A 46,942-nucleotide genomic window follows, 5' to 3' on the forward strand; every position below is an offset into this window, starting at 1 on the left:
TTGCCGAACAAGGTCTGCGATAAAGCCGATAAACCCACGATTTCACCGCGAAACGGCACGAGATTGAGATACGCCTCGAGAATCTGGTCCTTGCGCCAGGCGTGATCGAGCCATAACGCGTCGACCGTCTGCGTCGCTTTCTGGCCTATGGAGCGGCGTCCCGGCCGGCGATCTTCATCGATCAAACCGGTCAGTTGCATGGTCACCGTCGACGCCCCGCGCGTACGCGTGTTCCAGAGGTTGGCCCAGGCCGCGGCCGCCGCGCCTCGCCAATCCACGCCGCTGTGCTCGTAGAACCGCTTGTCCTCCGACACGACAATCGCCTCGCGCAACGCCGGCGAAACATCCTGCAACGCGACCCAGTCGCCGCGCCGCTCGGTTGTATCGATACGCGTACGCTGCAGCGGTTCGCCATTGCGGGCGAGCAGCACCCAGTCGGAACTGCGCCAGCCCGAGCGCACTTCGTCGAAGCTTGGCAGCGCATGCGCCGAGTTCGCAAGGAGGCAACCGATAAGGGCGAGGGCGGCGCGTTTCATCGCGTTATTTGGCCGGGGCCAGTGGAGCGACGACCATCGTCGCGTTCGGAATCGCGCCGAACACGGAGGGCGCATAGAGCGCTTCCACGCGCGTGGGCGGCAGCCCGAACGTGCCCGCGTTGTTCAGCCGAACCGTGTATTCCACCTGCAATTTCCCCTTCGGCAGATAGTCGTAATACGCGCGATATCCATCGAAACCCCGTTCGACAAACGCCGGCCAAGCGCCTTGCGGGCTCTTTTCGCCTTCGGTCGCCGCTTCCGAGTCGCGGCCGAGGCCCGAGCCGAGGATCGTTGCGCCGGCCGGAATCGGATCGTTAACGACGACCCACGTCATGTCGCTTTGCGCATCGATGTCGAGATGCACACGCACAATGTCACCTCGTGAAAGCGTGCCTTTGACAGCCGGATCGATCGGCGTGATGGTCTTCGTGATCCGATACCCCGCCGCGAACGGCGCTTTCAACGCAACGGCCGCGAGGCTCTCGATGGTCGCCCATGGTTTGCCCGTGCCGTCTTGCGTCAGGTTCAACGTGCCGGATGTCCAAGGCAAGGTTACGTTGCGCGGATTGGCAGGCGAGGCGGGCGTATTCCACGCTACAGCCTTCTCCGTCGTGCCGAGCGCAATGTGCGTTTGACCGGTCACCGGCGTGTTTTCGAACACCTTGGAAAAGCGTTGCACGGCGAGTTTGCCCCACAGGTTCGACGTCGTGGTTTGCCACGCGCCGTTCGTCTGCAACGCGAGCAAGCCGCCGACCAGGCGCGGCATTTCATCCTTCCACGCGGGGTTATCGGCGAAGAGCAATGCCGTGCGTGCCGCGTTTGATTCGGGGCCGGTCATCAGCCAGTAGAGGTCGTCATCGGCGGCGGTCGAGAAGGTGAGGCGCGTGCCCGAATAGGTCAGGCGTGCCCGCAGGATCTGCTCGACCTGAGCGCGCTGATCGTCGCGTTGTGCGATGCCATCGACACGTGAAAGGATCGAGTAATAGTCGAGCAGCGCGGACGTCGGCCATTGATTCGGCGCGATCGTGATCGAACCGAGCATGCGCGGTGCGGCCAGTCCGTATCGCGACAATGCTTCAATTGCCGACAGTTTCACGAAGTCCAGGTCCTGACGCGGCGACCAGAATTTCCGCTCGATCTTGCCTTCCACGAAGTTGGTCAGCGCGACGGCCAGTTTGTCGCGAAGGTCATCGGGCAACGCGAAGCGGGGATCGGCTTTCGATGCTTCATCGCTGACCGCGAGCAGATAGGCCGACAACGCCGGACTGCCGTAAGGCCGCGAATCGTCCGAGGGCGGGAAGTAGTTAGCAAGCCCATCGCTATCCAGATAGGAAGGCATCCTTGCCATCACCGTCTGCCATTGCGTGAGGTCATCAAGACCCAACGCGCGCGACGTTTGCTGCTCGAGGCAGCTATACGGATAACGTTCGAACCAGCGCCGCACACCCGGCAGGCCATCGGCGAGTTTTGGCTGCAGCGTCACGGCAATGCCACCGCGAAGCTGTCCATCAGCCGATGCCACCGCGGGCTCCGGCGGCGCCACGGGCAATGCGAACGTGCCGTCGACCTGCGTGATCGTTGCTTGCTGCACGGTCACCGTAATCGCGGCCACAACACGTTGCGTGAGCTTGACGGCATCGGTGGCTTTTGGCCCGCCTTGTTCTGCCGCGTTCACTTCCCAACTCAACGCGCCTGTTGCAGCCATGCCGATAGCATCCGGCGTGTTCACGTCCCATGAGATCTCCTGCGATGAATCCGGCGCCAGCGTCACGTTCTGCGCGGGAAGATCGAGCGCGGGAACACGCGGCGTCACGACCACCTGCATCGTTCGTGCGGTCGTATTGCGCAGCGTGAACAACGCGCGGAACTGGTCGCCCACGCGCACGAGCGGCGGCAGGCCCGAGATCAACTGCAGATCCTGCGTGCTGCGTATCGATGCACTGCCGGTACCGAATTGACCCGCGCCTACCGCTCCGATAGCGACTATGCGAAAGCTCGTCAACGCGTCGTTGAGCGGCACATCCACCGTTGCTTCGCCGTTCGCATCGAGCGTCACGCGCGGGTTCCAGAGCAGGAGCGTATCGAACAGTTCGCGCGTCGCGCTGTGTCCGCCGCCACCGCCCGCGGGCACGGCTTTACGCCCGAAATGACGGCGTCCGATAATCTCCATTTGCGCCGTCGATGTCTCCACGCCATACGCGCGCCGCTGCAGCATGGCGTCAAGCACGTTCCAGCTTTGATTCGGCATCAGTTCGAGCAGGGCTTCGTCGACGGCGGCGAGCGCGATTTGCGTGCCGGCCGGCGCGGGCTTGCCGCCCGGCAGCGTCACGCGCACTTTCACATGCGCCTTTGTACGTACAGCGTACGATTTCGCATCCGGCGTGACGGTCACGCCGAGCTTGTGCGAGGCCGTCCCCACCTTGATCTCGCCGAGCCCGTAGCGGAACGCAGGCTTCGACAAATCGACAAGCGGGGTAGGCGCTTCATATTGCCGCCCTTCGTACCAGAACGCGTGGACCCAATCGAGCGGCGCTTTCCAGCCCCAGGTGAAGAACGAATACCACGGCACTTCGTGAATCCGCCCGCGGATCGCGAGCACGGAAACATACACATTCGGCCCCCACGACTCTTGTACCTTCAGCTCGACGGTCGGGTTCTTGCCATCGAGTTCCACGACCTTCGTTTCCACGATACCCTCGCGCTCCACCGCCACCAGCGCGGTCGCGAAGCGGAACGGCATGCGCACCTGGAAGCGGGCGGTTTCGCCGGGTTCGTAGCTGGTCTTTTCAGGCAGCACATCGATCCGGTCCGTGTTTTCGCCGCCGAACCAGAGTTGATCCTCGCGCGTGACCCAGACCGACGTGGTCGCGTTCGCCACGCGCCCATCGCCGTCCTTGGCAGTGACAATCAGGTCGACGTTGCCTGCTTCCTTCAGTTTTGCCTCGCAGGAAAGCAAGCCGTGGTCATCGCTCTTGCCGCTGCAGAGCGTGCCCAGGTCCTTGGTTTCCGTATGGTTGTCATACGCGTAGAAACCGCCGACCATGCGCTTGCGCGAGCTCGTCATGGTCCGCGCAACGCCGCGGATTTCGAGCGCAACACCCGCTCGCGGCTTGCCTTGCAAGTCGACGGCGAGCGCCTGCACCGGCACCGCGTTGCCGACGGACACCCAGTCGCCCGCCTTGATGCCGGCAGCAACAGCCGCAGGCCAGAGCGTGGCGCTGCCGCGCAGCGTCTGGATCTCGCCGTTAGGGTCCGCGAAAGTCGCTTCCAGCGCGAGCTGCTTCGGCGCTTCCACCACCGGCAGCGACTTGAGCGTGAGCGATCCCGTGCCGTTGCGGTCGAGCGTCAGCGCGGTTTTATCGGCGATGAGCTTGGCCGTGGATGTGTCTTCCTGCGCGTTGCTGTTGTCGTCGTCGCCCTCGGTTGCGGGCGCGCTGGCGCCGTCGTCGGTGGGCTTCTTGTACGGCGCGAAGCTGAACGATTCGAACTGCGAAGCGAATGACGGCGACGTATCTTTCATCAGCGCCGACACTTGCACCGGCAGGTTCGATGCCGGTCCGCCCGACACATATTCAATCTGTACCGCCAGCGGCGCCGTAGTCGCAGCCACCAGTGCACCGGTCTTTTGATCGCGAATGCCAATGGATCCCTTGAACACCGGCAGACGGAATTCCTCTACGCGGAAGTTGCCGGTTTCGATGCTCATGCGCCCCGATCCGGAATTGTCGCTGTCGTTGTCGTTGTTATCGTCCGAGTTTGTCGAACCGTCATCCAGCGTCACGCTGTATTCGCCGAGCTTCGCGGCGGCTGGAATCGGGAAGCTTGAGTCCGCGCTCCGGTCGACCGCCCATTTGAGCGGAAGATGATAGGTCTGGCCGCTGCCCTCATGACGAATCGTCACGCGCGTCGGCAAACGGGAGGGAAACGCAAAACCGCTCAGCGTTTCTTCGCGCATCAAATGTTTCATCGATACCGTTTCGCCCGCGCGCAGCAGCGTCCGGTCGAACACGGTCGTGGCGCGCGTGGTTTGATCGCGGCTCATATCGGTGGGCACGTTGAAGCGCCACGATTCGATCCCGCGATTCCAGTCCGATCGCACGAAAGCCATGTCCGGGCCGGTCTTCGGATCGTCGACGCGCGCCGAGACGAAAAAGCCCGAGTAGTCGATGCTGTTTTCATCGCAAGGGTGTACCGATGCCAGCGGCTTGCCGATCGTTGCAATGCCATGCAGGTCGGTCTTGGCGACGGCGAGTTGATCGCCATTGCAATCCGTGACGCGCACTTGTGCGTTCGGAACGGGTTTGCCGCTATCGAGCGCGGTCACCCAGACAATGCTGTTTTCGCGGCCTTGCTTGAAATGCACGCCAAGGTTGGTGACGAGCACGGAGGTGCGCACGTACATGTCTTGCGGTTTGCCGAGCAACGATGCACCCAGCGCCGGCGATGCGAGTTCAACCACATAGAAACCGGGTTTCGGGAGCGGAATGCCGACCACTTCAAAAGGCCGCAACGACTTGGGATCGGCTTGCGGCACGCTCAAGGTTTCAACGCCCGGTTGTTTTGCAAGCAAAGACAGCGAGCGGATATCGATTTGCGGATCTTTCGCTGTGCTGCCCTGCGCGTAGACCGGCTTGACGCCATTGCTCAGCGCCTGCGGCATATCCTCTTTGATCTGCGAGACGGACATTGAAAAGCCGTCGAAACGATCGACGGTTTTCATCCATCGACGGATCTCCGTGTCGGCATCCACACGCAGTTTCGTCACGCTGGATGACCCCGCGTTGAGCCCGTTCACTTTCAGGTCGGCTTCCACGTGGCGCAGTGTGACGGGCAACATGGCGGACATGTTGGGCTCGGCGAAACGCTCGATGATCCCGAATGTCGACGATGAAAACTTCGCGAGCGGCGGCATGGGCGCCGTCGACGTCTTCAGCGGGAAGAGGTCCGCATTCGAGAGCGAGCGGCCACTGGAATCCTTGAGTCCGGGCGGCAGTTCTATCGATAAATCTGCGTGTTCGGGCAACGGCGCCGCGAACCGGACGGTGGTGATGTCGCTGTCCTTTTCGTCGGGATCGAACTGGGGCGAGGTCTTGCCGCCCGGGCCGTGCAGGGTGATTTTCTCGGCGTCCGCGCGCGGCACCGGCGAGCTGAATCGAATGCTCAGCGGGCGTAACGGCGTGCAGGGCGCCTTGGCGTTTTCACGTTCGCAGGAAAAACTCGCGGTGAAGGGTTCGCGGACATCGAAGTCGAAGCGCTTCTCCACGTCATTCGCGAGGCCGCTCGGGCCGGCTACGCCCGCGCCGTACACGAGTTGCATCTTCGTGGCTGACGGCAGGGTTTGCTGGCAGGCGAGCGTGAGGACGCGTGCGCTGTCTTTTTCGAGGCGGAAATGTTTGAGGAGGGCGGCGCGTGTGTTGGTGTCGACGTTTTTGACGGGAATCCGGTTACCCAATCCACTCGATTCGCACCAGATGTTTTGCAACGCCGACGCTTCCGTCGCGGGGCCGTTCAGGTGCAACACGAAGATCTGGTCTTCTTCTATCTCGCCGCCGCCGGGCATGACTTGCGTGACGAACGGGCCACCGGTTTCGAAGCGGAACTGACGTGGACCGGTGAGCGCGTTGCCCGCGGCGGATTTGAGCCCGTCGTCCAGCGCGACTGAGCAGCGCATGCCGGGCGTGAGGTCTTGTGTAAAGTCGAAGGCCCAGGTTTTATCGTCGATCCAATGCGCGGAACCTGCCGATGGTCCCCCGCTGCAATGGATCTGAGCCGGGGCTTTGGCTGCGGGATCTCCGAACGCGATCATCGCTTCGTCGAACTTGACGACCACCTGGCGCACCTGCGTGACCTTGCCCTGTGGCGATACGCTCAGCGTGCGGGCGGCGTCGGCGCGATGCGTTGCGCCCAGCAAACCCACGGCGAGCATGGAAAGGGCGGCAAGGGCCACCAGTGGCCAGCGTTGTTTTTTTATGACGCGGATCATCGCACTCGTTCCGAGGTGGCCAAAACGCTGGCGATTTTACCGGAGTGTTACGTCATCCTTGCCAATTGTTTTCATTTTATGACAACGCGCGTGAGCTGATTGCATCGAGTGCGCGGTTGGTGCGGTTGAATCTAAACTGGTTTGGCCCCTGCGCGGACGCGATCGTCCGGAATGTGCCGCGTGCTGATCCGCCGCCAGTAGAGAAACAGCCCTACGCCCGCCACGCCCAGGCTCAACGAGTTCGCCACCCAGAACCCGCGCGCCCCTTGAAGCCAGGCGGGCGCAAAACCGCCCACGTCGAACCCGAGCAAGTACCCGCCGCCCAGCCCGATGCCCCACAACGCGACCGCGTAGATTACCGTGGGTACGACCGCCACCTTGTAGGCGCGCAGCACGAACGCAGTGGTGATCTGGAGGGCATCGAAGAAATGGTAGAACACGACAATCGCCAGCAACGGCATGGCCGCCGCGATCACCTGGCTGTCGGGCGTGTAGGCCGCGAGCAAGTGAGACCGCAGCGCAAACAGCGCGGCGCCGTACACGCACGCAATACCGCACGACAACGCAATGCCGTGACGGGCGAGCGAACGGGCGGCATCGAAACGTTCTGCGCCGAGCGCTTGCGAGACCAGCGTGGCGGACGCCACGCCAATGGACAGCGGCGTCATGTAGAGCACCGCGCCAATGTTGCCGGCGATCTGATGTCCAGCCAGCGTAGTCGTGCCGAAATGCGAGATGAACAGCGCCATGAACGTGTACGACGTCACTTCGATCAGGTAGGACAGCCCCATCGGAATGCCGAGTTTCAGCAGCGCCTTCTGACGCTGCCAGACGGGCCAGCAAAAGCGCGAAAACACACCGAACGGCCGGAAGAACTCGACACGCACAAGCACCGTTATTCCAACAATGGCTATCAGCCAGTTGATCATCGTGCTCGCGATGGCGCAGCCCGGACCACCCAGCGCGGGCACGCCGAAACCGCCGAAGATGAACCACAGGTTGAGCGGGACCTTCAGCATCAGCGCACCGACTTGCAGAAACATCACGAGGCGTGGTTTGCCCACCGCGTTCGCGAGCGAGCCATAGACGCGAAACGCGAGACTTGCGGGCAGTCCAAGCGACAGGATGCGCAAATAGGCGAGGGTGCGGTCGTGCAGGGCGGGTGGCGTATCGGCGATGCTCAGGAGCGGCTGCGGGAAATACAGGCAAACGAAGCCAATCACCGACAACACCGCCGCCAGCCAAAGCGCCTGCCGGACTTCCTCGCCAATCTCGGCTTCACGCCGCGCACCGAACAATTGACCGGCGATGGGTTGCAAAGCCGTCAGGATGCCCGTCAAACCAATATAGACAGAGATGTAGATCGACGAACCCAGACCGAGCGCTGCAAGATCTGTCGCGGAATATCGGCCGACCATGGCGGTGTCGATCACGCTGAACGCGATGATCGCCAGTTGGCCGATCAGCACCGGCCACGCCAGGGCCACGATCTTGCGGACATCAGGCCACATGGTCAGTCGGTTCCGCGATGCAGCGACTTTGGTCGCGGCCGCTTGACCGGAGGCACTGGCCGCTCGATGCGCACATAGAGCCGGAACCGCTCGTCCCGGTCGGCCACGCGCCGGCCTTCCCACACGAGCTTCCATTCGAACGACGAGATTGACGACGGTTCGCCGTAATCCTGCGTGTCCTGGCGCAGGATTACGTCGCAGTCTTCATCGAAGGCGAAATGCATGCCGCCGAAATACGCGAAGGTCGCAATCTGCGCATTGCCCAGACGCACCGGGGAAATGCAGGTGTAATCAGGCGGCAGATGATCGGCGATCTGCTCGGCCACGTCGCGATACGTCCGGCTGTAGTTCACCACCGGCAACCACAGCGTCATCAGCAGCACCCACATCAGCGTGGTGCCGGCACTCGACAGCACGACGCTGCGCCACAACACCTTCGGATGACGCGCGAGGCGCCAGCGCGCGAGCGAAAACCAGCAGACCGTCACGGCGACCGCGCACACGAACGACAAGATCTTGAATTCGGGCTGAAAACCAGGTGCAAGACGGGCGAGATTGCGGGCGAGCGGCGCGGGGAAGCCAAACAGGCCCGCGCTCCAGACAAGCCAGACAAACGTGGCGAGCAGCGTGAAACTCAACATCGCGAACCAGTCGATGGCGTTGATCGCCCCGCGCTTGAGCGTCGGCAGCGCGAACGTGGCCAGCACGGACAACGGCGGCAGCAACAGCATGAACAGGCGGTTCGACTGGTGACTTTGCAGGACCACCAAAACCAGCAGCGGCCCGATCACGGATAACGGCACGGCCACATGCGGCGAGCGCCGCAGTCCGCTCCAGCTAACAAAGGTCCATATGGCAAGCGGCCACGCCGGCCACGTGAAGAGCGGCAGGTTCTTGAGGGCGTAGGAGAGCGCCTGGATCGGCGAACCGGAAAACGAGTCGAAACTATTACGCCACCATTGGCGCAGCCACCATTCGCCGTCGTCCGGGTAGAAGTGCAGCACCGGCCACACCCACGCGCCGATCAGGATGACAGCAACGGGCACGCCAAGCACGAGCAGATAAAACGGCCGCACTTCGCGCACGATCACGGTCATCGCCAGCGTGCATATCAGCAGTGCCAGCACCAGCACCGGGCTACTCGACAAACCCACGAAACCGATGGCCGCGCCCCAGATCAGCGCGCCCTGGATCGGTTTGTCGCAGCTACGCACGAGGCCGTAGAGCAGCATGGCGGTGCCGGCAAACTGAGCAAGCTGAGGCGTGGTTTCGTGGCCGCGTTCGGCCAGGCCGAAGCAGGCGAGCAGGATCAGCAGCGCGCCATCGGCGAGTGTGCGGCCGTAGTCGCGCGGTTCTGGCTCGCCGCCGAATGCGTATTTGAACGGTTGTGCCTCGTCGCGCCGGCCAAGCAGATACGCCGTGTACCAGACAAACGCGCAGGCGATACAAAACAGCAAACCGGTCACCACGCGGGATGCATTGCTTGCATCGACCCACGGGCTCAGCAGGCGGATAAAACCCGCGCCGAACCAGTACATGAACGGGCCGTCGCCGGTAAGCGCCTTACCTACCAGATTCGGCAGCAGCCAGTCTTTCACGCTGCCGTTGGCCATGGTCCACATCACGCCGAAGCCCGCTGCATCCTCGTTTTTCCACGGATCGCGGCCGAACAATCCAAACGACGCGTAGATGATACAAATGGCGAGCAGCAGCCAGCGCGGCAGGGCGCTGGTGGCGGAGGCGGTCAGACGGACGACATTTCGCATGCGTTTGGGCGAGGGAACAAAACTGATGGAGCGCCGATGGAGCAAAGCGGCGGCGCTTGGGTCTTACATGACACGCGAATCTCGTGCCTCAGCGGGCCGTGCGTTTTTTACCGAATCCGGCATTGTAGACGGGCGGCGTCGCGCGCGTCATTGCGGTGCTTGTAAGCGACTGGGTTCTGTGGAATTTGGCGAGGCGGGTCCGCCGGATTGTCTCCAAATTGCACCAATGCGCGGGGCATGGACGAAAAAAAGGCAGCTTTCGCTGCCTTTCTTCGAATCCAGCCTTGGCTGTTTTCTCGACAAATTACTTCTTTGCCGAAAATGCTGCGAACTTCTTGTTGAATTTCTCGACGCGGCCAGCCGTGTCCATGATCTTTTGATTACCGGTGTAGAACGGATGCGATTCCGACGACACTTCGATCTTTGCCAGCGGGTACGTCTTGCCTTCGAACTCGCCGGTTTCGCGCGTGTTGATCGTCGAACGGGTGATGAACTTGAAGTCGTTCGAGATGTCGACAAACAGCACTTCGCGGTAATTCGGGTGAATGCCTTCTTTCATGGTCTTTCCTTGGTATCTGTTGGTAGCCAGCCCACCCGGGTTACGGGTTTTGCGCGGATTTTCGGGGTTTTTCTTAACCGATCCTGCGAGCGCGAGCCACTTGCCTGAGGTCGAAAAGCGGAGATTATGCCAGAAAATCAGCTGTTTGGCATGTTTTCAGGCGGTTCTGGACTGAGACACCGGCGTCATTCCTGCCCCGGCGCGGCCAGCGCGCCTACGCTTGCCGGATCTTGCCGGTAATACCGCGCGAGCAACCGGTACAACTCCGGATATTCCCGCTCAAACGCCACCGGCTGTACAAACAGCGCTTCACTGCAGACTGCAAAAAACTCCGACGGATGGTCGGCGGCGTAGGGATCAATCAGCGATTCGCGCTCAAACCGGCCCCAGCGGCGCGGTGGAACGGCATCGACCTGAGCGCAGAAATGGTCATAGGCGTGATCGAAGACGTCGTTCCAGGCGTTGGAATCGAGCGGCGCGTGCCAGCCTCGAAAGAGCGGTGGATGGCCGTCCGCCTCGCCATTGAGCATGTCGATCTTGTGCGCGAATTCGTGGATCACCACGTTGTAGGCGTCCTCGCCGTCGGTCATCTGCGCATCTTCCCACGACAGCACGACGGGCCCGCCTTCCCACGCCTCGCCGCTCGCATCATGTTCGATCTCGTGCACCACGCCGGCCTCGTCCTCGACCGTCTTACGGATCACGAACTCGCCCGGATAAACAATCACGCCGACCCAGCCACGATACAACTCCAGGCTCAGATTCAGCACGGGCAGGCAGGCCTGCGCTGCGATGGCGACGATCATTGCGTCGGTGAGCGGCAGATCGTGGGCGGTCGAAAACTCCTTTTCCGCGATAAAAAGCGTTGTGCATTCGCGCAACCGGGCGCGTTCGGCGTCGTCGAGATGGCCGAAAAATGGCAGGCGATCGAGCGTGTTTTGCCAGAGTGCGGCGTCGATAGCGTGTTTGCGCAGCGCTCTTTCACGACGATTTCCGCTAATCAGCCGGGTCAGGAAATTAGCCATGAGACGTATATTTGTCCTCGTTTTCTCAAGCTCAATCGATCTGTTTCTGCCAGAGCGCGAACACGCCGCCGCAAATCGCCACGCCCGTCAGGAAATAAAAGCCGTCGAGCGAAGCCAGGAAACTCGCTTGTTGCGCGACCGTGCGGGCGATGGTTGCAATCGCGAGCGCGTGGGCATCGACGGCTGAATGGCCAGCCGTTGCGAAGCCATTCGCGAGCGCATTCGCGGCGTTCTGAAACTCCGGATTGTACGGATTCACGGCTTCGGCGAGGCGCGACTGATGCAGCGCTTGCCGATGCTGCTCGACAATAATCACTGCCGCCGTGGCAAACGAGAGCGTCAACTGCCGCACAATATTCTTCAGCCGGTAGCCGTGCGTAAACTCCTCGATCTCAAAAATCCTGAACGTCAGGTTTGCCACTGGCAGCACGATGAACAGCAGCAGTAATCCACGCAGCAGCATGGGCAGGATCAGGTCGCTTTGGGCCACGCCCGGCGACATGCGCGTCATCAGCCATCCGACCAGCGCGGCAATCGCAAAACCCGGCACGATGATCCACTTCTTTCGCGGCACATACTTCGTGAATTTGAAATACAGGAACAGCGCGGAACCTGAGATCAGCGATGTGATCCCGACCAGTTGACCCGTATTTTCGACGGGATAACCGAGTCCCTGTTCGAGGAATCGCGAGATCAGGTAGCTGAACCCCGTGGACTCGAAGTAATAGAACATGTAAAGCAGGAGGCCGACCTGAAACGAGCGTTCGCGCAGCGCATGAAGGCGCACGAGCGGCGCAGGGTGATGCCATTGATGCCACGCGAACCAGGCGAGGGCGCTAATTCCCGCCACCGTCAGCAGCACGAGCGCGGGCGATGTGCTGAAGTGCACGAAGCGCACTTGTTGCATCACGATCTGCAGTGCGCCTTGTGCAAATGCAAACAAAAGATACGGCCAGAAACTGGTCGCGCCGCGTTCTTCCCGCACCACATTGCCGGTATCAGGCAATGCGAGCATGGCCAGGACGGCGAATGCGAGCCCTGCGGGCGCGGTGCAGGCGAACAACGCGCGCCAGTCGAAATGCGACACCAGCCAGCCGCCAAGCAAGGGCGCAACCGCGCTGCTGCCCACAATCAGGATCAGGAACGCCCGCGTCGCGCCGGCGCGTTTTTGCGGGGTGAAGCTCACCTGGATCAGGATGCGGCACGCGCCCATCATCGGACCGATGAAGTAACCTTGCAAACCGCGCGTGAACATCAGCTGCAGCGAGGTTTCAGTGAGCGCAGACATCATTGCGCCGCACGCGTACAGCAGCATGCAGCCGGCCACGTAACGCCGGTGCCCGAGACGGTCCACCCACCATTGCTGCTGCAGGATCCCGAGCACTGCGGCGACTGCGTAAGCACTCGACGACCACACGAGCTCATCCGGCGATGCATTGATGCCGCCCGCAATGTAGCTGGCGAAAAACGAGAAGATGGCGTTGTCGAAGTAATCCAGCCCGGTCACGAGTGCGAGCACCCACGGGAAAAAATCGCCGCGCAATCGCTCGACCGTGAACACGGGCGCCCGTGCGCTCATTACTTCTTGCCCCTGGCCTTCGCGCTCGCGTTCGATCTTTGTTCGAGCAGTGCGTCAGCAGGCTGGCCCGCAAGCCGTGCTTCCACGTAATCCAGGTCGAGACGCAGTTCTGCGCGCACCGCTTGCGCTTCTTTCAGCTCGCGGCGTACGGACTCGATGCGGGTATCGATAGCATCAAGTTGCTGCTGCAGACCCTGGCGGATGTCCGCCAGCGAATCTGGCGAATAGCGGTTCTGCCCAGCTTCCGTTTTTTCGAGCGGCCGCTTGAGCATTTCCACGATGCCGTGCAGCGAAAATCCCAGCGACCTCAGCCGCAAGATTCGCCCGAAGCGCTCCAGGTCATTTTCGTCGTATAGCCGATAACGCCCCTCGCTGCGGTTGGGCGTAACGAGACCACGTTCTTCGTAGTATTTCAGCGTGCGCGGAGTGACGCCGAGGCGTTCGGCGGCGTCGCGCACGGTAAGCAGTTCGCTGGACATGGCGCTGGCCGATGGTTCTATCGGCGGATGAGGATATCCCGAAATTATAGATCAACATGAACGTGAACGTACACGTTACCAATCGCGTCACTCGTTTCGGCAGACGAAAAAAAGCCGCCCGCGAACGCGGGCGGCTTTCATGTTTCGAACCAGGGCCTTGGATTAACTCGGTCTGACTCAATGAGTTGAATTAACTACCGCCGCGGCGCATCAGATCGAAGAATTCAGCGTTGTTCTTGGTCTGACGGATCTTGTCGAGCAGGAACTCCATGGATTCGACTTCGTCCATGTCGTGAATGAACTTGCGCAGCACCCAGACTTTTTGCAGCAGGTCCGGCTTGATCAGCAGTTCTTCGCGGCGTGTGCCCGACTTGTTCAGGTTGATCGACGGATAGACGCGCTTTTCTGCGAGACGGCGTTCCAGGTGCACTTCCATGTTGCCGGTGCCCTTGAACTCTTCGTAGATCACGTCGTCCATCCGGCTGCCGGTTTCAATCAGCGCCGTGCCGATGATGGTCAGCGATCCGCCTTCCTCAATATTGCGCGCCGCGCCGAAGAAGCGCTTCGGGCGTTGCAGTGCGTTGGCATCAACACCGCCGGTGAGCACCTTGCCCGACGCCGGCACAACCGTGTTGTAGGCACGTGCGAGACGGGTGATGGAGTCGAGAAGAATCACGACGTCGTGCTTCATTTCGACCAGGCGCTTGGCTTTTTCGATCACCATTTCCGCGACTTGCACGTGGCGCGCGGCGGGTTCGTCGAAGGTGGAGGCGATCACTTCGCCGACCACCGAGCGCTGCATTTCCGTCACTTCTTCCGGCCGGTCGTCGATCAGCAGCACGAACAGCACGATATCCGGGTGGTTCGATTTGATCGCATGCGCAATGTGCTGCAGCATCACGGTCTTGCCCGATTTCGGCGATGCCACCAGCAAGCCGCGCTGACCCTTGCCGATAGGCGAGATCATGTCGATGATCCGGCCCGTCACGTTCTCTTCACCGCGCATTTCGCGTTCGAGCGGCATCGGCTTGTTCGGATGCAGCGGCGTCAGGTTTTCGAACATGATCTTGTGCTTCGAGGCTTCCGGCGCCTGGCCGTTGACCTTGTCCACCTTGACCAGTGCAAAGTAGCGCTCGCCGTCTTTCGGCGTACGCACTTCACCTTCGATGGTGTCGCCTGTGTGCAGATTGAAGCGGCGGATCTGCGAGGGGCTAATGTAGATGTCGTCTGTGCTGGCGAGATATGAAGTCTCGGGCGACCGGAGGAAGCCGAAGCCGTCAGGTAATACTTCGAGCGTGCCGTCGCCGAAGATCGTGTCGCCAGTCTTGGCGCGCTTTTTAAGAATCGCGAACATCAATTCCTGCTTGCGCAGTCGATTGGCGTTTTCGATCTCCAGGCCATTGGCCATTTCGATCAATGCGGAGACGTGCTGAGACTTGAGCTCGGATAAATGCATACGGATTTCCCGCCAGGGAGAAGAGGTACAACAGAGAATTTGGGAGGAGAAGTGAGCTGAACGCTCAAGGACCTAAACGTCTTGCCGTCTTAAGAAACGTCTTGCAGTCTTAGGATTCTAGCATAGCACATGCCGACAGGCCCTCGGGTGGCCTTGGTAACAGTGTGATTCGTGCATGTTGTGACCTCACAACAATTTGCTGGAATCACCACGTGCAGCTAGCTGCTTTTTCCGCTTTTACTTGTTTTGGTCGATGCTGCCCGGACCATGGATAACCCCCGGCGCAGGCACCACATCTTGTCGCTGAAAGGAAGCTGATCCACGAGAGCCGGAAATGCCATTGCGGGCTTTCCGGCTTCGAGTCACAACGTCGGCCCTGCAGCTTCAAATCACAGATTGCTGTCCAGAAACGCGGTCAGTTGCGACTTGGACAATGCGCCAACCTTCTGCGCGGCTACTGCACCATTCTTGAACAGGATCAGCGTGGGAATGCCGCGCACTCCAAACTTCACCGGTGTTGATTGATGCTCGTCCACATTGATCTTTGCGATCTGCAGGCGGTCGCCGTAGTCCTTGGCCACTTCGTCGAGAATCGGAGCAATCATCTTGCAAGGACCGCACCATTCCGCCCAGAAGTCGAGCAAGACAGGTTTATCCGATTTCGTGACGTCCTGGTCAAAGGATGCGTCGCTGATATGTTTGATCGATTCGCTCATTATGTGAATACCTCTATGAATTCGAGGCCCGCGTTTGAATGCTCGCCACGATACACCAAAACAGGAAATAGTTCGCCGCGCTGCGGGGTGTAGAGCCGCTCGCTTGGATGGGCGCATACCGTTGCCGGAAAAGCCGCGTTCTGCCCGTCACACGGTGATTAACCGGTGCTTCAAATTGTCATCTTAGCTTACTTTGCTATCTGTTGCCGGGTACCGATAGGCCCCGTCTGGACGACCCTCCGGCGCGCGATATTGCACCATAATTAACCGCGTATTTCCGCGTATTTATATACAGCGAGCCGATCCGGCAAGGCGGCTGGCCCGATGTCACGCATATTGCGATTGCGCGCCCGAATTGCAATAGCACTCGCCTTGGTGGTGGGCGCGGCGATCCTTCTCTGATATGATTCTCCGTGACGGGCCTCCTCGCATGGTGGCGCGGTCAATCTGGTCAGGTCGGGAACGAAGCAGCCACAGCCGTTTTCTACCAGTGCCGAGGGTCGGGCTCGTCACCTTCGCTTTTCTTGTTTGGGTCGTTCTTGTTTGCTTCGCCATAAGCTAGTCATTCTCACTAGCTCACAACACCCCCGTAGTTTCCCCAAGCGTCGCATCGTTTTGTCCCTCGTTTCAAACCTCCTGTCCTCCGGTTTCCGGATGCCTTGTCAGATTTGCGTCTGTCGCGCGCCAGATTGCTCGCTCGTTTCCACGTTTTCATTCGCATTTCCCATCGAAGTCTTTTGCCGCCCAAGAAGCCGTTCTGCCCGTATGCAGTGCAGGTTCCTGCGCGCTGCTTCACCAGGTGCGCGCCCCTCCGCGAAACGCTTTTGCCTCTTGACGTTGCTGATACAATTTCGGCATGACCTATCAAGTTCTCGCACGCAAGTGGCGGCCCAAATCTTTCGCTTCGCTCGTTGGCCAGGAGCACGTGGTACGCGCGCTTACGCACGCGCTCGACGGCGGACGACTGCACCACGCCTATCTGTTCACCGGCACGCGCGGTGTTGGCAAGACGACGCTGTCGCGCATCTTCGCCAAGGCGCTCAATTGCGAGACCGGCGTGACATCCACACCGTGCGGCGTATGCCGGGCGTGCAAGGAGATCGATGAGGGACGGTTTGTCGACTATGTAGAGATGGACGCGGCCAGCAATCGCGGCGTGGACGAAATGGCTGCGCTGCTCGAGCGCGCGGTGTATGCCCCGGTCGACGCGCGTTTCAAGGTCTACATGATCGACGAAGTGCACATGCTCACGAACCACGCGTTCAACGCCATGTTGAAGACGCTGGAAGAACCGCCTGCGCACGTCAAGTTCATCCTCGCCACCACCGATCCCCAGAAGATCCCGGTCACCGTGCTGTCACGCTGTCTGCAGTTCAATCTGAAGCAGATGCCGGCAGGGCAGATTGTCGGGCATCTGGAGCATGTGCTCGGTGAAGAGCAGATCCCGTTCGAGCTGCAGGCATTGCGGCTCCTGTCGCGTGCCGCCGACGGCAGCATGCGTGACGCGCTTTCGCTCACTGACCAGGCCATTGCGTATTCGGCGAACCAGGTCACGGAGGAGGCCGTGCGGGGCATGCTCGGCGCGCTTGACCAGAGTTATCTGATCCGCTTGCTCGATACCCTCGCGGCCGGCGACGGGCAGGGCGTGCTTGGCATCGCGGACGAGATGGCATTGCGCAGTTTGTCTTTTTCCACGGCGCTGCAGGATTTGGCCGGCTTGTTGCACCGGATCGCATGGGCGCAATTTGCGCCGGCTTCGGTGCTGGACGAATGGCCAGAGGCAACGGATATCCGCCGTTTCGCCGACTTGCTCAGCGCGGAGCACGTGCAGCTGTTCTATCAGATTGCAACGATCGGGCGCGGCGAGATGGGCCTGGCTCCCGATGAATATGCCGGTTTCACCATGACGCTGCTGCGCATGCTCGCGTTCGAACCCGCGGGCGGTCCGGGTGGAGGGGGTGGAGGCGGCGCGCGGGTGAGGCAGGCGGTTGTGGGTTCGTCCAGTGCAGGGACACGTGCATCGGCGCCGAGTGGTGTTGTAGCCGGTGGGGCGGGATTGTCGGTCGCGGGGGCTGCAAAGCCAGTCGAGAATCGTGTCTCCGATATTGCTTCGGCTGGCGTGACCACGACGAGTTTGGATCGCGAAGAAGCGCCGCTATTGCCGGATGCGGGTCAAACGGTTGTGACCGGGCACAGTGCTGCTGACGACGGAGGCAATTCGGCTCCGAAGGCGGTTGCGGGTGCGGGATCCGTTTCGAGCGAAAGTCTTGCAGCGACTCGTACTGGTGACGATGTAGCACAAAGCCTCGCGGCTGAGTCTAAGCCGGTTCCGAAGGCGCAAGTGATCGCGGCCCCTGATCGAACGGCAGAGGTCATCGATACCTCCGCCGTCGCCCAGGCTGGTGTCATCGATCCAGAAGGTGCAGAGGAAGGGGCACCTGAAGGGAAGGTTGAAGCGCTGACGAACAAGGCTGTCGATTTGCATAACGATGGCGTTAAGGCGGACGCAGCGGATGCGCAAAGCGCTCCGGCGAACATTCCTGCTGGATCGGCATCGTCTGACGTAGCGACAGTATCTGTAAATCCGCAGCCCTCCGCCGATACGCCTTCGTCTTCTGTGAGTTCCCATGCCTCGCCGGATGAAGTCTCGGCTGTTCCTGAATCAGAGCTCGATTCCAGTTCCGCGACGTTGGCCGCAGCCGCCCAGGAACTCGTCGATCGCGACGCTGCCGGTCGGCCGGAAAATCGGCCGGGCAAGGCCGTGCCGCCGGCTGAAAAAATCGCATCTCCACGTGCGACGGGCGGTGCTAGCGCCGCGCTCGATGTATTGCGCAGTGCAGGCAATCGGGTATCCTCGGATCGCGCGGCCCGTACTCCCGAACCCGTGCGCAAACCCGCCGCCCCGAAGGCAACGCCCACCGTGCAGGTTCCGATGCCTCGCCGGCTTGCGGCTTCGGCAGATAGAAGCGCAGCGCCCGCAGCGGGCGACTCCAGGTTCAGCGGTGCGCAGCCGAACGCGAACCGCAATGATACAAATGCCGGCGGCGCCAACGGCGCTGGCGCCATCGCCAGCAAGAACAGCGGCGGCGCAACCCCTCCGTGGGAAGAAATGCCGTTGGACGACTATCAACCGGTGTCGTCGGAAGAGGGCTATTTCATACCGCCGGACGACGGTTTTATGCCTGCGTTCGACAGCGGTCCCGATGACTTGCGCTTTAACGATGCGCCTGCCGCCAAGCCAGCGCCCCGAGTCGATGCACGTCCGCTGCCGCCCGCTGTCCCGCTCGATGCAATTGGCGTGAGCGGTGACTGGCCAACGCTCGCCGTGGATTTGCCGCTGAAAGGTATCGCTTATCAACTCGCCTTCAATAGTGAACTGACCGCGTGCGACGGCACGTCCATCACGCTTGCCGTGCCGGTCCCGCAATACGCCGAAAGCGCACAGGTGGCGAAGCTGAAGGCTGCATTAACCGACAAGCTGGGCCGGCCGATCGACGTGAACGTGAGTGTCGGCCCCGCGCGTCGCACGGCTGCCGCGATCGACGCCGCTGCTCGCGCGCAGCGCCAGCAGGAGGCAGAGAAGGAGATTACGCAGAACCCGTTCGTGCAGTCGCTGATCCGCGATTTTGGCGCGAGTATTGTGCAGGGTTCGATCAAGCCACTGGCATCGGGCAGCGCGCAGGATGGCGGCCAGAACGCGGCATCGGCGAACTGACGTTTTCTCTGTGGGCGAAGAAAGGCTGACGCGGAAGGGGGCTGCAGGTGGGGGGACATTGTGAGCCACGCAGTGTTCAGACGCCGAAAGCCGTTAAGCTACGCAGCCTTCGAACACTGAGACGCGATAAAGCCAGAACCCCCGCGGAGCGAACGAGTCAGAGAGAGCATCCAGGCTTCGGATCGAGAAAGCCGGGCAAGCACGAAGGTGAGAGCCCCTTCATGCCGGACAGCTCGAATGTAAATCGAAAGACCCGCTGTAAAGCATATAAAGCACGCAAGGCTACAACCATCACCCATTCACAGCCGGCGCGGACCCGAGCCGATCCCGAACCGCGCGGCACGCATTCATTCTCTTTACCCCGTTTCGAGCAAGGAGCCCGACCATGATGAAGAACCAACTCGCCGGCTTGATGAAGCAAGCTCAGCAGATGCAGGACAACATGAAGAAGATGCAGGACGAACTCGCCCTGGTCGAAGTGGAAGGACAGTCCGGCGCCGGTCTCGTTAAGGTGGTCATGACGTGCAAGAACGACGTCCGCCGTGTAACGATCGACCCGAGCCTGCTCGCCGACGACAAGGACATGCTGGAGGATCTCGTTGCCGCTGCGTTCAACGACGCCGTGCGTAAAGCCGAAGCCACCACGCAGGAAAAGATGAGCGGCATGACGGCCGGCATGCCAATGCCGCCGGGTTTCAAGCTGCCGTTCTAAACACCTCAATCCTCAGAGCATAGGGCCACCAGCGCATGAAACAACCTTCCGCCTTGTCGGCGCTAGTCGAAGCGCTGCGTGCGCTGCCGGGCGTGGGTCCCAAGTCGGCGCAGCGCATGGCCTATCATCTGATGCAGCACGACCGGCCGGGCGCTGAAAAGCTCGGCCGGTCGCTGATGTTCGCCACCGAGCATCTGCAACATTGCGAAAAGTGCAATACGTTCACCGAGGCGGCGATTTGCGAAGTCTGCATCGATCCCGAACGCGATCCTGAACTGCTCTGCGTGGTCGAAACACCCGCCGATCAGATCATGCTCGAACAGACCCTGACGTATCGCGGACTGTATTTCGTGCTGATGGGACGGCTGAGTCCGCTAGATGGTATCGGGCCGAAAGAGATCCATTTCGATCGCCTGATCCAGCGCGCCACAGACGGCCTCGTGAAGGAAATCGTGCTTGCCACGAACTTCACGAACGAAGGCGAGGCGACCGCGCATTACCTTGCACAGACGCTCAAGTCGAAGGGCCTGAAGGTGACGCGCCTAGCGCGCGGCGTGCCGGTAGGCGGCGAACTCGAATATGTTGACGCGGGCACGATCGCGCGTGCAATGCTCGACAGGCGCTCAGTTTAGACCGTAGTCGCAGTTATCTCGCAACAAGGCAACTATATGACCGAAGCAGAAGCATTGGCGCTTGCCACGCACCGGCATTACAAGGGCGGTTTATATCGCGTGATCGGCGTGGCGCGGCATTCGGAGACGGAAGAGCCGATGATCGTCTATGAGCATCTCTGGCCGCACGATCATGGCCTGTGGGTGCGTCCTGCGGAACTGTTTAACGGCACACTCGCCGACGGTTCTCCGCGCTTCAAGGCGCTCGACATTCCGCTATAGATCTTGTGTGGCGCCTCACGCCATCAAGCTATTTCAAGCCGCTGTCCAATCGCTGTGAAACCGTTTTGAAACCGACAACAAAGGAGACACCATGAGCGCTTCTACGGGACCGCTCGCCGGCGTCAAGGTGCTCGAACTCGGTACGCTGATCGCCGGGCCGTTCGCCGCGCGCTTCATGGGCGAGTTCGGCGCCGACGTGATCAAGATCGAAGATCCGAACGGCGGCGATCCGCTGCGCAAATGGCGCAAGCTGTATCCGGAAGTAGGCGGGACATCGCTATGGTGGGCCGTCCAGGCACGCAATAAAAAGTCGGTGACGGTCAATCTCAAGTCTCCTGACGGCAAGGAAATCGTCCGACGACTGGCGAAAGAAGCCGATATCGTCGTCGAGAATTTCCGGCCGGGCTTGCTCGAGAAACTCGGGCTGGGCTACGAGGTGTTAGCCGCCGAAAACCCCGGCCTCGTGATGGTGCGGCTGTCGGGCTACGGGCAGACCGGGCCGTATCGCGACCGGCCGGGCTTTGGCGCCATCGCCGAATCGATGGGCGGATTGCGCCACATCACGGGTTACCCGGACCTGCCGCCGCCGCGCATCGGCATTTCCATTGGTGACTCCATTGCCGCGCTGCATGGCGTGATTGGCGCGTTGATGGCGCTGCATCATCGGCAAGCGAATGGCGGCAAGGGACAGGTGGTCGATGTCGCGCTGTACGAAGCCGTCTTCAATATGATGGAAAGCGTTGTACCCGAATACGGTGTGTACGGCATGATCCGCGAGCGTACCGGCGCGTCGTTGCCGGGCATCGTGCCGTCGAACACGTATCCGTGCCGCGACGGCAGTGTTGTGATTGGCGGCAACAGCGATCCAATCTTCAAACGGCTAATGCTCGCGATTGGCCGCGAGGACCTGGGCAACGATCCCACGCTGGCATCGAATGACGGGCGTGTGCCGCGCACACGGGAAATTGACGACGCTATCCGCGTATGGCTTTGCACCCGTTCCATTGATGAAGCGCTCGCCGTACTGAATGCCGCGGATGTGCCCGCCGGCCGAATCTACAGCGTGGCCGATATGTTCACCGATCCGCAATACATCGCGCGCCAGATGATCCAGCATTTTCCCTGGCAGGACGGTCGGGAGATCGCGCTGCCGAACGTCACGCCAAAATTGTCGGAGACGCCGGGCGAGACGCGCTGGCTTGGCCCGCAACTCGGCGAACACACCGATGACGTCCTGCAATCGCTCGGGTATGAGCCCGAAGAGATTGCGCGACTGCGGGCAAGCAAGGCGATTTAAGCTTCCACGGCCTTGGTTTATGCCATCCGCCGCATTGCAAGCCGTCAAGGTTCGATCACGATCTTCCCCGACACGCGCCGGCTGGCCATGTCGTTCAATGCCGCGGCGGTCTGTTCAAGGGCATAGCGCCTCGTGACGTGCGGCCGTACCCGGCCGTCCTTGATCCAGCCGAAAATCTGCTGCAACGCGGCACTCGCCAGGTCGGGCTCGCGCTGGATATGCTGGCCCCAGAACACGCCAACGATACTCGCGCCCTTGAGCAGCGCGAGGTTGAGCGGCAACTTCGGAATCTCGCCGTTCGCAAACCCGACCACGAGATACCGGCCGCGCCACCCAATGCTGCGAAAAGCCGGCTCCGCATACTCGCCGCCGACCGGGTCGTAGATGACGTCGGGCCCGTTCCCGTCTGTCAGCGCCTTGATCCGTTCGCGCAGGTTTTCACTTGCGTAGTCGATGGTGGCGTCCGCACCATGTTCCACGCACAAGGCGAGCTTTTCCGGACTCGACGCCGCTGCAATCACGCGCGCACCGAGCGCCTTGCCAATTTCCACCGCTGCCAGCCCCACGCCGCCCGCCGCGCCCAGCACAAGCATGGTCTCACCGGCCTTCAGTGCGCCCCGGTCGACCACGGCGTGGTGCGACGTGCCGTATGCGAGCGTGATGGCCGCAGCGCTGGCGAAGTCGATGTCGTCGGGCAACGGCATACATGCCGCCTCGCTTGCCAGCGCCTGCTCGGCGAATGCGCCTTGTGCCGTGTAGGCGGCGACTCGCATGCCGGCCTTCAATCGCTTGACGTCCGGGCCTACGGCTCGTACCACACCCGCGAACTCGGAACCCGGCGTGAACGGCAGTTCGGGCTTCATCTGGTACTTGTTCTGGATCACGAGGACGTCAGGGAAATTCACGCTGGCGGCGCGTACGTCGATCACTACCTGGCCCGCCCCGGGCTGGAGATCGGAAAGTGTTTCCAGGACGAGGGACTCCGGTGGTCCGTACTGGTTGCATCGAATGGCGCGCATGGTGTCTCCGGGTGAAATTATCGTGATCTGGCAGTGTAGATCAGGCCTGTATGAGCGTGCTCTTACCTCTGTCTCGTTGGCCGAAAGGCCTACAAACCGCGACCAGCTTGCCCGCTGTAAAGCGCTGTACCAGACCGTTTGGCCGAGTGTCCCGACGTCGATCCGTGGGCCTTCCTTCCTCGGTTACAATCGCCGGATGCGAATCCTACTCAGCAACGACGACGGTTATCAGGCCCGCGGCCTCAACGTGCTGCACGCGGCCATGCAGCCGCTTGGCGAAGTCACCGTGATGGCGCCCGAGCAAAACTGCAGCGGCGCTTCGAACTCGCTGACGCTGTCGCGGCCGCTCAGCATTCACACTGCGGCGAATGGTTTCAACTACGTGAACGGCACGCCAACGGACTCGGTGCACATCGCGCTGACGGGCATGCTGGCCGAGCAGCCGGATCTGGTCGTGTCCGGCATCAACAACGGCCAGAACATGGGCGAGGACACGCTGTATTCCGGCACGGTCGCCGCGGCCACCGAAGGGTTCATGTTCGGCGTGCCGGCCATTGCTTTCTCGCTGGTCGGGCGGGACTGGCTGCATCTGGAGGACGCGGCGCGCGTGGCGGCGGAGATCGTCGCGCACTATCTCGCGCACCCCATGCCCGGTCATCCGCTGCTCAATGTGAACATTCCAAGTCTGCCTTATGACCAGATGGGCGAGTGGCGCATTACGCGGTTGGGCAAGCGCCATCCATCGCAGCCCGTCGTTCGGCAAATCGATCCGCGCGGTAATCCAATTTGGTGGATCGGGCCGTCCGGCGACGCGCTCGATGCCAGTGAAGGAACGGACTTCCACGCCGTGGCGAACGGCCATATCTCGATCACGCCGCTGCAACTCGACCTGACCCATACCAAGCTGCTGCCCGCTACGCGCGAGTGGGCCGAGGCACGGAGCCGCCGTTCATGACAGACGAACGCGCGAAGCGCTTTCCGCTGGCGCTCGCCGACCTGGTGCGCGAGCCACGCAAGGCGAATGCGCGCCCCGATGCGCGCAGCAAGCCGGCATTGAAGGCGATTTCGGGCGGTAGCGGCGTTTTGAAATCCGCGGCGGCCGCGCACAAGGCCTCCGCCGCCGCCCCGAAACTGGCAGCCGGAAGGGCAGTAAAACCGTCGGCCGGGATGCATCCTGGCATGAAGGCAAGTGCGGTGGCGAAAGCCGAACCGAAGGCGCTCGCGGGCAACACGGCGGCGCGAGGTGTGGCGGGGAATTCAGCCGCATCGGCGGGAGATGTGCATCGGTCGGCCGCACGATCGCATACTGCGTCGAAACCTTCCACGGTTGTCGCGCATCATCAGCCCGGCGCGCTGCGTGCGGGTGCGCGTTCGAACGAAATACGCGATGCTCAGCCAAGGTCCAGGACGCACTTGAAGCCGGACGCAAAACCGAATTTACAGCCGGCAAATTTACAACCTGCGAAGTTGCCACCGGCGCCGCAGCCCGAAGTTAAATCGAACGTCCGAAAGGCTGCGTCCCAGGCCGGGCAGCAAAGCACTCATGCGCTGACATCGGAACGAGTGCGTGAGCGCATGGTCGAACGGCTGCGCGCCAACGGCATAACGGACGCACGCGTGCTGGCCGCCATGGCTGCGGTACCGCGCCATATGTTCGTCGATCCCGGACTTGCCACGCAGGCTTATGAGGATGCGGCGCTGCCGATCGGGCATCATCAGACTATCTCCAAGCCGTCGGTGGTCGCGCGGATGATCGAGCTGGTCGCAGCCGGACGCACGCTCAAAAATGTGCTGGAAATTGGCACGGGTTGCGGATATCAGGCGGCTGTGTTGTCGCAAATGGCAACCGACGTGTATTCCATTGAGCGGATCCGGCCGTTATCTGAGCGAGCGAAGCTCAACCTGCGGCCGTTGCGCGTGCCGAACATCCGTCTGCATTACGGCGATGGGCGCCTCGGATTGCCGGCGGTCGCGCCGTTTGACGCCATTGTGATTGCTTGTGCCGGGCTCGACGTTCCGCAGGCGTTGCTCGACCAACTTGCTGTAGGCGGCAGACTTGTTGCGCCCGTCGGATCGCAGACGGCGCAAGCGCAGATACTGACGCTCGTCGAGCGCGTTTCGCCCACTCAATGGCGCGAGTCGCAGCTCGATCGGGTTTTCTTTGTACCCTTAAAATCCGGAGTGATTTGACACCGATGAGTATGTTGCGTGCTAAACGAAATGTGAGCGCGAACCCCGGTCTGTCGGCGGTTCAGCGCGGTGTATGCGTCGTGGCGCTGTCCGCACTGGCCGCCTGCGCGACCCGGATGGATCAGGCGCCCGTCGTCGACCGGACTGGATCCGCGATCGGCACGCAGGCTGCCCAGGATGGCGCCATGTTGCCGCCGGGTCCGCCGCCGCCGGGTTACTACCGGGTGAAGCCGGGTGACACCCTATACCGGATCGCACTGGAAAACGGCCAGAATTATCGGGACATTGCGTCGTGGAACAACATGACGAACCCGAACCAGATTGAAGTCGACCAATTGCTGCGCGTGGCGCCTCCGGGTGCCAATCTCGCTGCGGCAACACCGGGCGTTTCTACCGCTCCCATTGTTGGCGGCGGAGTGCAGGCCCAGCCGCTCAACAATACGTACGGAGCGAATACGTCGGCGGCGCCTGGTACGAATGGCTACGCAAATGGCAGCGCGCCGCCGGCACCGAATTACGGTACGTCGTCCGGCATGGGGGCATTGCCGGGTACGGCAGCGCCCGGACTGGCCATGACCCAGCCGCCGGGAACGGGTGTCGACAACGGTGCGGCTGCGGTTCCGGCAGCCCAGCCGGCGTTCATCTGGCCGGCGCGCGGACCGATTCTCGGCACGTTCGACGACGCGAAGAACAAAGGCTTGAACATTGGCGGCGCAACTGGAGATCCGGTCAATGCGGCGGCTGATGGACGGGTTGTCTACTCCGGCAACGGTCTGCGCGGATACGGCAATCTCGTCATCATCAAGCACGACGCAACTTTTCTTACCGCGTACGCACATAACAGTGCTTTGATGGTAAAAGAGGGAGACGCGGTGACAAAAGGGCAGAAAATCGCCGAGATGGGCAACAGCGATTCGGACCGCGTGATGTTGCATTTCGAAGTTCGCCGGCAGGGCAAACCTGTCGACCCTCTGAAGTATTTGCCGCCGCAATAAGCGAAATCACCATGCCTAAATCGAAGCGCCAGCCGCCGCAAGCCGAGACTGAGACAATCAGCCGACCCACGCAGACAACGGTGGAAGACGGCGCTTCGAATCAGGCAGACGAGTCTGAAGGCGAAACGGCGGACGCCGAGCTCGATTCAGACGAAGACGGTGGCGCGAACGGCAAGGATGCCGTCGAAGGTGCGGCTGATTCCACCCCCGACGTCGACGACTTCAAGTCTATTTTGCAGGCCGAACTCACGGCCGACACAATCCAGCATTACCTGAACCGCATTAGCGTGAAGCCGTTGCTGACCGTCGAGGAAGAGCAGCGTTATTCGCGGCTGGCGAAAGCCGGCGAATTCGAAGCGCGCCAGGTCATGATCGAGCGCAATCTGCGGCTGGTGGTCAGTATCGCGAAGGGATATTTGAATCGTGGCGTGCCGCTGCTCGATTTGATCGAGGAGGGCAATCTCGGCTTGATGCACGCTATCGAAAAATTCGATCCCACGCGTGGTTTCCGGTTTTCGACGTATGCCACGTGGTGGATCCGCCAGAGCATCGAGCGCGCGATCATGAATCAGGCGCGCACAGTGCGTTTGCCCGTGCACGTGATTCGCGAACTCAATCAGGTGCTGCGCGCGAAACGTCATCTCGAAAAAAGCTCGGCGAATTCGACGGCGGCCATTGCGCCAGACCGGCGCGACGCGAGCATTGACGACATTGCGCATCTCACCGGCAAAACGCCCGAGGAAGTCACGGACATCCTCGCACTCAACGAACACACGGCGTCGCTCGACGCGCCGCTCGATCTCGACCCGGCGAGCAGTTTGCTCGATCTGCTGTCCGACGACGCAAGCCAGTCGCCGGATTCGGAAGTTCAGCATCGCGAACTGGAAACGCTTACGAAGCTGTGGCTTTCCCGTCTTTCCGACAAACACCGGCACGTTATCGAGCGCCGTTTCGGCCTGAATCATATTGAGCCCGCCACGCTCGAAGAACTTGCCGACGAAATGGGCCTGACGCGCGAACGCGTGCGCCAGATTCAGCAGGAAGCGCTGGTCCGGCTCAAGCGGTTCTTTGCATCGAACGGTGTGCGAAAAGACGCCGTGCTTTAGGCGCCGCGTCGTCTTGGCAAGGCATCCTTAAAAAAGTAATGACTCCAATTCTCGTATTCGACATCGAGACGATTCCCGATGTCGACGGTATTCGCCGTCTCGATGCTCTTCCCGCCACGCTCACCGATATCGAGGTGGCGGAGCATGCATTCGCCGCGCGCCGCGAAAAGGTGGGCAACGACTTCCTGCCGCATCATCTACAGCGCATTGCCGCCATTTCGTGCGTGTTTCGCGATAACACGGGTTTTCGCGTGCGTTCGCTCGGCACTACGACCGATTCCGAGGCTTCGCTGATTCAGTCGTTTTTTCGTGTGATCGAAAAATATACGCCGCAGCTCGTTTCATGGAATGGCGGCGGTTTTGATCTGCCCGTGCTGCACTACCGCGCGCTGGTGCACGGCGTGACAGCGTCCCGCTATTGGGACCTGGGCAACGATGATCGCGAGTTTCGCTACAACAACTACATCAGCCGTTACCACGCGCGCCACACTGACCTGATGGACGTGCTGGCGATGTACCAGGCGCGTGCGAACGCGCCGCTGGATGCGCTTGCCAAGCTCTGCGGTTTCCCGGGCAAACTGGGCATGGACGGCGGCATGGTCTGGCAGGCGTACTCGGAAGGGCGCATAGAAGAAATCCGCAATTATTGCGAGACGGACGTGGTCAACACGTACCTGATGTATTGCCGTTTCCAACTGATGCGTGGTGGTTTTTCCGCTGAAGAGTATGCCGACGAGATCAGCTTCGTAAAAAATGCGCTCGCACTGGAACCAGCGTCCCATTGGGCTGAATATCTGGCTGCGTTCGACGACTGAGTCCCGCGCCGAGGCTCTCCCGGCTTCGTCTACAATCTCGCCCTTGTTGCTCTTTTGCGGGGTCTTCACCCTGCTTTTCGTTTCGCTTTCCGCTTCCCGATTGTTCACTTTATTTTCATTAGCCAGGAAGTCCGCAGGTGTCTCACGCTCGAAAAAAATCGCGTAATCGCTGGAATCCGCCGACTCGAATTGTTCCTCTGGACCCTTCGGCCGCGCCACTCGAGATCGAGATCAAATCGCTCGATATGGATGCTCAAGGTGTCGGCCGTGCGGCGACCGAGGACGGCTCGGAAGGCAAGGTTATTTTCGTGGAAGGCGCGCTGCCGGGCGAACGCGTGTTGTACGCGAGCTTTCGGAGGAAGGCCGCGTTCGAGCAGGCGCTGTTGATCAAAATCCTGCGTGAAAGCGTCATGCGTACGCGGCCGAAATGCCCCTATTTCAGTAAATGCGGCGGCTGCTCCATGCAGCACCTGGATGTGCGGGCGCAGATTGCTGTCAAGCAACGCGTCCTCGAGGACAGCCTGCAGCACATCGGCAAGCTTCACGCGGAAACGATCTACCGGCCTATTCACGGGCCGTCGTGGGGATACCGGTATCGGGCGCGGCTCGCTGTGCGGCTGATCGCGGGAAAGGGCGGCGCGCTGGTGGGATTCCACGAGAAAAAGAGCAGTTTTGTCGCCGATATGGAAACGTGCGACGTCCTGCATCCGAATGTGTCGGCACTGTTGATGCCGCTGCGTTCGCTCGTCCGCGATTTGTCCATTCGCGACCGCCTGCCTCAGATTGAAGTGGCCGTTGGAGCCGAGACAACCGCGCTGGTGCTGCGGATTCTTGAGCCGTTGACGCAGGCGGACGAAGCGCTGCTGCGTACTTTCGCCGATGCCCACGGCGTCCAGTTCTGGTTGCAGCCGAAAGGGCCTGAGACCGCTTTTGCGTTTTATCCCGTTGAGCGGGAGTTGGCATACACGCTGCCGGAATTCGGTATCCGCATGCCGTTCAAACCAACCGATTTCACCCAGGTCAATCATCAGATCAACCGGGTACTCGTTAGCCGCGCGTTGCGGTTGCTGGCCGCGCAGTGCACGGATAGGGTGCTCGATTTGTTTTGCGGCATCGGCAATTTCACGTTGCCGCTCGCGCGGATGGCACGTGAGGTGGTGGGAATCGAGGGGAGCCAGGGCCTGACTGAACGTGCGCTGGAAAACGCCAGGGTAAATGGCGTCCATGAGCATACGTCGTTCGCATGCCGAAACCTCTTCGAGATCACAGCGGACGATTTTCGCGCGCTAGGTCCCTTCGACAAGATTCTCATTGATCCACCGCGTGAGGGTGCGCTGGCGGTATCGAAGGCGCTGGGAGAGATTGCGCACAGCGGCGAGGGCGTGTTGCCCAAGCGGATTGTGTACGTCTCCTGCAATCCGGCAACGCTCGCCCGGGACGCGGGCGTGCTCGTGCGCGATGCCGGTTACCGCATGAAGGGCGCGGGGGTGGTGAATATGTTTCCGCATACATCGCACGTTGAATCGATTGCGCTGTTCGAACGTGACTGAATCCCCGGGCTTTGAATTCCCAAGCTTTGCGCGCATAAAAAAAACCGGCCTTCGAAAAGGCCGGTTCTTACGCGTGAAGCGAGACCTGCGAAGCAAAACTAACGCGCGATCAGTTCCGGTTGCCACCGAAGATACCGAGCAGCATCAACAGGTTCGTGAATACGTTGTACAAATCCAGGTAGATCGCGAGCGCGGCGCTGATGTAATTTGTTTCACCGCCATTCACGACCCGCTGGACGTCGAACAGCATGTACGCCGAGAAGATCACGATGGCCAGCACCGAAACCGTCAGCATCAAGGCCGGCAGGTGCAGGAACACGTTCGCAAACGCGGCCAGCAGCAACACTAGTACGCCCATGAAGAGCCACTTGCCGAGACCGGAAAAGTCGCGCTTGCTGACGGTGGCGATAGTCGCCATGGCGGCGAAGATCACACCAGTGCCACCAAACGCCATCATGATGAGCTGCGGCCCGTTTGTGTAGCCGAGAATGAAGCTCAGCAAACGCGACAGCATCAGACCCATAAAGAAGGTGAAGCCGAGCAACACGAATACACCGATGCTGCTGTTCTTGGTGCGCTCAATGGCGAACATGAACCCGAACGCGATTGCCATGAAGGCGATGAAGCTCATGGCGGGGCTGGTAGCGGCAAACAGGGAGAAGCCTGTTGCCACGCCGACCCACGCGCCCAACACGGTTGGGACCATGGATAGCGCGAGGAGCCAGTATGTGTTCCGTAGTACGCGGTTGCGGGTTTCGGACGACGTGACACTACCGCTGCGACCAAAACCGTAAGGGGATTCGTTCATGGTTTCTCCTTGCCTAAACTTGTGTAAAGCCATCTGGTTCAAAAAACCGGCTTGATTTGCCGTAAAACGCTGACGCTGCCACGTGAAAGCTGCCACGTGAAAGCTGCCGTACGAAAACACGGCTTTTGTCAGTCAAGCGGCTTCGTTAGACGATTTGCCGCGAACCCCTTCTGGCTGCATTGTACGCTCCCGGCCTGAAGGCCCTTCCGACACGGAATATGGGTCTATCTTGCGCCGAAATCAACGTTGCTGCTGTGCAGTACCAGGACCGCTAAAATTACGGCGCGTTTCATACCCACGCTGTGACCCGCACTGCAATTCGTCTCTTGCTTTGATGCTTACGGAGTCGTAAGGTTTCCATCGCAATCATACAACGCTTCGTGCTACAATTGTCGATTCATTTATATTCGTAACCCGTTCATTTTTTGGAGTTTTTCATGGCGATCGAGCGCACCCTGTCGATTATTAAACCGGATGCAGTGGCAAAGAATGTGATCGGCCAGATCTACAGCCGTTTTGAGCAAGCTGGCCTCAAGATCATCGCAGCTCGCATGGTCCATCTGTCGCGCGCTGACGCGGAAAAGTTCTACGCGGTTCACGCTGCACGCCCGTTCTTCAAAGACTTGGTCGAATTCATGATCTCCGGCCCCGTGATGATCCAGGCGCTGGAAGGCGAGAACGCCATTCTGACGAATCGCGACCTGATGGGCGCAACCGACCCGAAGAAGGCTGACAAGGGTACGATCCGCGCGGATTTCGCCGACAGCATCGACGCTAACGCGGTGCACGGCTCGGACGCTGCCGAAACAGCACGTCAGGAAATCGCTTTCTTCTTCCCCGAAGTGAACGTCTATTCGCGTTGATTCGGGAGTAGATTTATCGCAGGAATTGGCGCGAAATAGCTGGAGCGCGGCTTAGAACGCGTTCCATTTTTCGCTCAGCAAGGAAATGGCAGAATCGAAATGACAGCTGCAACAGTCAATCTTCTGGACCTCGATGCCGCCGGGCTCGTTGCTTATTGCGACAGCCTGGGCGAAAAGCCGTTTCGCGCCAAGCAATTGCAACGCTGGATTCACCAGTTCGGTGTCGACGACTTCGACGGCATGACGGACCTGGCGAAATCGCTGCGTGAGAAATTGAAGGGGCGGGCAAGTCTGGACATGCCTGCCATCGTCCGCGATCACGTTTCCACTGACGGCACCCGCAAGTGGCTGATCGACGTGGGCAACAGCAACGCGGTCGAAACTGTATATATCCCGGAAGCAAATCGCGGCACCCTTTGCGTTTCGTCGCAAGCCGGCTGCGCCGTGAATTGCCGATTCTGCTCCACCGGCAAGCAAGGTTTTTCGCGCAACCTGAGCACGGGCGAGATTATCGGCCAGTTGCGCATGGCAGAGTTTGCGCTGCGAGCGTCCAAAAGCGGTAGTTATGGTGCGCCGAATAACGGCAAGGCCGATCGCGTGGTGACCAACGTCGTGATGATGGGCATGGGCGAACCTCTGCTCAACTACGACGCCGTTGTGCCAGCCATGCGGCTGATGCTCGACGACAACGCGTACGGACTGTCACGCCGTCGCGTGACGTTGTCCACCTCGGGCGTCGTGCCCATGATGGACCGTCTTGGCGCAGATCTGCCGGTCGCACTTGCCGTGTCGCTGCATGCGCCGATCGATTCGCTTCGCGACATGCTGGTGCCGTTGAACAAGAAATATCCCCTGCGGGAATTGATGGCCGCGTGCCAGCGTTACCTGTTGGTTGCGCCGCGCGATTTCATCACATTCGAATATTGCATGCTCGACGGCGTGAACGACAGCGAAGCGCACGCCCGCGAACTGATTGCGCTTACGCGTGATGTGCCGTGCAAATTCAACCTGATTCCGTTCAATCCGTTCCCCGAGTCCGGTTTGACGCGATCGAGCAACGAACAGATCAAGCGGTTTGCGCAGGTGCTGATGGACGCTGGCGTCGTGACAACCGTGCGCAAGACGCGGGGCGATGACATCGACGCGGCATGCGGGCAGTTGGCCGGCGAGGTTCAGGACCGTACGCGTCTGGCCCAGCGTATGGGCAAGACGGCGAAGGTCATCGAGGTTCGCGCTGTCTAAGTGCCAAGCAGTCAAGCGGGATAGTCGCGCTGCCGACCTGCGGCGCCTTGTTCGGCGGAAAAACCGAAAAATTCGGCAATAAATGCTAGAAGGCGGCGCACAATGCCGTGCATTTTGTTATAAAGCCGTCTGCAACGCCGACTCGGCTGTGTCTGCGGTGGCGCTAAGGTCAGCAACGAAGCTGAACAGCGACAAAAAAGAATCGATGCGAGGAAATTGGGATGAGTGAGCCGCAGCACCCGACGCCTTTCGGCGCTCATAAAGCTGGCCAATCAGGCAGTCAGTCCGGCGCGTTGCCCGGAAATCAGCCCGAAAACGCCGCGAGCGCCGCCAATACCGAGGGAGGCATTCAGCAGGCAGCGAGTCTTGATTCGGTCGCCGCAGTCGGCGCGCGACTTACACAGCTTCGCGAAGCGAAGAACTGGTCTCTGGATGACGTATCCGCGCGGTTGAAGGTGTCGCCGCAGAAACTACGAGCGCTCGAGAGCGGCGATCTCAGCCTTTTCCCCGACCGGAATTTCGCGACGGGCATTGTGCGTAGTTACGCGAAAATCATGGGCGCCGACCCGGCTCCCTTCACGGCTGCGCTGCGTCACGCAAATGGTCCGGTCGAGCAGAATTTATCGTTGCCGGCATCGTCAGGTGCGGGTTTGCCGCGCGGCCGCGTGTCGGTCCCGCTAGGCAGTTCGCCGCGGCGCCGGTCCTGGTTGTGGGGCGTAGCGGCTGTGATCGTTGCGGTGATTGCGCTCGCAATGTGGCACACGGGCGGGGATTCCGCCGCATGGTTTGCCCGGCTGAAGGCCAGCGCTAATGGCGCAACCCAGGCAACGAACAGCGAAACCAGTGCAGGTTCGTCGGTGGCAGCTACTGACGAAGCAACGGCCAACACGGGGTCGGTCGCCTCGGGTGACGCCGCGAGTGAAGCCTCAGCTAATGGAGCCGAAGTTCAGGCTGGAACGCAGGCCGGTGCTCAGCCTATGCCGAGCCCGCTGGGTACGAACGCGCTTCCCGCGTCTTCATCGACGATTACGGCGGTCCAGGGCGCCGCCGCGCGTGCACAAAGCGCGAGCGCGCCGTTGGCGAATGCGCCGAAACCGGCTTCGTCGGCGGCTGCAACAACTTCGGCGTCAGCGGCTGCTTCTGTCGGCACCGGCGGCAACGAGCTCGAACTTAAGGTGGCGAGCGATAGCTGGTTCAGCGTGCGCCAAAAGGACGGTAAGGAAGTGTTCTCAGGCCTGGTCAAGGCTGGCAGCGTGCAAAAAGTCGCAGGCGACGCGCCGTTCAAGATCACGGTTGGAAATCGGGCGGGCCTCGATTCGCTGACGTTCGACGGACAACCCGTCGACCCAGCCAAATTCGGCCCCGCGAAGGGCAACGTCGCTCGCTTTTCGCTGCCCTGATCTCGCTGCGCAAGTGGCACCGAGTGTGCATTCGTGTGTGGTTGAGCCCGCGCCGTTACATAACGCGGGCCTGAAGGAATTACGCCACATGGCCTGAGGGGCTTTGAGGTCGGTTCTCAGCCTTGACACGGAGTTGTGCGAAGATTTCATCAAGGCGTCGCAAAGGTGGCGGCGCCGTTTTTATGTCCTCGAGTCTCATTCATGTCCAGATACGCGTCACCGTGTGATAGCCGGCGGCGCAAAGGGTCTTTCGATGCAATCCGAAGCTCAACACCCCCTTATTGAAAGCAAGATTTGTTCGTCGGAGCCAGTCTTCGGCGGATCGTGGAAACGGCGGGCGTCGCACGCCGTCGACGTTCGCTGGGGCGGCCAGCTCGTGACAATCGGCGGCGATGCGCCCGTGCGCATTCAGTCGATGACGAATACCGATACCGCCGACGCCATTGGCACGGCGATCCAGGTCAAGGAACTGGCGCAAGCCGGATCGGAACTGGTGCGGATCACGGTGAATACGCCGGAAGCCGCAGCAGCGGTGCCCGCAGTACGCGAGCAGCTTGACCGAATGGGCGTGACGGTGCCGCTCGTCGGGGACTTTCATTACAACGGTCATACGCTGTTGCGCGACTATCCGGCCTGCGCCGAAGCGTTGTCGAAATACCGGATCAATCCGGGCAACGTGGGCGCAGGAGCCAAACGCGACACGCAGTTCGCCCAGATGATCGAAGCGGCTGCGCGCTATGACAAGCCGGTCCGAATCGGCGTGAACTGGGGCAGTCTCGACCAGGATCTGCTCGCGCGGATGATGGACGAGAACGCGGCCCGTCCCACGCCGTGGGAAGCGCAAAGCGTGATGTATGAAGCGCTGATTCAATCGGCGATCGGATCGGCTGAACGCGCGGTCGAACTCGGTCTCGGGCGCGACAAGATCATCCTGTCGTGCAAGGTCAGCGGCGTGCAGGACCTGATCGCGGTGTATCGCGAACTGGCCAAGCGCTGCAGCTTCGCGTTGCACCTCGGCCTGACTGAAGCGGGGATGGGATCGAAGGGCATCGTGGCGTCCACTGCGGCGTTGTCTGTGCTGCTGCAGGAAGGAATCGGCGACACCATCCGCATCTCGCTTACGCCGGAACCCGGCGGCGCGCGGACCGGCGAAGTGATCGTTGGTCAGGAAATACTGCAGACCATGGGCCTGCGCTCGTTCACCCCCATGGTGATCGCATGCCCGGGGTGCGGACGCACTACCAGCACGTTGTTCCAGGAACTGGCGTCGCAGATCCAGGCGTATTTGCGCAACGCAATGCCCGTATGGCGCGATCAATTCCCCGGCGTGGAGAAAATGCACGTCGCGGTGATGGGTTGCATCGTGAATGGGCCGGGTGAGTCGAAGCAGGCGAATATCGGCATCAGTTTGCCGGGGTCGGGCGAAAATCCGGCGGCGCCGGTGTTTATCGATGGCGTGAAGGTCAAGACGCTGCGCGGCGAGCATATCGCCCAGGATTTCCAGCAAATCGTCAGCGAGTACGTGACGCGGACTTACGGCAAGCGCGAAACCGCGCAGGCAGAAACACTTTAAAGACAGATGACTGAACAGAAGAAAAAGCTTGAGAAGCTGAGCGGCGTGAAGGGCATGAACGACATCCTCCCGCAGGATGCCGCGTTGTGGGAATTCTTCGAAAGCACCGTCAAGTCGATGCTGCGCGCATACGGCTATCAGCAGATCCGCACGCCGATCCTTGAGCCCACGCAGTTGTTCACGCGCGGCATTGGCGAAGTGACGGATATTGTCGAGAAGGAAATGTACAGTTTTACCGACGCGCTCAACGGCGAGCATCTCACGCTGCGCCCGGAAAATACGGCGGCCGTGGTGCGTGCGTCGATCGAACATAATCTGCTCTACGACGGCCCGAAGCGGCTGTGGTATATCGGTCCCATGTTCCGTCATGAGCGTCCGCAGCGCGGGCGATACCGGCAGTTTTATCAAGTCGGCGTGGAAGCGCTCGGCTTTGCCGGACCGGACACCGACGCTGAAATCATCATGATGTGCCAGCGCTTGTGGGACGATCTCGGCCTTTCCGGCATCCGGCTCGAACTGAACTCGCTCGGTCAGCCGGAAGAGCGCGCGGCGCATCGGAAGGAATTGATCGCGTATCTCGAGCAACATGTCGACGCACTCGACGAAGAGTCGAAGCGCCGTCTCTACACCAATCCGCTGCGCGTGCTCGATACCAAGAATCCAGCCATGCAGGAGATTGCGCAGAACGCGCCGAAGCTCGTCGATTTCCTCGGGCCGGAATCACTCGCGCACTTCGACGGTGTTCAGCGTTTGCTGAAGGCGAACAACATTCCGTTCAAAATCAATCCGCGTCTCGTTCGCGGCCTCGATTACTACAATCTCACCGTGTTCGAATGGGTGACCGACAAGCTCGGCGCGCAAGGAACGGTGGCGGGCGGCGGCCGCTACGATCCGCTGATCGAGCAACTGGGCGGCAAGGCAACGGCGGCGTGCGGCTGGGCGATGGGTGTCGAGCGCATTCTTGAATTGCTGAAAGAAGAAGATCTGGTGCCGGCGCCGGAAGGAACCGACATCTACGTGGTTCACCAGGGTGAAGCGGCGGCGGAGCAGGCGTTTATCATCGCCGAGCGGTTGCGCGATACCGGCCTGGACGTGATTCTGCATTGCAGCCCGGACGGCACGCCGGCGAGCTTCAAGTCGCAGATGAAAAAAGCCGATGCCAGCGGCGCGGCATTTGCCGTGGTGCTGGGCGAGAACGAGCTGGCGCAGGGCATGGTTGGCGTGAAGCCGCTGCGTAGTGCATCGGTCGAGTCGACGGGTCAAAAGAACGAGCAAGCCACGGTACCGGTGGAAGACTTGACCGAATTTCTAATCAATGCGATGGTGGCAACCGCCGACGACGGCGCCGACTGATTTGTCGGGCGGCGCCGCGCGGGCAAAGCCGTGCGGCGGGCCGAAACAATGGCGTGCAGCGTTGCGCGCGAATACAAAAGCAGTCAAGGAATACGCAGGGCATGAGCTATCACGAAGAACAAGAGTCACTTGAAAACCTGAAAGCCTGGTGGGCGAAATGGGGCAATTCCACGACCTGGATTGTTCTTGTGGTGCTCGTCGCCGCGGCGGGCTGGAACGGCTGGAATTTCTGGCAGCGCCGGCAGGCTGCGGAAGCCGCCGTGCTTTACGACCAGGTGCAGCAAGCGGTGGCATCGAGTGACAAAGCAATGGTCACGCGAGCGGCAACGGACATGGAAGACAAGTTCGGCGGCACCGCTTACGCGCAGATGACGGCGCTGGCCGCCGCCAAATCGCTGTATACCGCAGGGGACAGTGCAGGGGCTAAAACGCAACTGCAATGGGCCGCCGATCACGCGAAAGACGCTGAATACAAACAGATCGCGAAATTGCGGCTGTCTTTGTTGCTGCTCGACGAAAAGGCTTATGACGCGGGCCTGAAGGTGCTCGCCGACGCGCCGCTCGACGCGTTCAAGGGCGTGGTGTCGGACCGTCGCGGCGACCTGCTGGTAGCCGAAGGCAAGCGCGATGACGCGCGCGCGGCCTACAAGGTCGCACTCGACACGTTGCCGAAATCCGATACGTCCGCCCGTCAACTGGTCCAGTTCAAGCTGGACGCACTCGGGGGCTAGCGCCGACGGCGGGCCTCAAGGCTTGTCAGCCGACCTCGTCCTTATGCGGACGCGCTGCTCACTAGGTTAAAGTCACCGGTTTGCAACGGTGCATTTAACCTGGGGCGAGCACCACGCCGCACACCGATCAACCGATTTCACTTATTCATGTTGCGTCCACCGATGACCTTTCTGAAACGCTACGCTCTCCCGCTCGCTTGCGCGATGACGGTTATGCTCACCGCCTGCGCCACCAAGGACGAGCGCCGCGTACCGACTCCGCTTGTAGACATCAAGCCGGTTCTCACCGTGGAGCAGGCCTGGAAGGCGAGCGTCGGCAAAGCCGGGCGTTACCTGTTCTCGCCGGTGGCAGTCGGTGACTTCGTCTACGCTGCGGGCGCCAATGGCACGGTTGCGAAGATCGATGCCAAGACCGGGCAGGACGTATGGCGCATCAAGCTTAAAGACGATCTGTCGGCGGGCGTAGGCAGCGACGGCAACCTGACTGCGGTCGGTGGTCTGAAAGGCAGCGTGTATGTGCTCGGACCTGATGGCAAGCAACTCTGGACGGCAACCGCGCCGGGTGAAATTATCTCGCCGCCGCTGGTCGGCAATGACGTGGTTATCGTTCGGACGATCGACGGCAAGGTCATCGCGTTCAACGCGCAGACCGGCGAACAAAAGTGGATCTTCCAGGCGCGCGCTGTACCACTCAACCTGCGTGTGGCTGCCGGCATGACGTTCGCGGCGTCCCAGGCGGTCCTGGCGGGCTTCCCGGGCGGCACGTTCGCGGCAATCAATCTGCAGACTGGCGATGCCTATTGGCAGACGCCGGTATCGTTCCCGAAGGGCGTGACTGAAGTAGAGCGTATCAACGACGTAACCGGTGCGCCAACGCTGGTGGGATCGGAGACGTGTGCAGTGACGTTCCAGGGTCGCATTGGGTGTTTCGATGCGAATTCTGGCCGTGCGCAATGGGAAAAGGCGTTTTCGAGCGACAGCGGCCTGGCGCAAGACAACGAAATGGTTGCAGCCGGCGACGACTGGTCGATCGTTAACGCGTTTAGCGGGATCGACGGCGCACCGCTCTGGAAGAACGACAAGCTGAAAAATCGCATGGTCAGCGTGCCGTTCATTTTGGGCCGCGCGGTCGTGCTTGGCGACTATCAGGGTTACGTGCATTTCCTTTCGACGGCAAATGGCGAATTCGTCGGCCGGGCCAAGACCGACGGCAGCGCAATTACAGCTGCGCCGGTGCTGGCGGGCGATACCTTGGTTATCCTGACGCACGACGGCGGCCTGTACGGTTTCCGTCCGCGCTGATTAGGCGGTTTGAGTTGATCTGACGTTCTGACGAACGTGCTGGCTTTGCCGGCCGTTCGCGTTTTTCCGGACTTTTTGTTTTTTGAGTCCGCGCCGTGCGAATAGAATCGATTCATCAAGGCCGCGCGGGACGGATCATCGTGCGGCAAATAAGCGCACAAGCAGCATATAGGCAGTAAAAGGCAGTAAAGGCAACGGTACAAGTAAGCTTAGGCAACACCAGGCATCGGGATTCCGGCAGCAGTTTTGTGCAAGCCGGGCCACACCTTCGGGTGACGTTGCTCGATCGATCATGTCGTTTGGCGGAGCGCTCAGCGCGTTCCACATGCGCTTCAAACGCCATGAACGTGGAACATCGCTGCACGCCGCGGTCGCTCCGCTGGAACCGTGCTAATTTTCGACACATCGCCGGGCCACGCACACTCGCGGCTCGCCGTTTCCGGACTTTTATCCGGCGCGCGCCGGGCCGGAATCATCCGCCTTGCGTTCAACTGTGAACACCATCTGATGAAACCCGTAATTGCCCTCGTGGGGCGCCCCAATGTGGGGAAATCGACGCTTTTCAACCGCCTGACCCGTTCGCGCGACGCACTCGTCGCCGACTTGCCTGGCCTTACCCGGGACCGGCACTACGGTGAAGGGCGGGTTGGCGACCGGCCTTATCTGGTAGTCGATACCGGTGGTTTCGAACCGGTCGCGAAAGACGGCATCCTGCACCAAATGGCTCGCCAGACGCGTCAGGCGGTGGAAGAGGCCGACGTGGTCGTCTTCATTACCGACGGCCGCAACGGACTCGCGCCGCAGGACAAGGCGATTGCGGACTACCTGCGCAAGAGCGGCCGGCCGCTGTTCCTCGTGGTCAACAAGGCCGAGGGCATGAAGTACAGCGCGGTCGCCGCCGACTTCTACGAACTGGGTCTCGGCGACCCGCGTGCAATTTCTGCCGCACACGGCGACGGCGTCTCCGAAATGATCGGTGACGCACTCGAAATTGCCTATGCCGGACAGCCGGAAGAAGACCCCGAGGAAAAGGCGGCGCGCGGCGTGAAAATTGCGATCGTGGGACGCCCGAACGTCGGCAAGTCGACGCTGATCAATGCGTTGGTCGGTGAGGAGCGCGTGATCGCGTTCGACATGCCCGGCACCACGCGCGATTCCATTTATATTGATTTCGAGCGAAGTGGCCGCAAATACACGCTGATCGATACGGCTGGGTTGCGCCGTCGCGGCAAGGTGTTCGAGGCGGTGGAAAAGTTTTCGGTGGTTAAGACGTTACAGTCCATTTCCGACGCTAACGTGGTGATCCTGCTGCTGGATGCGCAGCAGGACATCTCCGACCAGGACGCGCATATTGCGGGCTTCGTGGTCGAACAGGGACGTGCGCTCGTGGTAGGAGTCAATAAGTGGGACGGACTGGACTCGCATGTGCGCGAGCGCACCAAGGCCGACCTTACGCGCAAGCTCAAGTTTTTGGACTTTGCTAAATTCCATTACGTGTCGGCGCTGGAAAAGACGGGCATCAGTCAGCTCATGAAGTCGGTGGATGACGCCTACGCCGCCGCCATGGCCAAGTTGCCTACACCGAAGCTCACGCGCGCGCTGATCGACGCGGTTGAGTTCCAACAGCCGCGCCGCCGCGGACCGATTCGTCCGAAGCTGCGTTATGCGCACCAGGGTGGACAGAATCCGCCGATCATCGTTGTCCACGGAAACGCCCTCGACGCGATCACCGACACCTATAAACGTTACCTCGAAGGCCGCTTCAGAGAAACTTTCGGGCTCGTGGGGACTCCATTGCGCATAGAGTTCCGTTCAAGCGCGAACCCTTACGCGGACAAAGGCTGAATCCCGCGTGCACCAAGCGTTTCGCCGGGTTTCAGACGGCTGGGGCGCGCTGGTGCGAAAATGAAAATCGGCTATAGTGTAGCGATTGACGGCGGATCTCTTTTTCTTCGTCGCAATCACGTCAACCTGCAAAAATAATACGGAGTTTGCTATGAGCAACAAAGGGCAATTGTTACAAGACCCGTTTTTGAACGCACTGCGAAAAGAGCATGTGCCTGTATCGATCTACCTGGTCAACGGCATCAAGCTGCAAGGCAATATTGAATCGTTCGACCAGTACGTTGTGTTGCTCCGGAATACGGTTACCCAGATGGTCTATAAGCACGCCATTTCCACGGTCGTGCCGGCGCGTCCGGTGAATTTCCACCCGGATGCAGAGACGCCCTAAACCTCGTTGCGCCCGGTGTCATGGCATGAATGAACGTGCTAATTCACCGGTCGCTTCAAAATGAAAATATTGATTTGATCAACGCAGCGCTTGTCGGTGTCGACTTCGGAAAAATCGATTTCGATGCCAGTCTCGAAGAACTCAGTCTGCTCGCACAAAGTGCGGGTGCTCATCCCGCCGTCACCCTGACCGGTCGCCGTTCCAGCCCCGATGCCAAGATGTTTGTCGGCAGCGGCAAAGTCGAAGAGCTGCGCCTCGCATGCGAAGCCAACGACGTGGAACTCGTCATTTTTAATCACGCCCTCGCGCCCGCGCAGCAGCGCAATCTGGAAACGGCGCTGGACCGGCGCGTGATCGACCGCACCAGTCTCATCCTCGATATTTTCGCGCAGCGTGCCCGCAGCCATGAAGGCAAGCTGCAGGTCGAACTCGCGCAGCTCACCTACTTGTCCACTCGACTGATTCGCGCGTGGACTCACCTTGAGCGGCAAAAGGGCGGTATCGGTTTGCGCGGTCCGGGTGAAACGCAGCTCGAAACCGACCGCCGTTTGATTGGCGAGCGGATCAAGGCGCTGAAGGCGAAGCTGAAGAAGCTGCAGCGCCAGCATGGCACGCAGCGGCGTCAGCGCGAGCGCAACCGGACTACATCTGTGTCGCTCGTCGGTTATACAAACGCGGGCAAGTCGACGCTGTTCAACGCGTTGACGAAAGCGCAGGCATACGCAGCGGACCAGTTGTTCGCCACGCTCGACACCACCTCCCGCCGGGTTTATCTCAGCGAGGAAGCGGGTCAGGCAGTGGTGTCGGATACGGTCGGGTTCATTCGCGACCTGCCTCACCAACTGGTCGCGGCATTTCGTGCGACGCTTGAAGAGACCGTTCAGGCTGACTTGCTGCTGCACGTGGTCGATGCATCAAGCATGGTGCGGCTCGACCAGATCGAAGAAGTCAACAAGGTGCTGACGAGTATCGGTGCCGACGGCATTCCGCAGATCCTCGTTTTCAACAAGATCGACGCGGTGCCTGAGCTCGCGGCCCGTAACGATCCGGTTGAAAGGGATGAGTATGGTAATATTTTGCGCGTCTTTTTGAGCGCGCGAACGGGTCAGGGACTCGACGCACTGCGCGCGGCAATCGCCGAATTTGCGGCTTCCGAACCCAAAGATAACAACGAGTACACGGAACTTCCGGACGGCACAATCGTGCCGGAGTCCATGGATAGCACATCCGACGACGGAACCGCGCTACCGGAAGATCACCGGTCAGCCGACGAAAGTGAAAGTGATGACCGCAAGGTCCCCGAGCACGGGCACTGATCTGTTCCGATTTGCATTGACCCGGCTGTCTAATGGTGAATCACCGAGTGAACGACTACAACGAGCGGAGTAACCGGCAGCTTTCGCATGCCGTCTTTTCGATCAACGACCCGCGCTGGGGGCGGGGCGACGGCAATGGCGACGGCAAAAGCCAGGACCAGAAGCGTCCGCAGGAACCAAAGCGCCCATCGAAGGACAAGGACGGGGAAGGCCCGCCGGATCTCGACGAAATGTGGCGCGACTTCAACAAGAAACTCGCGGGCTTGTTCGGCAAGAAGCCGGCAGGCGGTGGGCCGCGTGCTGACAACGGCCGTGGTGCCAAGATCGGCTTGGGCATTGTTGTCGGCGTCTTGATCGCGATCTATCTGGGCAGCGGCGTATTCGTCGTACAGGATGGCAATGTGGGTGTTGTGTCGCGCTTCGGAAAGTATGAGGAGTCGGCTGACGCGGGCATCCATTGGCGTCTTCCGTATCCGTTCGAGTCGCACGAGATCGTCAATACGTCGCAGATCCGTTCGGTCGAAGTCGGGCGCAACAACACCGTGACCCAGGCCAACGTGCGTGATGCATCGCTGCTGACGCGCGACGCGGATATCGTCGACGTGCGGTTTGCCGTGCAGTATCAGATCAAGTCGGCCACCGACTATCTGTTCCGCAATGTCGATCCTGATCAGAACGTGACGGAATCGGCGCAGGCGGCGATTCGCGAGATCGCGGGTACGCACAGCACCGACGACCTGCTTTTCAAGGATCGCGAAGCATTGCGCGCGAAACTTCTCGACACCATCCAGGCATCGCTCGACTTGTACAAGACGGGCTTGCAGGTGACGGGCGTGACCATCGAGAGCGTGCAGGTGCCGGCGCAGGTTCAGCCGGCGTTTGAAGATGCCGCGAAGGTGCGCCAGGACAACGAGCGCGCGGTCGACACCGCGAAAGCCTACGCAGATCAACTGTTGCCGCGAGCGAAGACCGACGCGGCGCGCATGATCGACGACGCGAAGGGCTATAGCAACCGGGTCGTTTCGCAGGCGCAAGGCAATGCCGAGCGCTTCAAGCAAGTCTACGCAGAATATTCGAAGGCGCCGGCAGTGATTCGTCAACGCATGTATCTGGACACAATGCAGCAGATTTATTCGCGTGCGACGAAGGTGTTCGTCGACAGCAAGAGCTCGAACAACGTGGTGTACCTGCCGCTCGACAAGCTTGTCGATGCAAACCGCCAGAACGCGAACGCAGCGGCCGCTGGGACGGTGCCTCCGGGTGCGTCAGGTGTTGCCGCTGGGACGGCGCCTTCGGGCGCCAATCAACCGGTCGGCGCCGCGCCTGCCGGCGTGATTGGAGGATCCATCACGCAGGATGCGCGCGCCGAAAGCGCATCGGCGGCTTCGGCCGTGACTGCCCAGTCCGCCACTCCAGCCAGCACTGCAGCGTCTGCCGCTGCCTCGGGCGCCGCCGCGCAGTCGTCGGGTGACCCATTGCGCTCGCGCGATGCGTTCCGTTCGCGTTCGCGCGAAGACGACACGCAATGAGGAGCGCGATCATGAATCGAATTATTGCGCTCGTCGTAGCCGTGGTAGTCGTGTTGTTCATCGGTTCGTCCATGATGTTCGTGGTCGACGAACGCCATGCGGGTGTGGTCACCGCACACGGCGGCGGCACGCCCACGCTTGTCACGCCCGGCCTCCATTTCAAGCTGCCGCCGCCGTTCCAGACGCTGACGCTGATCGACACCCGTACGCTCACGCTCGACGAAGCGGGCTCGGATCGCTTCAATACGTCGGACAAGAACGAGGTGATCGTGAATACGGTCATCAAGTATCGCGTGGCCGATCCGCTCAAGCTGTTCGAAAGCAACGAGAAGAACACGCAGACGGCGCAGGACCGGCTGGCCGCGCTCACGCGCACGGCGATGACATCGTCCTTCACCAAACGTTCGCTGACGGACGTGCTCGGTGAACAGCAGGTTATTGCGGCCGAAGCGCAGAAGGCGATCGAGCAGCCGGCAGCGGCGTTCGGCGTGGAGCTTGTGGACTTGCAACTGACACGCATCGACTTTCCGCCGGCGGTGGCCGATTCGGTCTACAAACGCATGATCGCGGCGCGCCAGCAAGCGGCAGCCGAGGAGCGCGCGAAGGGGACGGCAGACGCTGATGCACTGAAAGCGGCCGCGGAGCGTCAGCAGGAATCCATTCTTGCCGATGCCTACAAGGAAGCGCAGACCATCAAGGGTGAGGGTGATGGCAAGGCTGCGTCCATTGCCGCCGATGCATACGGCGTCGATCCGCAGTTCTACCAGTTCTATCAAAGCCTCGAAGCGTATAAAAAGACCTTCAATGCCGGCGACGTCATGGTTGTCGATCCGAGCAGCGATTTCTTCCGCTTCATGCGTAGCCCGAATGGTGCTGCGCCGAGCGGCAGCGATGCCACCCCCCCGGCGCTCGCGCGCAAGCGCTGAGATGTCGCAAGCGTCGCGGCGAGAGCCGCGGCGCCTTCAATCGAATGGATATGGCTGCATCGTTACTGCTCGCGATCGCGTTGATGCTGATTATTGAGGGGATGTTTCCGTTCGTCTTCCCAAACTCCTGGCGCGACACGTTTCGCCGGATCGCACAACGGCCGCCGCACCAGATTCGGATCGGTGGACTGATCGCGATGGTGCTTGGCGTTATCCTGCTGATTATCGCGACTTGACCCTAGCGACTTGACCTTAGCGACGTGACGCTAGCAACCTGATGGTTGCGAAGTAAAAATTCAAAGCGGGTCGACGTGTAGTCTCCAGTCACCCATAGACTCAAAGCTTGCGCTGACCCGTGGCAATCATCCCCGCCGCGCTCAAACGCTCCGTAGGAAACGCATCGATGTCCACCTGGTTACTCCCCGAGAATATAGCCGACGTCCTGCCGTCCGAGGCTCGCAAGATTGAAGAATTGCGCCGTCGGCTGCTCGACCGTTTTCGTTCGTACGGCTACGAACTTGTCATGCCGCCCATGCTCGAGTATCTCGAGTCGTTGCTCACCAGCGGCGGCAGCGACCTGAACCTGCGCACCTTCAAGCTCGTCGATCAACTGTCCGGCCGCACGCTCGGCCTGCGTGCTGACATTACGCCGCAGGTATCACGTATCGACGCGCATTTGCTGAATCGGCAGGGTGTGACGCGTCTTTGCTACGCGGGCAATGTACTGCATACGCGCCCGCGCGGTCTGCACGCTACGCGTGAGCAAATTCAGATCGGCGCGGAAATCTACGGCCATGCGGGACTGGAAGCGGATCTCGAGATCCAGCAATTGATGCTCGATTCACTGCGTCTGAGCGGCCTCGATAAAGTGCGCCTCGACCTGTGCCACGCGGGCGTTTTGTCGGCGTTGCTGGATCTGGAGCCGGCTGCGGCGGCGCTCGGTGAAGCGCTGTTCGACGCGCTCGGTGCGAAGGATGTGCCGCGCCTGAACGAACTCACGGCCAAGCTCGGCGATGTAACCCGGGACGCGTTGCGCGCGTTGCCCTCTCTGTATGGTGACGCTGCAGTGCTCGAGGAAGCGCGGGCCCGGCTGCCGAATCTTCCGGTGATCGGCCGGGCACTGGACGACCTCGCGTTCCTCGCGGCTCAAGCGAACGGAGCCGAGCTGATGATCGATCTCGCCGATTTGCGTGGTTACGCGTACCACAGCGGCGTGATGTTCTCGGCGTATGTCGACGGCGTGCCGAACGCGGTGGCGCGGGGCGGCCGTTACGACGATGTCGGCCTGGCCTACGGCCGTGCGCGCCCGGCGACGGGTTTTTCGCTCGACCTGCGCGAAGTCGCCCGTATTTCTCCCGTCGATGCGCGCGGCAGCGCGGTCCTCGCCCCGTGGAAGCACGACGAACCGCTGCTCAAGGCAGTCGCACAATTGCGCGATGCGGGCGAAGTGGTGATTCAGGCGTTGCCCGGTCACAACCATGATCTCGATGAATTCGCGTTCGATCGCGTACTGGTGGAGCGCGATGGAAAGTGGGTCGTAGAGCCCCGTTCCTAGTGGTTTTGCGGTTTGCCGGTGCGCTTTTTATCGACACATAGCGGCAAACCACGGACAAAGCTTCTGCCAGATCCGGTCGATGAAAAATCGATACGCGTTCGCAAATACCGGGAAAAACTCGGAACCTTCCGCGAACATAGGTAAAATGCTTTTTTAACCAGCTATCAAATTGACATGTCTGCCAGCGCAGTGAATGTGAACCCGGGGCG

General features: G+C 60.8%; 37 protein-coding genes and 1 other RNA gene. 26 read left to right on the forward strand and 12 right to left on the reverse strand.

What is annotated here, in order from left to right:
• The 10 genes from JWR14_RS05820 to trxA all read right to left on the reverse strand — a co-directional run.
• Nucleotides 1-536, reverse strand: a 536-nt coding sequence (locus JWR14_RS05820) for a biosynthetic peptidoglycan transglycosylase (protein WP_299702914.1), incomplete at its 3' end; no start/stop codon positions are given.
• 4 nt (nt 537-540) lie between these two features.
• Entirely contained in the window at nt 541-6,519 is a 5,979-nt protein-coding gene (locus JWR14_RS05825; protein WP_299702917.1) for an Ig-like domain-containing alpha-2-macroglobulin family protein, read from the reverse strand.
• A gap of 131 nt (nt 6,520-6,650) precedes the next feature.
• A complete protein-coding gene (locus tag JWR14_RS05830) occupies nt 6,651-8,030 on the reverse strand; it encodes an MATE family efflux transporter (RefSeq protein ID WP_299702920.1) in 1,380 nt (459 codons plus the stop codon).
• A 2-nt stretch (nt 8,031-8,032) separates the two neighbouring features.
• Nucleotides 8,033-9,796, reverse strand: a complete 1,764-nt coding sequence (locus tag JWR14_RS05835) for a glycosyltransferase family 39 protein (protein ID WP_299702923.1) — start codon at nt 9,794-9,796, stop codon at nt 8,033-8,035.
• Nucleotides 9,797-10,100: 304 nt separating this feature from the next.
• Nucleotides 10,101-10,355 (reverse strand): type B 50S ribosomal protein L31, encoded by a 255-nt coding sequence (locus JWR14_RS05840; RefSeq protein ID WP_299702926.1) that lies wholly within the window; start codon nt 10,353-10,355, stop codon nt 10,101-10,103.
• Nucleotides 10,356-10,540: 185 nt separating this feature from the next.
• Nucleotides 10,541-11,380 carry a M90 family metallopeptidase gene (locus JWR14_RS05845; protein ID WP_299702929.1) on the reverse strand — a complete coding sequence of 280 codons (840 nt, stop codon included), beginning with the start codon at nt 11,378-11,380 and terminating at the stop codon, nt 10,541-10,543.
• A 31-nt stretch (nt 11,381-11,411) separates the two neighbouring features.
• Nucleotides 11,412-12,959, reverse strand: coding sequence for an MFS transporter (locus JWR14_RS05850; RefSeq protein WP_299702932.1), 1,548 nt, complete (start codon nt 12,957-12,959; stop codon nt 11,412-11,414).
• Entirely contained in the window at nt 12,959-13,438 is a 480-nt protein-coding gene (locus tag JWR14_RS05855; RefSeq protein ID WP_299702934.1) for a MerR family transcriptional regulator, read from the reverse strand. Before JWR14_RS05855 ends, JWR14_RS05850 begins: the two co-directional genes overlap by 1 nt.
• A gap of 190 nt (nt 13,439-13,628) precedes the next feature.
• Nucleotides 13,629-14,894 (reverse strand): transcription termination factor Rho, encoded by a 1,266-nt coding sequence (gene rho / locus JWR14_RS05860; protein ID WP_299702937.1) that lies wholly within the window; start codon nt 14,892-14,894, stop codon nt 13,629-13,631.
• A gap of 389 nt (nt 14,895-15,283) precedes the next feature.
• The gene (gene trxA, locus JWR14_RS05865) at nt 15,284-15,610 is read right to left on the reverse strand and encodes a thioredoxin TrxA (RefSeq protein WP_031356443.1); all 327 of its coding nucleotides are present in this window, start codon (nt 15,608-15,610) and stop codon (nt 15,284-15,286) included.
• A gap of 415 nt (nt 15,611-16,025) precedes the next feature.
• Between trxA and ffs the strand changes: the two genes are divergently transcribed.
• From ffs to JWR14_RS05895, 6 genes are all read left to right on the forward strand, one after another.
• An RNA gene (gene ffs / locus JWR14_RS05870) (signal recognition particle sRNA small type) lies at nt 16,026-16,124 on the forward strand.
• Between the two features lie 342 nt (nt 16,125-16,466).
• Nucleotides 16,467-19,325, forward strand: coding sequence for a DNA polymerase III subunit gamma/tau (dnaX, locus tag JWR14_RS05875; protein ID WP_299702959.1), 2,859 nt, complete (start codon nt 16,467-16,469; stop codon nt 19,323-19,325).
• A 385-nt stretch (nt 19,326-19,710) separates the two neighbouring features.
• On the forward strand, nt 19,711-20,037 hold the full coding sequence (locus tag JWR14_RS05880; protein WP_089163842.1) for a YbaB/EbfC family nucleoid-associated protein: 327 nt from the start codon (nt 19,711-19,713) through the stop codon (nt 20,035-20,037).
• A gap of 35 nt (nt 20,038-20,072) precedes the next feature.
• The gene (gene recR / locus JWR14_RS05885) at nt 20,073-20,669 is read left to right on the forward strand and encodes a recombination mediator RecR (protein ID WP_031356440.1); all 597 of its coding nucleotides are present in this window, start codon (nt 20,073-20,075) and stop codon (nt 20,667-20,669) included.
• A gap of 36 nt (nt 20,670-20,705) precedes the next feature.
• Complete coding sequence (locus JWR14_RS05890; RefSeq protein WP_031356439.1) at nt 20,706-20,930, forward strand: DUF1653 domain-containing protein; 225 nt, start codon at nt 20,706-20,708, stop codon at nt 20,928-20,930.
• Nucleotides 20,931-21,021: 91 nt separating this feature from the next.
• A complete protein-coding gene (locus tag JWR14_RS05895) occupies nt 21,022-22,227 on the forward strand; it encodes a CaiB/BaiF CoA-transferase family protein (protein ID WP_299702983.1) in 1,206 nt (401 codons plus the stop codon).
• 44 nt (nt 22,228-22,271) lie between these two features.
• On the opposite strand, the gene JWR14_RS05900 is transcribed toward JWR14_RS05895, so the two are convergent.
• Entirely contained in the window at nt 22,272-23,246 is a 975-nt protein-coding gene (locus JWR14_RS05900; RefSeq protein WP_299702985.1) for an NADPH:quinone oxidoreductase family protein, read from the reverse strand.
• A gap of 196 nt (nt 23,247-23,442) precedes the next feature.
• On the opposite strand from JWR14_RS05900, the gene surE reads away from it, so the two are divergent.
• From surE to rlmD, 6 genes are all read left to right on the forward strand, one after another.
• Nucleotides 23,443-24,201 carry a 5'/3'-nucleotidase SurE gene (gene surE, locus JWR14_RS05905; protein WP_299702987.1) on the forward strand — a complete coding sequence of 253 codons (759 nt, stop codon included), beginning with the start codon at nt 23,443-23,445 and terminating at the stop codon, nt 24,199-24,201.
• Complete coding sequence (locus tag JWR14_RS05910) at nt 24,198-25,436, forward strand: protein-L-isoaspartate(D-aspartate) O-methyltransferase (RefSeq protein WP_299702990.1); 1,239 nt, start codon at nt 24,198-24,200, stop codon at nt 25,434-25,436. The genes surE and JWR14_RS05910 overlap by 4 nt, the downstream gene beginning before the upstream one ends.
• Nucleotides 25,437-25,441: 5 nt before the next feature.
• Complete coding sequence (locus JWR14_RS05915) at nt 25,442-26,431, forward strand: peptidoglycan DD-metalloendopeptidase family protein (protein ID WP_299702993.1); 990 nt, start codon at nt 25,442-25,444, stop codon at nt 26,429-26,431.
• Between the two features lie 11 nt (nt 26,432-26,442).
• On the forward strand, nt 26,443-27,537 hold the full coding sequence (rpoS, locus tag JWR14_RS05920) for an RNA polymerase sigma factor RpoS (protein WP_299702996.1): 1,095 nt from the start codon (nt 26,443-26,445) through the stop codon (nt 27,535-27,537).
• Between the two features lie 38 nt (nt 27,538-27,575).
• A complete protein-coding gene (locus tag JWR14_RS05925; protein WP_299702999.1) occupies nt 27,576-28,352 on the forward strand; it encodes a 3'-5' exonuclease in 777 nt (258 codons plus the stop codon).
• A 188-nt stretch (nt 28,353-28,540) separates the two neighbouring features.
• Nucleotides 28,541-29,902, forward strand: coding sequence for a 23S rRNA (uracil(1939)-C(5))-methyltransferase RlmD (rlmD, locus tag JWR14_RS05930; RefSeq protein ID WP_299703054.1), 1,362 nt, complete (start codon nt 28,541-28,543; stop codon nt 29,900-29,902).
• Nucleotides 29,903-30,011: 109 nt separating this feature from the next.
• Here rlmD and JWR14_RS05935 read toward each other — a convergent pair whose 3' ends face one another.
• Complete coding sequence (locus JWR14_RS05935) at nt 30,012-30,710, reverse strand: Bax inhibitor-1/YccA family protein (protein WP_031356430.1); 699 nt, start codon at nt 30,708-30,710, stop codon at nt 30,012-30,014.
• Nucleotides 30,711-31,147: 437 nt separating this feature from the next.
• On the opposite strand from JWR14_RS05935, the gene ndk reads away from it, so the two are divergent.
• The 14 genes from ndk (at nt 31,148) to JWR14_RS06005 (ending at nt 46,733) form a co-directional block, all read left to right on the forward strand.
• Nucleotides 31,148-31,573 carry a nucleoside-diphosphate kinase gene (gene ndk, locus JWR14_RS05940; RefSeq protein ID WP_047897645.1) on the forward strand — a complete coding sequence of 142 codons (426 nt, stop codon included), beginning with the start codon at nt 31,148-31,150 and terminating at the stop codon, nt 31,571-31,573.
• 99 nt (nt 31,574-31,672) lie between these two features.
• Nucleotides 31,673-32,815, forward strand: coding sequence for a 23S rRNA (adenine(2503)-C(2))-methyltransferase RlmN (gene rlmN, locus JWR14_RS05945; RefSeq protein WP_299703007.1), 1,143 nt, complete (start codon nt 31,673-31,675; stop codon nt 32,813-32,815).
• Nucleotides 32,816-33,036: 221 nt separating this feature from the next.
• Complete coding sequence (locus JWR14_RS05950; protein ID WP_299703010.1) at nt 33,037-34,215, forward strand: RodZ domain-containing protein; 1,179 nt, start codon at nt 33,037-33,039, stop codon at nt 34,213-34,215.
• A 253-nt stretch (nt 34,216-34,468) separates the two neighbouring features.
• Nucleotides 34,469-35,788 carry a flavodoxin-dependent (E)-4-hydroxy-3-methylbut-2-enyl-diphosphate synthase gene (ispG, locus tag JWR14_RS05955; RefSeq protein ID WP_299703013.1) on the forward strand — a complete coding sequence of 440 codons (1,320 nt, stop codon included), beginning with the start codon at nt 34,469-34,471 and terminating at the stop codon, nt 35,786-35,788.
• 6 nt (nt 35,789-35,794) lie between these two features.
• Nucleotides 35,795-37,141 (forward strand): histidine--tRNA ligase, encoded by a 1,347-nt coding sequence (gene hisS / locus JWR14_RS05960; RefSeq protein ID WP_299703016.1) that lies wholly within the window; start codon nt 35,795-35,797, stop codon nt 37,139-37,141.
• A 101-nt stretch (nt 37,142-37,242) separates the two neighbouring features.
• Complete coding sequence (locus JWR14_RS05965) at nt 37,243-37,872, forward strand: tetratricopeptide repeat protein (protein ID WP_299703020.1); 630 nt, start codon at nt 37,243-37,245, stop codon at nt 37,870-37,872.
• Nucleotides 37,873-38,034: 162 nt separating this feature from the next.
• Nucleotides 38,035-39,174, forward strand: a complete 1,140-nt coding sequence (bamB, locus tag JWR14_RS05970) for an outer membrane protein assembly factor BamB (protein WP_299703024.1) — start codon at nt 38,035-38,037, stop codon at nt 39,172-39,174.
• A 507-nt stretch (nt 39,175-39,681) separates the two neighbouring features.
• A complete protein-coding gene (der, locus tag JWR14_RS05975; protein ID WP_299703027.1) occupies nt 39,682-41,019 on the forward strand; it encodes a ribosome biogenesis GTPase Der in 1,338 nt (445 codons plus the stop codon).
• A gap of 151 nt (nt 41,020-41,170) precedes the next feature.
• Nucleotides 41,171-41,407, forward strand: coding sequence for an RNA chaperone Hfq (gene hfq, locus JWR14_RS05980; protein ID WP_031356421.1), 237 nt, complete (start codon nt 41,171-41,173; stop codon nt 41,405-41,407).
• 29 nt (nt 41,408-41,436) lie between these two features.
• A complete protein-coding gene (gene hflX / locus JWR14_RS05985; protein WP_299703040.1) occupies nt 41,437-42,723 on the forward strand; it encodes a GTPase HflX in 1,287 nt (428 codons plus the stop codon).
• A gap of 47 nt (nt 42,724-42,770) precedes the next feature.
• Entirely contained in the window at nt 42,771-44,252 is a 1,482-nt protein-coding gene (hflK, locus tag JWR14_RS05990) for an FtsH protease activity modulator HflK (RefSeq protein ID WP_299703043.1), read from the forward strand.
• A gap of 11 nt (nt 44,253-44,263) precedes the next feature.
• Nucleotides 44,264-45,178, forward strand: a complete 915-nt coding sequence (hflC, locus tag JWR14_RS05995; protein ID WP_299703046.1) for a protease modulator HflC — start codon at nt 44,264-44,266, stop codon at nt 45,176-45,178.
• Nucleotides 45,179-45,222: 44 nt separating this feature from the next.
• Complete coding sequence (locus JWR14_RS06000) at nt 45,223-45,414, forward strand: DUF2065 domain-containing protein (protein WP_031356417.1); 192 nt, start codon at nt 45,223-45,225, stop codon at nt 45,412-45,414.
• Between the two features lie 167 nt (nt 45,415-45,581).
• Nucleotides 45,582-46,733 carry an ATP phosphoribosyltransferase regulatory subunit gene (locus tag JWR14_RS06005; protein WP_299703051.1) on the forward strand — a complete coding sequence of 384 codons (1,152 nt, stop codon included), beginning with the start codon at nt 45,582-45,584 and terminating at the stop codon, nt 46,731-46,733.
• The last annotated feature ends 209 nt before the right edge of the window (nt 46,734-46,942 follow it).

The organism is Caballeronia sp. (assembly GCF_028292365.1).
GTDB lineage: Bacteria > Pseudomonadota > Gammaproteobacteria > Burkholderiales > Burkholderiaceae > Caballeronia.

Excerpts from the sequence above, each read along its gene's own strand:
- ndk (WP_047897645.1), top strand. The coding sequence starts at position 31,148 with ATGGCGATCGAGCGCACCCTGTCGATTATTAAACCGGATGCAGTGGCA.
- JWR14_RS05915 (WP_299702993.1), top strand. The coding sequence starts at position 25,442 with ATGAGTATGTTGCGTGCTAAACGAAATGTGAGCGCGAACCCCGGTCTG.
- JWR14_RS05910 (WP_299702990.1), top strand. The coding sequence starts at position 24,198 with ATGACAGACGAACGCGCGAAGCGCTTTCCGCTGGCGCTCGCCGACCTG.
- bamB (WP_299703024.1), top strand. The coding sequence starts at position 38,035 with ATGACCTTTCTGAAACGCTACGCTCTCCCGCTCGCTTGCGCGATGACG.
- JWR14_RS05825 (WP_299702917.1), bottom strand. The coding sequence starts at position 6,519 with ATGATCCGCGTCATAAAAAAACAACGCTGGCCACTGGTGGCCCTTGCC.
- JWR14_RS05880 (WP_089163842.1), top strand. The coding sequence starts at position 19,711 with ATGATGAAGAACCAACTCGCCGGCTTGATGAAGCAAGCTCAGCAGATG.
- rho (WP_299702937.1), bottom strand. The coding sequence starts at position 14,894 with ATGCATTTATCCGAGCTCAAGTCTCAGCACGTCTCCGCATTGATCGAA.
- JWR14_RS05895 (WP_299702983.1), top strand. The coding sequence starts at position 21,022 with ATGAGCGCTTCTACGGGACCGCTCGCCGGCGTCAAGGTGCTCGAACTC.
- JWR14_RS05855 (WP_299702934.1), bottom strand. The coding sequence starts at position 13,438 with ATGTCCAGCGAACTGCTTACCGTGCGCGACGCCGCCGAACGCCTCGGC.
- JWR14_RS05890 (WP_031356439.1), top strand. The coding sequence starts at position 20,706 with ATGACCGAAGCAGAAGCATTGGCGCTTGCCACGCACCGGCATTACAAG.
- JWR14_RS05925 (WP_299702999.1), top strand. The coding sequence starts at position 27,576 with ATGACTCCAATTCTCGTATTCGACATCGAGACGATTCCCGATGTCGAC.
- trxA (WP_031356443.1), bottom strand. The coding sequence starts at position 15,610 with ATGAGCGAATCGATCAAACATATCAGCGACGCATCCTTTGACCAGGAC.
- JWR14_RS05900 (WP_299702985.1), bottom strand. The coding sequence starts at position 23,246 with ATGCGCGCCATTCGATGCAACCAGTACGGACCACCGGAGTCCCTCGTC.
- JWR14_RS05830 (WP_299702920.1), bottom strand. The coding sequence starts at position 8,030 with ATGTGGCCTGATGTCCGCAAGATCGTGGCCCTGGCGTGGCCGGTGCTG.
- rpoS (WP_299702996.1), top strand. The coding sequence starts at position 26,443 with ATGCCTAAATCGAAGCGCCAGCCGCCGCAAGCCGAGACTGAGACAATC.
- dnaX (WP_299702959.1), top strand. The coding sequence starts at position 16,467 with ATGACCTATCAAGTTCTCGCACGCAAGTGGCGGCCCAAATCTTTCGCT.
- hfq (WP_031356421.1), top strand. The coding sequence starts at position 41,171 with ATGAGCAACAAAGGGCAATTGTTACAAGACCCGTTTTTGAACGCACTG.
- ispG (WP_299703013.1), top strand. The coding sequence starts at position 34,469 with ATGCAATCCGAAGCTCAACACCCCCTTATTGAAAGCAAGATTTGTTCG.
- der (WP_299703027.1), top strand. The coding sequence starts at position 39,682 with ATGAAACCCGTAATTGCCCTCGTGGGGCGCCCCAATGTGGGGAAATCG.
- JWR14_RS05850 (WP_299702932.1), bottom strand. The coding sequence starts at position 12,959 with ATGAGCGCACGGGCGCCCGTGTTCACGGTCGAGCGATTGCGCGGCGAT.
- surE (WP_299702987.1), top strand. The coding sequence starts at position 23,443 with ATGCGAATCCTACTCAGCAACGACGACGGTTATCAGGCCCGCGGCCTC.
- hflX (WP_299703040.1), top strand. The coding sequence starts at position 41,437 with ATGAACGTGCTAATTCACCGGTCGCTTCAAAATGAAAATATTGATTTG.
- hisS (WP_299703016.1), top strand. The coding sequence starts at position 35,795 with ATGACTGAACAGAAGAAAAAGCTTGAGAAGCTGAGCGGCGTGAAGGGC.
- hflC (WP_299703046.1), top strand. The coding sequence starts at position 44,264 with ATGAATCGAATTATTGCGCTCGTCGTAGCCGTGGTAGTCGTGTTGTTC.
- JWR14_RS05835 (WP_299702923.1), bottom strand. The coding sequence starts at position 9,796 with ATGCGAAATGTCGTCCGTCTGACCGCCTCCGCCACCAGCGCCCTGCCG.
- JWR14_RS05845 (WP_299702929.1), bottom strand. The coding sequence starts at position 11,380 with ATGGCTAATTTCCTGACCCGGCTGATTAGCGGAAATCGTCGTGAAAGA.
- JWR14_RS05840 (WP_299702926.1), bottom strand. The coding sequence starts at position 10,355 with ATGAAAGAAGGCATTCACCCGAATTACCGCGAAGTGCTGTTTGTCGAC.
- JWR14_RS05935 (WP_031356430.1), bottom strand. The coding sequence starts at position 30,710 with ATGAACGAATCCCCTTACGGTTTTGGTCGCAGCGGTAGTGTCACGTCG.
- recR (WP_031356440.1), top strand. The coding sequence starts at position 20,073 with ATGAAACAACCTTCCGCCTTGTCGGCGCTAGTCGAAGCGCTGCGTGCG.
- JWR14_RS05950 (WP_299703010.1), top strand. The coding sequence starts at position 33,037 with ATGAGTGAGCCGCAGCACCCGACGCCTTTCGGCGCTCATAAAGCTGGC.
- JWR14_RS06000 (WP_031356417.1), top strand. The coding sequence starts at position 45,223 with ATGGATATGGCTGCATCGTTACTGCTCGCGATCGCGTTGATGCTGATT.
- JWR14_RS05965 (WP_299703020.1), top strand. The coding sequence starts at position 37,243 with ATGAGCTATCACGAAGAACAAGAGTCACTTGAAAACCTGAAAGCCTGG.
- rlmN (WP_299703007.1), top strand. The coding sequence starts at position 31,673 with ATGACAGCTGCAACAGTCAATCTTCTGGACCTCGATGCCGCCGGGCTC.
- JWR14_RS06005 (WP_299703051.1), top strand. The coding sequence starts at position 45,582 with ATGTCCACCTGGTTACTCCCCGAGAATATAGCCGACGTCCTGCCGTCC.